The 56,769-nt window shown below is 59.9% G+C and carries 57 protein-coding genes (2 of these 57 running past the window's edge); 19 read left to right on the forward strand and 38 right to left on the reverse strand.

The genetic code is table 11. The annotated features are described in order from the left end of the window. Together FW756_RS08410 and nudC are read right to left on the reverse strand one after the other, a co-directional pair. Positions 1-542, reverse strand: partial view of an ATP-dependent helicase gene (locus tag FW756_RS08410; protein ID WP_446429720.1) — the beginning only. The gene continues 1,177 nt to the left of window position 1, outside the view; the window shows 542 of its 1,719 coding nt (coding positions 1-542); it begins with the start codon at positions 540-542; the stop codon falls past the left edge of the window. Beyond that, entirely contained in the window at positions 539-1,474 is a 936-nt protein-coding gene (nudC, locus tag FW756_RS08415) for an NAD(+) diphosphatase (protein ID WP_446429721.1), read from the reverse strand. Before nudC ends, FW756_RS08410 begins: the two co-directional genes overlap by 4 nt. 80 nt (positions 1,475-1,554) lie before the next feature. On the opposite strand from nudC, the gene FW756_RS08420 reads away from it, so the two are divergent. After that, a complete protein-coding gene (locus tag FW756_RS08420) occupies positions 1,555-2,892 on the forward strand; it encodes a phosphotransferase (RefSeq protein WP_446429722.1) in 1,338 nt (445 codons plus the stop codon). Here FW756_RS08420 and FW756_RS08425 read toward each other — a convergent pair. Together FW756_RS08425 and FW756_RS08430 are read right to left on the reverse strand one after the other, a co-directional pair. Further along, complete coding sequence (locus FW756_RS08425; protein ID WP_446429723.1) at positions 2,861-6,277, reverse strand: ATP-dependent DNA helicase; 3,417 nt, start codon at positions 6,275-6,277, stop codon at positions 2,861-2,863. The genes FW756_RS08420 and FW756_RS08425 overlap by 32 nt on opposite strands. Then, positions 6,274-9,495: a PD-(D/E)XK nuclease family protein gene (locus tag FW756_RS08430; RefSeq protein ID WP_446429724.1), complete on the reverse strand. Its 3,222-nt coding sequence runs from the start codon at positions 9,493-9,495 to the stop codon at positions 6,274-6,276. The genes FW756_RS08425 and FW756_RS08430 overlap by 4 nt, the downstream gene beginning before the upstream one ends. Before the next feature lie 151 nt (positions 9,496-9,646). Between FW756_RS08430 and FW756_RS08435 the strand changes: the two genes are divergently transcribed. Then, positions 9,647-9,862: a DUF3107 domain-containing protein gene (locus FW756_RS08435; RefSeq protein WP_446429725.1), complete on the forward strand. Its 216-nt coding sequence runs from the start codon at positions 9,647-9,649 to the stop codon at positions 9,860-9,862. Positions 9,863-9,894: 32 nt separating this feature from the next. Here the strand turns inward: FW756_RS08435 and FW756_RS08440 are convergent, their stop codons facing one another. Together FW756_RS08440 and FW756_RS08445 are read right to left on the reverse strand one after the other, a co-directional pair. Continuing rightward, positions 9,895-11,085 carry a methyltransferase domain-containing protein gene (locus tag FW756_RS08440; protein ID WP_446429726.1) on the reverse strand — a complete coding sequence of 397 codons (1,191 nt, stop codon included), beginning with the start codon at positions 11,083-11,085 and terminating at the stop codon, positions 9,895-9,897. After that, positions 11,085-11,804 carry a ferritin-like fold-containing protein gene (locus tag FW756_RS08445; protein ID WP_446429727.1) on the reverse strand — a complete coding sequence of 240 codons (720 nt, stop codon included), beginning with the start codon at positions 11,802-11,804 and terminating at the stop codon, positions 11,085-11,087. Before FW756_RS08445 ends, FW756_RS08440 begins: the two co-directional genes overlap by 1 nt. A gap of 140 nt (positions 11,805-11,944) precedes the next feature. Here FW756_RS08445 and FW756_RS08450 point away from each other — a divergent pair, with 140 nt between their 5' ends. Continuing rightward, the gene (locus tag FW756_RS08450; RefSeq protein ID WP_446429728.1) at positions 11,945-13,462 is read left to right on the forward strand and encodes a DEAD/DEAH box helicase; all 1,518 of its coding nucleotides are present in this window, start codon (positions 11,945-11,947) and stop codon (positions 13,460-13,462) included. Between the two features lie 68 nt (positions 13,463-13,530). Here FW756_RS08450 and FW756_RS08455 read toward each other — a convergent pair whose 3' ends face one another. Continuing rightward, complete coding sequence (locus FW756_RS08455; RefSeq protein ID WP_446429729.1) at positions 13,531-14,007, reverse strand: Lrp/AsnC family transcriptional regulator; 477 nt, start codon at positions 14,005-14,007, stop codon at positions 13,531-13,533. Positions 14,008-14,162: 155 nt separating this feature from the next. On the opposite strand from FW756_RS08455, the gene hisC reads away from it, so the two are divergent. From hisC to FW756_RS08475, 4 genes are all read left to right on the forward strand, one after another. Continuing rightward, positions 14,163-15,236 (forward strand): histidinol-phosphate transaminase, encoded by a 1,074-nt coding sequence (gene hisC, locus FW756_RS08460; protein WP_446429730.1) that lies wholly within the window; start codon positions 14,163-14,165, stop codon positions 15,234-15,236. Between the two features lie 173 nt (positions 15,237-15,409). Next, the gene (locus FW756_RS08465) at positions 15,410-16,423 is read left to right on the forward strand and encodes an ABC transporter substrate-binding protein (RefSeq protein WP_446429731.1); all 1,014 of its coding nucleotides are present in this window, start codon (positions 15,410-15,412) and stop codon (positions 16,421-16,423) included. A 4-nt stretch (positions 16,424-16,427) separates the two neighbouring features. After that, on the forward strand, positions 16,428-17,387 hold the full coding sequence (locus FW756_RS08470) for an ABC transporter permease (protein WP_446430030.1): 960 nt from the start codon (positions 16,428-16,430) through the stop codon (positions 17,385-17,387). 6 nt (positions 17,388-17,393) lie between these two features. After that, the gene (locus FW756_RS08475; protein WP_446429732.1) at positions 17,394-18,185 is read left to right on the forward strand and encodes an ABC transporter ATP-binding protein; all 792 of its coding nucleotides are present in this window, start codon (positions 17,394-17,396) and stop codon (positions 18,183-18,185) included. Positions 18,186-18,707: 522 nt separating this feature from the next. Here the strand turns inward: FW756_RS08475 and FW756_RS08480 are convergent. Together FW756_RS08480 and FW756_RS08485 are read right to left on the reverse strand one after the other, a co-directional pair. Then, positions 18,708-19,358 (reverse strand): LuxR C-terminal-related transcriptional regulator, encoded by a 651-nt coding sequence (locus FW756_RS08480; protein WP_446430031.1) that lies wholly within the window; start codon positions 19,356-19,358, stop codon positions 18,708-18,710. Between the two features lie 5 nt (positions 19,359-19,363). Continuing rightward, a complete protein-coding gene (locus FW756_RS08485) occupies positions 19,364-20,662 on the reverse strand; it encodes a sensor histidine kinase (protein WP_446429733.1) in 1,299 nt (432 codons plus the stop codon). Positions 20,663-20,832: 170 nt separating this feature from the next. On the opposite strand from FW756_RS08485, the gene FW756_RS08490 reads away from it, so the two are divergent. Together FW756_RS08490 and FW756_RS08495 are read left to right on the forward strand one after the other, a co-directional pair. After that, entirely contained in the window at positions 20,833-21,954 is a 1,122-nt protein-coding gene (locus FW756_RS08490; protein WP_446429734.1) for an ABC transporter permease, read from the forward strand. Next, entirely contained in the window at positions 21,951-22,670 is a 720-nt protein-coding gene (locus tag FW756_RS08495; RefSeq protein ID WP_446429735.1) for an ABC transporter ATP-binding protein, read from the forward strand. Before FW756_RS08490 ends, FW756_RS08495 begins: the two co-directional genes overlap by 4 nt. 23 nt (positions 22,671-22,693) lie before the next feature. On the opposite strand, the gene FW756_RS08500 is transcribed toward FW756_RS08495, so the two are convergent. Beyond that, the gene (locus FW756_RS08500; protein WP_446429736.1) at positions 22,694-23,545 is read right to left on the reverse strand and encodes a PHP domain-containing protein; all 852 of its coding nucleotides are present in this window, start codon (positions 23,543-23,545) and stop codon (positions 22,694-22,696) included. 74 nt (positions 23,546-23,619) lie between these two features. Here FW756_RS08500 and FW756_RS08505 point away from each other — a divergent pair, with 74 nt between their 5' ends. Continuing rightward, entirely contained in the window at positions 23,620-24,987 is a 1,368-nt protein-coding gene (locus tag FW756_RS08505; protein WP_446429737.1) for an aminopeptidase P family protein, read from the forward strand. A 259-nt stretch (positions 24,988-25,246) separates the two neighbouring features. On the opposite strand, the gene FW756_RS08510 is transcribed toward FW756_RS08505, so the two are convergent. After that, complete coding sequence (locus tag FW756_RS08510) at positions 25,247-25,753, reverse strand: general stress protein (RefSeq protein ID WP_446429738.1); 507 nt, start codon at positions 25,751-25,753, stop codon at positions 25,247-25,249. Between the two features lie 93 nt (positions 25,754-25,846). Here FW756_RS08510 and FW756_RS08515 point away from each other — a divergent pair, with 93 nt between their 5' ends. The 3 genes from FW756_RS08515 to FW756_RS08525 are packed head-to-tail and all read left to right on the forward strand — an operon-like array spanning position 25,847 to position 28,870. Beyond that, entirely contained in the window at positions 25,847-27,109 is a 1,263-nt protein-coding gene (locus FW756_RS08515) for a magnesium transporter MgtE N-terminal domain-containing protein (RefSeq protein ID WP_446429739.1), read from the forward strand. After that, complete coding sequence (locus FW756_RS08520; RefSeq protein WP_446429740.1) at positions 27,106-27,675, forward strand: DUF1003 domain-containing protein; 570 nt, start codon at positions 27,106-27,108, stop codon at positions 27,673-27,675. The genes FW756_RS08515 and FW756_RS08520 overlap by 4 nt, the downstream gene beginning before the upstream one ends. A gap of 25 nt (positions 27,676-27,700) precedes the next feature. Further along, a complete protein-coding gene (locus FW756_RS08525; RefSeq protein WP_446430032.1) occupies positions 27,701-28,870 on the forward strand; it encodes a P-loop NTPase in 1,170 nt (389 codons plus the stop codon). A gap of 66 nt (positions 28,871-28,936) precedes the next feature. Here FW756_RS08525 and FW756_RS08530 read toward each other — a convergent pair whose 3' ends face one another. After that, positions 28,937-29,293 carry a twin-arginine translocase TatA/TatE family subunit gene (locus FW756_RS08530; RefSeq protein ID WP_446429741.1) on the reverse strand — a complete coding sequence of 119 codons (357 nt, stop codon included), beginning with the start codon at positions 29,291-29,293 and terminating at the stop codon, positions 28,937-28,939. Between the two features lie 127 nt (positions 29,294-29,420). On the opposite strand from FW756_RS08530, the gene FW756_RS08535 reads away from it, so the two are divergent. After that, complete coding sequence (locus tag FW756_RS08535; protein WP_446429742.1) at positions 29,421-30,053, forward strand: O-methyltransferase; 633 nt, start codon at positions 29,421-29,423, stop codon at positions 30,051-30,053. 73 nt (positions 30,054-30,126) lie between these two features. On the opposite strand, the gene FW756_RS08540 is transcribed toward FW756_RS08535, so the two are convergent. The 11 genes from FW756_RS08540 to pheS all read right to left on the reverse strand — a co-directional run bounded on the left by FW756_RS08540 (position 30,127) and on the right by pheS (position 42,003). Then, the gene (locus tag FW756_RS08540) at positions 30,127-30,297 is read right to left on the reverse strand and encodes a DUF3117 domain-containing protein (protein ID WP_446429743.1); all 171 of its coding nucleotides are present in this window, start codon (positions 30,295-30,297) and stop codon (positions 30,127-30,129) included. Positions 30,298-30,471: 174 nt separating this feature from the next. Continuing rightward, the gene (locus FW756_RS08545) at positions 30,472-31,764 is read right to left on the reverse strand and encodes a citrate synthase (protein ID WP_446429744.1); all 1,293 of its coding nucleotides are present in this window, start codon (positions 31,762-31,764) and stop codon (positions 30,472-30,474) included. Positions 31,765-32,048: 284 nt separating this feature from the next. Then, positions 32,049-32,366: a ferredoxin gene (gene fdxA, locus FW756_RS08550; protein WP_188034441.1), complete on the reverse strand. Its 318-nt coding sequence runs from the start codon at positions 32,364-32,366 to the stop codon at positions 32,049-32,051. A gap of 77 nt (positions 32,367-32,443) precedes the next feature. Beyond that, the gene (locus FW756_RS08555; protein ID WP_446429745.1) at positions 32,444-33,094 is read right to left on the reverse strand and encodes a hypothetical protein; all 651 of its coding nucleotides are present in this window, start codon (positions 33,092-33,094) and stop codon (positions 32,444-32,446) included. Next, positions 33,063-33,971, reverse strand: a complete 909-nt coding sequence (gene argB, locus FW756_RS08560; RefSeq protein ID WP_446429746.1) for an acetylglutamate kinase — start codon at positions 33,969-33,971, stop codon at positions 33,063-33,065. The genes FW756_RS08555 and argB overlap by 32 nt, the downstream gene beginning before the upstream one ends. Positions 33,972-33,979: 8 nt before the next feature. Beyond that, positions 33,980-35,143, reverse strand: coding sequence for a bifunctional glutamate N-acetyltransferase/amino-acid acetyltransferase ArgJ (gene argJ / locus FW756_RS08565; protein WP_446429747.1), 1,164 nt, complete (start codon positions 35,141-35,143; stop codon positions 33,980-33,982). 89 nt (positions 35,144-35,232) lie between these two features. Beyond that, positions 35,233-36,285 carry an N-acetyl-gamma-glutamyl-phosphate reductase gene (argC, locus tag FW756_RS08570; protein WP_446429748.1) on the reverse strand — a complete coding sequence of 351 codons (1,053 nt, stop codon included), beginning with the start codon at positions 36,283-36,285 and terminating at the stop codon, positions 35,233-35,235. Between the two features lie 107 nt (positions 36,286-36,392). After that, on the reverse strand, positions 36,393-37,169 hold the full coding sequence (locus FW756_RS08575; protein ID WP_446429749.1) for an enoyl-CoA hydratase-related protein: 777 nt from the start codon (positions 37,167-37,169) through the stop codon (positions 36,393-36,395). Between the two features lie 300 nt (positions 37,170-37,469). Further along, positions 37,470-38,210 (reverse strand): SDR family oxidoreductase, encoded by a 741-nt coding sequence (locus tag FW756_RS08580; protein ID WP_446429750.1) that lies wholly within the window; start codon positions 38,208-38,210, stop codon positions 37,470-37,472. A 176-nt stretch (positions 38,211-38,386) separates the two neighbouring features. Beyond that, positions 38,387-40,963, reverse strand: a complete 2,577-nt coding sequence (pheT, locus tag FW756_RS08585) for a phenylalanine--tRNA ligase subunit beta (protein ID WP_446429751.1) — start codon at positions 40,961-40,963, stop codon at positions 38,387-38,389. After that, a complete protein-coding gene (gene pheS / locus FW756_RS08590; RefSeq protein WP_446430033.1) occupies positions 40,963-42,003 on the reverse strand; it encodes a phenylalanine--tRNA ligase subunit alpha in 1,041 nt (346 codons plus the stop codon). The genes pheT and pheS overlap by 1 nt, the downstream gene beginning before the upstream one ends. A 160-nt stretch (positions 42,004-42,163) precedes the next feature. On the opposite strand from pheS, the gene FW756_RS08595 reads away from it, so the two are divergent. Next, positions 42,164-42,823, forward strand: coding sequence for a copper resistance CopC family protein (locus FW756_RS08595; protein WP_446429752.1), 660 nt, complete (start codon positions 42,164-42,166; stop codon positions 42,821-42,823). A gap of 6 nt (positions 42,824-42,829) precedes the next feature. After that, entirely contained in the window at positions 42,830-44,164 is a 1,335-nt protein-coding gene (locus tag FW756_RS08600) for a Dyp-type peroxidase (RefSeq protein WP_446429753.1), read from the forward strand. A gap of 97 nt (positions 44,165-44,261) precedes the next feature. On the opposite strand, the gene FW756_RS08605 is transcribed toward FW756_RS08600, so the two are convergent. The 4 genes from FW756_RS08605 to infC form a co-directional block, all read right to left on the reverse strand. Next, positions 44,262-45,071, reverse strand: a complete 810-nt coding sequence (locus FW756_RS08605) for a TrmH family RNA methyltransferase (protein ID WP_446429754.1) — start codon at positions 45,069-45,071, stop codon at positions 44,262-44,264. Positions 45,072-45,148: 77 nt separating this feature from the next. Next, entirely contained in the window at positions 45,149-45,532 is a 384-nt protein-coding gene (gene rplT, locus FW756_RS08610) for a 50S ribosomal protein L20 (RefSeq protein ID WP_188023701.1), read from the reverse strand. Between the two features lie 40 nt (positions 45,533-45,572). Continuing rightward, positions 45,573-45,767 (reverse strand): 50S ribosomal protein L35, encoded by a 195-nt coding sequence (rpmI, locus tag FW756_RS08615; protein ID WP_446429755.1) that lies wholly within the window; start codon positions 45,765-45,767, stop codon positions 45,573-45,575. A 76-nt stretch (positions 45,768-45,843) separates the two neighbouring features. Continuing rightward, the gene (gene infC, locus FW756_RS08620) at positions 45,844-46,449 is read right to left on the reverse strand and encodes a translation initiation factor IF-3 (protein WP_446430034.1); all 606 of its coding nucleotides are present in this window, start codon (positions 46,447-46,449) and stop codon (positions 45,844-45,846) included. Between the two features lie 250 nt (positions 46,450-46,699). Here infC and FW756_RS08625 point away from each other — a divergent pair, with 250 nt between their 5' ends. Next, a complete protein-coding gene (locus tag FW756_RS08625) occupies positions 46,700-47,074 on the forward strand; it encodes a DUF1844 domain-containing protein (protein WP_446429756.1) in 375 nt (124 codons plus the stop codon). 61 nt (positions 47,075-47,135) lie between these two features. Here FW756_RS08625 and FW756_RS08630 read toward each other — a convergent pair whose 3' ends face one another. Next, positions 47,136-47,588: an Lrp/AsnC family transcriptional regulator gene (locus tag FW756_RS08630; protein ID WP_446429757.1), complete on the reverse strand. Its 453-nt coding sequence runs from the start codon at positions 47,586-47,588 to the stop codon at positions 47,136-47,138. An 80-nt stretch (positions 47,589-47,668) separates the two neighbouring features. Between FW756_RS08630 and FW756_RS08635 the strand changes: the two genes are divergently transcribed. Both FW756_RS08635 and FW756_RS08640 read left to right on the forward strand, forming a co-directional pair. Then, positions 47,669-48,418, forward strand: coding sequence for an AzlC family ABC transporter permease (locus FW756_RS08635; RefSeq protein ID WP_446429758.1), 750 nt, complete (start codon positions 47,669-47,671; stop codon positions 48,416-48,418). Continuing rightward, positions 48,415-48,744 (forward strand): branched-chain amino acid transporter permease, encoded by a 330-nt coding sequence (locus tag FW756_RS08640; protein WP_446429759.1) that lies wholly within the window; start codon positions 48,415-48,417, stop codon positions 48,742-48,744. Before FW756_RS08635 ends, FW756_RS08640 begins: the two co-directional genes overlap by 4 nt. Before the next feature lie 38 nt (positions 48,745-48,782). On the opposite strand, the gene FW756_RS08645 is transcribed toward FW756_RS08640, so the two are convergent. From FW756_RS08645 to FW756_RS08690, 10 genes are all read right to left on the reverse strand, one after another. Continuing rightward, entirely contained in the window at positions 48,783-48,959 is a 177-nt protein-coding gene (locus tag FW756_RS08645; protein WP_446429760.1) for a methionine/alanine import family NSS transporter small subunit, read from the reverse strand. After that, positions 48,956-50,527, reverse strand: a complete 1,572-nt coding sequence (locus tag FW756_RS08650) for a sodium-dependent transporter (RefSeq protein ID WP_446429761.1) — start codon at positions 50,525-50,527, stop codon at positions 48,956-48,958. Before FW756_RS08650 ends, FW756_RS08645 begins: the two co-directional genes overlap by 4 nt. A gap of 90 nt (positions 50,528-50,617) precedes the next feature. Further along, on the reverse strand, positions 50,618-51,505 hold the full coding sequence (locus FW756_RS08655) for an SseB family protein (RefSeq protein WP_446429762.1): 888 nt from the start codon (positions 51,503-51,505) through the stop codon (positions 50,618-50,620). A gap of 54 nt (positions 51,506-51,559) precedes the next feature. After that, positions 51,560-52,306, reverse strand: coding sequence for a bifunctional 1-(5-phosphoribosyl)-5-((5-phosphoribosylamino)methylideneamino)imidazole-4-carboxamide isomerase/phosphoribosylanthranilate isomerase PriA (gene priA / locus FW756_RS08660; protein WP_446429763.1), 747 nt, complete (start codon positions 52,304-52,306; stop codon positions 51,560-51,562). A 37-nt stretch (positions 52,307-52,343) separates the two neighbouring features. After that, on the reverse strand, positions 52,344-52,982 hold the full coding sequence (hisH, locus tag FW756_RS08665) for an imidazole glycerol phosphate synthase subunit HisH (protein ID WP_446429764.1): 639 nt from the start codon (positions 52,980-52,982) through the stop codon (positions 52,344-52,346). Beyond that, positions 52,979-53,590 (reverse strand): imidazoleglycerol-phosphate dehydratase HisB, encoded by a 612-nt coding sequence (hisB, locus tag FW756_RS08670; protein WP_446429765.1) that lies wholly within the window; start codon positions 53,588-53,590, stop codon positions 52,979-52,981. The genes hisH and hisB overlap by 4 nt, the downstream gene beginning before the upstream one ends. A gap of 21 nt (positions 53,591-53,611) precedes the next feature. After that, a complete protein-coding gene (locus tag FW756_RS08675; RefSeq protein WP_446429766.1) occupies positions 53,612-54,451 on the reverse strand; it encodes a cytochrome c biogenesis CcdA family protein in 840 nt (279 codons plus the stop codon). Positions 54,452-54,460: 9 nt separating this feature from the next. Further along, positions 54,461-55,216 (reverse strand): DsbA family protein, encoded by a 756-nt coding sequence (locus FW756_RS08680; RefSeq protein ID WP_446429767.1) that lies wholly within the window; start codon positions 55,214-55,216, stop codon positions 54,461-54,463. Next, complete coding sequence (locus FW756_RS08685; RefSeq protein WP_446429768.1) at positions 55,216-56,307, reverse strand: histidinol-phosphate transaminase; 1,092 nt, start codon at positions 56,305-56,307, stop codon at positions 55,216-55,218. The genes FW756_RS08680 and FW756_RS08685 overlap by 1 nt, the downstream gene beginning before the upstream one ends. A gap of 58 nt (positions 56,308-56,365) precedes the next feature. Next, positions 56,366-56,769: the 3' portion of a LysM peptidoglycan-binding domain-containing protein gene (locus FW756_RS08690; RefSeq protein ID WP_446429769.1), read on the reverse strand. The gene runs 28 nt beyond the window's last position; the window shows 404 of its 432 coding nt (coding positions 29-432); the start codon falls outside the window, past its right edge; its stop codon occupies positions 56,366-56,368.

The following is a 56,769-nucleotide window of genomic DNA, read 5'->3' on the forward strand; positions in this document are numbered from 1 at the left end:
TGCAAATCAATCAGCGTCTCGGGGGTGAGCCCGTTGAGCGCCGGACGTTCACCGATTTTTGCGGCATACCCATCAAGGTCAAGCCGGGAGACCTTGCGCCATTCGATTTCGAACGCGACGTCACGAAGCGTGTCAGTGCTCAGCCGCATTCCGAGTGACTCGGCTGCTTGCGCGAGAACGGGCACTTTGCCATTGAGAATCTGTGGAGCATCGCCACCGACGAACTGTGGCCAAAAGAAACTCAGTTGTGCAAGCGCAGCACCGTGAAACGTCCGTGCTTTCACACCATCAGCGCCGAGCTCACGTAGGCGTCCCTGTAGCTCGCCAGCTGCCTTTCGAGTAAATGAAACCGCAAGCACACGCTCCGGCGCATAGACGCCTGTGCGCACGCCATATGCAATGCGATGCGTGATTGCACGCGTCTTGCCGGTTCCAGCACCAGCTCGCACTGCAACAGGACCAGACAGCGTCTCAGCAATAGCGCGCTGGTCAGGGTCGAGACCGGCCAGAACCTGCTCTGCATTCGAGATACTGCTCGTCACGCGTCACCCTCTGAAAGCCACAGGTCAACGAGCCAGCGCGCAATTGAAAGGTCGCCAGGCAGCTGAATTCCAACAGGCGGATTCCGCAGCTCATCTCTCGAGAACCAGCGGAGCTCGGAAATCTCTTCCGGATCTGCAACAAGGTCTGTAGGGAGCTGATCCGCCGCCAGCTTTGCACGGAAACCTAGCATGAGCGAGCGCGGGAACGGCCACGGTTGAGAAGCTACATAGGTGATGTCGGTCACTCGAGCGCCAGCTTCTTCACGCATCTCCCGCTCAACCGCATGTTCAGCTGTTTCACCGGCATCGATGTACCCAGCGAGAAGTGAGAATCGGCCAGATTCCCAGAGCGCGTTCGATCCCATGAGGAGCTTGTTGTCGTGCTCGACGATGACAATCACTGCGGGATCCATACGTGGGAACAGCTCGACGCCAGCTGCATCTCGGCGCGACCAACCGCCGTCAGCAAGAGTTGTCGGGGTGCCGTCTTGCGGCGAAAATCCTGCTGATCGGTGCCAGTTCAGGAGGGCGGCAGCGACAGTAAACACTTCGCGTTCCCCGGCGGACAGCTCTCCGCCGCGGACAAATGAGTGCACCCATTCAGTGCCCGCGTCATACCCGGCGGTGCTCCCCGCCGCCGCGTGCGTGCTAGCGTCGAATTCGCGAGCGAACACTGCCACTCCGCCGAGGCGTCCGATGAAGATCTCGCGGTCTGTGCGGATGCCTGCGGCAGGAACGAACACCAGTCGAGACTGGTGTGCACCTTCGCTTCGGACTGGAATCTGCCCCGCGCGGAGTTCAAGCACGCACGCTCCCGATGAGGCCCATGCCGCATCGAGCGCAGCTGGCTTGGTGCGGATCGCAGAATCGCGGTCAAGGTAGCCCGCACCCAGCGGAACACCTTCCGATGGCTTCGTGTCGCCTGCGTTCATCGCGTCCTCCTCAGATTTGCTCTCGCCGCTCGTGCGCGTGGCGCGTGGAACCGACCGCCTGGGTTGCTTACCCTAAGGTCATGTCCAGCACCCCTCTCACCCTAGCCGCGCTCGCGACCTCCGCGGTACCGGATCTCGAGCCGCTTGCGGTGCGTCCCTACAATCCTGCAGGGCAGGACTTCCGTTCAGCGGTGCTCACGACTGCTAGCGAGGAGCTGCTCGTCAGCGTGCCGAAGAACCATGCGGCTGAAGTTTCGCAGGCTGCAAGTTTACTCGCGTTCTCTGCGTTGACCGAGGGCGCACGCGCACAATTGCCGTTCGCTGTCCCAGAAGGACGTGGAATGACTCGTTCTGGAGACACACGCGCGGTCGTCTCAACCTTCCTCATTGGCGGGCGGATCGATCCGGCAACGCTCGCAGCTGATTCACTCCTCGTTGATCCAATCGCAGCAGGTATCGCTGCGATTCATGCGCTCCCGCGTTCCGTGGTGCAGCAGGGTGGCCTTCCCGTCCGCACAGCAAATGACCTCCGGCTACTCGCCACGCGAATTATCGATCGCGCCGATGCAACCCGGTTCTTGCCGAACACCGTGCACCGCCGCTGGCTTGAAGTGATCGAGAATGCCGAGCTATGGGATTTCTCGCCGGTAGTGACGCACGGTTCGCTGAACGCTGAGGCGTTGCTGGTCGAAGACGATGAGATTCTCGGTGTGCTCGGCTGGTCGGAGTGTGGAGTTGGCGACCCCGCTGCCGACCTGGCATGGCTGCATGGCGCTTCGAACGGCGCGTTCGCCGCCGTACTTGATGCGTACCTCGGCCTCGTTGACACAGGAAATGCGGATGCGCTGACTGCTCGCAGCCGTCTCTACCACGAACTCGAAATCGCGAAGTGGCTGCTGCACGGTGTCGAGAATCATGACCGAGAGGTCGTTGACGACGCTGTACGGATGCTTGACCGATTCGTCGACGCCTTGACGTTACTCGCACCTGCAACCGTGGTTCGCGGTCCACTCAACGCAGACGAAGCCCTCGATCTCCTCGGCCAGACCCCTGAAGTCACCGATCACATGTCAGACACCGCGGCATACGAGGCGCTCGATGAGGACCGGATGTTCGGCAACGATACTGATTTCATTGAGCCAATCAGTGCGGCAAACCCTGGTGATGCCGTTGGCACGCGCAACACAAGCAGCACTTCTGGCACTACTGCGGCCTCAAGGGAGGAAACTGCCGGTGCGGCTGTGTCAGACGTTGAGTCTTCTGACGACCAGGTAACTGAGGCGTACGGTGATGATGACCTGGCACAGTCACCGCAGCAGCACTCTGCTGGGACTGATGACGAGCACGCCGATTTCGAGACCGATGTTCTTTCAGACGACGTCCTCCCTACTCGTGATCAGCAGCCTGAGGGTCGCTAACGTGCTCGGCTGCCGCTAGCCAAATCTCTTCAAGCTCCGCGAGGGTACGGATCTCATCCCCTCTGAGCTCGATACCTTCGGCGACGTAGAACAGCGAGACATCGATCCGGCCTGGATCGACACCAGCCCACTGCGCGTAGGCGTGCCGGTACAGGTCGAGTTGGAAGAACCGAGTCTCACGTTCCTTCGGCGATTGGGGCGATCGACCCGCTTTCCAGTCGACTACCTCGAAGCGTGGTTCGGTTTCACCATCGCGCGGCGGAAGCGCGTAGACGGCATCGAGCTTGCAGATAAGCGTGCGCCCTGCGAAGGGCAAAGCAACCTGCTGTTCGACGGAAAGTGGTTGCAGGTTCGCCCAGCGCGAGGCTTCAAACGTATCGATGAGTGGCTGCAGCTCAGACTCATCGATGTACGACTCCGTTGCCTCCTCCAATTCGAGATCAAGTTCGAGGTCAAACAGGGCAACGCCTGTGCCGAGCGGGGTGGTTGTACGACGCTCAACCCACTCGTGGAATCGGTTGCCAATTCGGGTGCGGCGGAATGGCCGCTGCGGAACAGGTCGAAGCCGGTTGCGCTCAGCCGTGTCAGGGTCTTCCACGAATTCATGGAAAGTCGACGCGGTAATACGACTCGGAAGTGTGTGCACCACCGTTGTGTCGCTACTCTGAGCCGCCCGCTCTGCGAGAAGCAGCTCAACTGTGTGGTCTACATCAAGTTCCGACGGTTCCGGTGCTGCCGCAATACGCTCGGTGACCACCGCTGCAGCAGAATGCACCACATCTGTCCGCCGCCCGAGCGGATCAAGTGGCCACTGCATCGTGAGTTCTTGCGTCTCACTCGGATCCTCTTCGTGAACAGATCCCGCAGGCAACCCCTCAATGACCCCTTGGTCTTGCAACTCATACAAGAAGGGTGAGGGGACACGGGCACGTGTCTGACCTCCCCAGAAGCTTCCGGTGAGCAACAACTTCTTTGCTGCTCGAGTCACTGCGACGTAACCGAGGCGACGTTCTTCTTCCGCAAAACGCTCTTTCGACTCGGCAACGTACTCAGCGATACGTTCTTTCAGCTCCTTCTGGTTGGTCGCGATCCGCCAATTCAGCATCGGACGAGCTGCGGCGTCGCCGCGCAGCTCGTCAGGCAGTTGCCCCTTTCGCAGCCATCCAACGCCGCGTCGTGGGGTACTTGGAACCTCACCCTCGACCATCCGAGGGATCGCCACGAAGTCCCACTCAAGACCTTTGGAGCCGTGAGCAGTAATGAGTTGCACGGTGCCTGGAGCCGGCGCAGCCACGTGTTCTTCAACTTCATCAGCCTCAACGGCGCGCTCGATCCACTCAAGGAGAGATGCGAGCGTCCCTCGGCTATCGATGGCCAGGTGGCCTTCCACGAGGTCGACAAATACATCGAGGTTTGCAAGTGCAGCAGCACCGCCTGCGTGTTCCCTACCCTCGTGCGCTTCAAGCTCGATGTCGAGCCGCAGCGCGCTCACCGTTGCTTGGATGAGTTCAATCACATCGCCACCGACGCGCTGACGCAAGCTGGCGAGCATCCAACCGGCTTCTCTCAGCCGTTCGACGCCGAGATCACTGATCGACTTGAGCGCGGCATGCTTTCTACCACCGCGCATCGGGTCGCGGATCGCAGCAATCTGGTCGAGCGCGTCGATGAGTGTGAAGTCCCGGTCTGGGTCAGGCAGCACGCTGTCAGCCGCAGTGTCTTCCGGCGAGAGTTCCTGTTGCGTCTCATCTCGACGACCAAACCATCGTGTGGCCTCCTTCAGACCAGCAATGTCAGCGACACCGAGTCTGAAACGAGGGCCTGCAAGCAACCGAATAAGGTCGCCACCTGCGTCCGCATACCAAACACAACGCAGCGTACTCACAACATCGGTGATTTCCGGCGTACTGAGCAGGCCACCGAGTCCGACAATGATGTTCGGCACTCCGGCGGTCGTGAGCGCTGCAGAGAACGGTGCCATGTGTCGACGGTTTCGGAACACAACGGCGGCAGTGGGCAGCTCACCTTTCTCCCGGATGTAGCGTTCCCGTTCCTCAGCCATCCAGGCGGCGAGTGCCTCCTGTTCTTCGTGCAAAGTTTCTGGGAATCGCCACTCAACCGCACCGTCTTGTGCGCCAGGTCGCGGAGCAAGCTTTGGCACTTCAATCGCTGATGCGGCTGCGAGTGGTGCGGCAATCACGTTTGCGGCTTCGAGCACGGTGACCGGGTTTCGCCAGCTCGTGGAGAGAGTCAATGTCGCAGCTGGTTGCGGTTGTCCTGTTCCGCGCGCTGCGAAATCTGCATGGAACGATTGCAGACCTTCAGCTGAGGCGCCTCGCCAGCCATAGATCGATTGGTGCGGATCGCCCACTGCCATCACCGGTACCCCTGAAAAGATGCGAGCGAGCAACCGCGTCTGTCCGACAGAGGTGTCTTGTACCTCGTCGAGCAGCACGACGCCGTAGCGACGTCGCAACACCGCGCCCGCCTCAGGTACGACTTCGAGCGTTCGAGAAGCAAGCGCAAGCTGGTCGGAGAATTCGATCAGACCGCGCCGCTGTTTTTCTTCGGAGAATGCCTCGGCAAGACGTGCAAGCAAGGGGGTGTCAGCGACATTCGCAACCGCGTCACGCACCGGAGCGTAGTTTTTTCCTTCGGGGCCACCGATGGCGTCTTTTTCGTTGTACGGCAGGTCAAGCACACGCGAGAATTCAGTAATGATCTGACGCGTCTGGGCGAAGGACGTGAGGTTGTCTGCGACGGCATGATCGATCGCCATCGTGTGCCGAATGAGTTCTGGCGTACGCATGTCAGTGGAACGCAGTTCAGGGTCAGTGCTCGCCAAAATAACCTCACGCGCGACCCGCCACGCAGTGGCCTCATCGATCACTGTTGCCCCCGGGGGGATTCCTGCGGCTGCACCAAACTCCTGCAGCACCCCCGACGCGAACGCATTGTAGGTACTCACCTCTGGCTGATCAAGGCCGTCTTCGAGAAGCACGACGAGCTCAGCTGCCCGAAGCCGTTCTGGCTCGGTCAGGAGCCCACGCTCGGCGTTGTCGACCAGACGTTCTACGAAGGTGTGCAGCCGCCCTGAGATACGCTCGCGCAACTCACCCGCGGCCTTACGCGTGAAGGTCAGGCCAAGGATTCGGTCGGGCTCAATCGCACCATTGGCGACGAGCCAGACTACTCGATTCGCCATTGTCTCGGTCTTGCCGCTGCCAGCACCAGCGATCACGAGCGCCGTTCCAGCGAGCTCGTGCTCAATCACGGTACGTTGTTCGTCCGTCGGAATGAGTGGTGTCGAACCAGGCTCGGTGAGAAGCTCTGCAATGCGATTTGCTGAGAACACTGGTGCGATCTGCATGGGGACCTCGTTCATGCGTGGCTCACCGCCTGAATAATATGAATTCTGCAATTGCCAAACTGATGAGGGTCTGTGCAGTGGTGCTCGACTCGCGCAGTAAAGCTGCCCGCCGCCATACTGTCACCAACGGCAGCGATGCGCTCGAGCAGGGCGTCTCGCGTCTCAGGCTCGAGGGGCGCTTGCACACGCTCCACGAAGCCCTTTCCTTTCGTCGCGCTCGGATGTACGTACAACAACCGTGCCCCGCCAGACATCACTTCACCGAGCTCTGCACTGCCTTCTGTGAGGCCATCGAACGCTCCGTTCTGTACGCCAAGCTGATACGCCTGCAACTGTAGATGTTGTTCTGTCGCTGGCTTTGACGGGACCGACGCACCGGTCTTCAAATCGAGCACAGTAATTTCAATGCCGTCCGGCTTGACGAGTCCCTCAAGCCGGTCAGCGTTCCCACGCAGCGTCACGTCACCAATTTGGACGTGGAACCCTGACTCGTGTCCAATGAGTTGACGGTCAGAGGCGTCAAACTCTCGCAGGTAGTCGCTGAGTCCCGCGACCATGTGCTCTGCGGTCTCAAACGTCCGCTCGGATTCCCACTCCGCATCAAACGGGAGTTTTCGCCACTCACGACGAATTTCAGCCATCAGGTCCTCTGGGTCGGCGGTGACCGCGTTCTCAAACGCATGATGCACAAGCGTTCCAAGGCTTGCTTGTACGTTGCCTGTCCCCCCGCCAAGCGCGCCAACTACCCAGTTGAGTGCGCAGCCTTCGACAGTCTCAAGCTGTGATGGGCCAACCGCAATCTCGCGTTCACCCTGGTCGTTCGTGAACAGATGAGCCTCAGTGCTCACGGGAAGCACGCCGTACCAGCTCTCTGGTGCTGCTCCCGCGACGTCGGCCCGTGCAAGCTGCACAATCGAGTCGCGAGCCGTTGTGTCAGTCGGATCAGCTGTGAGCCGTCGCCGCATCGCGGCAGTCGCCCCGCGCAGGGTCAATCGTGTGCTCGGAAGCGGATCGACCTGCCAGTCTTTTCCGAAGCCGAAAAACGCGCTTGGATGTTGATCAGTGTCGCTCACTGCGACAACGAGAAGTTCTTGTTGTGCGCGCGAACTGGCCTGGTACAGCAGCCGGAGCTCATCATGGATTGTGTCCTTCCGGCTTGGCGCTACTGCTGCCCCACCCCGGAGCCAACGCTCAAGCGCTATGGTGCCCAGAATTGACCCACGAGAGCGAGTGTTTGGCCAGGCCCCGTCTTGCAAACCAACAATTGCAACGTGTGCGAACTCGCGCCCGACCGCTCCCTGCGGAGTGGTGACCGTAACCGCGGGCCTTTCGCCACTTCGAGCGAGCGAGTCTTCGGGAACGGCACTTTCGGCAAGTTCAGAGAGCAGTGCGTGGATGGGTTGCTCGCTCACTTGCTCCTCATGGCGTTGCAAAGCGAAGAACAGCCCTAAGACTGCATCGAGCGATCGATTCGCTTCCTCTGCCCGCGCTCCCCTGCCGCGCAAAGCTTCTTCTTGCCACCCTTCAGCAAGTCGGGTCCCTTGCCAGAGCGCCCAAAGCGTCTCTCGCGGTGTGCCATCAGCCGCGACAACGGCAGCCGCAGTCTCGGCAATTTTTCCGAGACGACGAAGCGCACGACCCTGCTTACTATCGACGGCAGGAGCGACGCCCGGCACACGAAACGCTTCGAGTATGAGCTGCTCGGTTGCGACGGGCTCGCGAGCCTCAGCTCGAGCAAGGCGTCGTTCTTGCATCATCAACGACCCTCGAAGTCGGCGCACGGCGACAGGGTCGAGACCACCAATTGGGCCGCTGAGAAGATGCAGGACCTCTGACGCATCAAGCGTCGCAATTCCGAGTGCGTGTTGTAACAGACGAATCAGGTCGAGCACGATCCGATGCTCACGCAGCACGATGCCACCGGCAAGTGTTCCCGTCGGAACCTGGTGCCCTGCGAGGCCCCTGGCTACACGCGATGCCTCCGCACGTGACCGACAAATGACCGCCATCTGATCCCACTGCAGCGGAGCCTCACGGTTGAGTCCAAGTCGGTTTGCACGCATGCGGTGGGCGATCATGCCGAGCTGTTCTGACGTTGAACCTGCGCGCACGAACTCGATCCGTTCGGCAGCGAGTTCTTCTTCTGGTGTGCTGCGCAGCTTCACCGATGCTGCACGCTGTTGGCCCGCACCTGCGACGCCAATGCGAGCAGCAATGCTCTGCGAGAAGCTACGTAAGCGTGGGCCGCCTCGGTAGACATACTCGAGCGCCCACGACTGCTCGTCTTCAGCCGTCACCCCTCGCCTGCGAAGTTCTCTGCTGAGGCTCGCGAGCACTGATGACCGCTCACCGTGGAAGGTCTCAGTCGTCACATCAGGATCACCGAACACCCAAATACGGCTGCCGACCGAGGCACATGCCGCGAGCAGTGCGAGCTGACCCTCACCAATTTCTTGCGCGTCATCAATCACCAGCAGGCGAGGAACTTGCACGTCGCCTGCTCGGATGATCGCCGCAGCGCTGCGGAGCAGACCACTCGCGCTGTACTCCCCCGGTCGTTCGGAACGAACACGAGACTCCACGGCTTCAACGAGGAGCAACGCTTCGACCCAGCGATCTAACAGCTGGTCTTCTGGCGCATTGGAGTGCGCCAGAGATGCCGCGGTACCCCGCAACGCAGCCAATCGGTCGAGAAGTTCTCGAACGTTCAGGTCAAAGTCGTCAATTGCTCGCCAAAACTCTCGTAGCTCAGCTCGGAATGCCGGGCTGCGAAGTACTTCGGAGGCAAGCCCGCTCACCTCACCGAGTACCTCGCTGGCGACGTCCGAGTGATCTGCCCGACTACGCATGACAGCGTCGAGTCGTTCATCAATCAATGCTGAGATCAGCTCGTCTTGTACCGTGCCGGTGAGCAAACGGGGCTCTGTCGAACCTGTACGAGCGGCCTCTGCCGCGAGCACCGAAAACGCAAACGAGGTGAGTGTGCGTACCGGTGTACCGCCGAGTGCACGCCCAGCTCGACTTTCGATCGCACTACGCAGTGCCGTAGCCGGTCGGCGACTAGATGCCACTGCCAATACGTCGTGCTCAGTCCAACCAGGCAGGTCAAGCGCACGAGCAAACAGTTCAACGACGAGTGTGCTCTTGCCGCTCCCTGGCGCACCAAGCACACGCGCATGCTTGCTGGGATCGCCAGCTAGGACTGCACGCTGTGCGCCATCAAATTCGATCATGCGTTCAGCCTAATGACGACCACAGACATTGCGCGGTGCGCTTGCGGCGAACGGCGTGAATTTCTGGGGTGCAGTGCCAGAGGTCAGGAATAGACTCGGCGGTGTACCTACTTCGTGACGTCAGGTCACAGCACTTATGAGGAGGCTCCCTGTGGAGGTTCGTATCGGCATCAAGCACTCACCTCGCGAACTCGCGTTCGAGACCGAGGCAACGGCCGACGAGGTGCGCGCTGCGCTCACTCAGACGGCTGAAGGCTTTGCAACGTTCGCAGATTCGAAGGGCAAGCAGATTATCGTCGCTGCCGATTCGGTCGCATTCATCGAGTTCGGTGGCGAGTCCGGCCGCAAGGTTGGCTTCATCGGCTAACGCCTGTTGAGCGGGTTGTCTCGGGGAATCTTTTATTCCGAGGCAACTCGCTCAAGCAGCACCATAACCTCAGCATGCCCGGTATGCGGGAACATGTCGAACAGGCGTGCTTTCACGGCGCGCAATGAGGGCATTCTGGCGAGGTCCTGAGCAAGGCTCTTCGGGTTACAGCTCGAGTAGATCACAGATCGAGTAGCTGATCCCTCTAGCCAGTCCGCAAGTTCAGCGCCGATGCCACGACGTGGTGGATTGACGATCACGAGTTCTGGGGCAGACTCCGGTGAGCTCTCAAGGGCAAATGCAGTCGCGTCTCCCGCTTGAAAACGCACAGGTATGCTAGCGTCACTCGCACTCCGGGTCGCCGAGCGGATTGCAGCTTCACTGACCTCAATCCCCACGGCATCTCGCATCCCAGACTCGTCACCCGCATCTGCGCAGAAGAGCGCAAAGCCGCCGACACCGCAGTACAGGTCCCACAACGATGCGGGGTTCAGCTGCGCAGTCCACTCCGCTGCTTGCGCATAGAGCGACTGTGCCACCTTCGTGTTGGTTTGAAAGAAGCTTTGCGGCTGCAAGTGCAGAGATACCGACCCGAGATCCATCGCGAGCGACGATCCATACAACAGCTCTTCGTGCTCACCTTCAAGCACGGCTTTGTGCTCAGGCAAAAGGTTTACCGAGATCACCGTGGCCTGCGGTAGTTGCTCACGGAGTTCTGGCATGAGCGCGCGGATCCGATCGAGGGCACCACTTGATCGAACTACGAAACGAACCATCAGGTCACCCGAGGGTGCTTCTGTCAGGTGCGCATACTTCAGCTCGCCCTTGCGGTTCGGAACCGAGTACGGGGCAAGCTTCGTGCTGTTCAGGAATTCTGCAATACGTGGAATCGCACGCTGTAGGCCAGGCTGGTGGATCAGACAGTCCGTGAGATCGATGCCGCGACCATTCGCTTCACGGCTGAGATCCAAAATGCCGAGCGTGACTGCGCCCACCTCACCGCCGACAGCGAGTTTCGCGCGATTACGAAACTCAGTGACGCCGCCAGCGACAGGTGGTAGCCATGCTTCCGCTGCCGGGCCATGTGTCCCGAGCATTGCCTGGCAGGCGTGATCTTTGTCGCGCAATTGCACGGCATACGGCGTTTCTATGAGTGCACACGAGCGGCACAGATCCGCGACAAAATACCGGCACTCTGGAGTCTGTGCGTCGACCGTCACCATTACGCGGTGAGGCCGAGGCCGTCCATGCGGCGAATGTGGTCAGCGATGAGCTCAGTGAACACGGGCTCGACGGCGTCGGCGTCAAACTCACGATTTGCGCTTCGTGAGAGAACGGCGCGCGCCATCAGCAGCGTGTCGCCTACGAGGCGACGGCCCCACACGGCGAGCCAGCTACCGAGCTTTGGGTCAGCTTCAAGCTCAGCCTGCAACAGCCGCTTCAGTTCATCACGCGCTGAGTGATCGCTCAACGTTGCGATGGCTTCACGGCTGAAGGGATCTTTGATGCCACCGGCGAGTTCTGCAAAGAAGTCGTCAAACAGGCCGCCAACGAGGTAGATGGAGAGCACGTGCTGATGCCAGTCAGCTGCATCAATACGTGTGATGTAGTCCTCGATCATCGACGAGTACGGTTCCATCACGACGTGTGGCGAACGGCCGCGGCGGCGAATCTCCGCGGTAAACCGCTGATGCTTCTGCAATGTGGCGCCAGCTACCCCAGCAAGCACTTCCTTCGCCTGCAGCGTAGGAGCACCCGAGACACCGCGCGTTGCGGCCTCGTACATTTCGAGCTGCAGATAGGCCGTCAGCCCGAGAAATTCAAGTACCTCGGGCGCAAATGCGGCGACTTCAACCTTCTCAGCGCCGACAGACTCGTCACGAGAACGCACTTTGCGCGATGACGTCTGCTTTTTACCGATGCCGCGAATCCAGTTGAACACGATAAATAGCCTACCTCGGGTTGGCGCAGGCTCTGGAATAGAATATGGATGAACTATTCATCGCCTTCGCTCACGGAAGCGGGGGCCGCTGCGCCGGAAGTATGCATGCGCAGCACCGCACACTTCGGAGGTCACTCACTGTGACAACGTTCCTTGAACTTGGAATCGATCAGGACATGGTTGATGCGCTGGCACAGGAAGGCATCGTTGATGCGTTCCCGATCCAGGAGCAGACGATTCCCCTCGCCATTACCGGCCAGGACATCATCGGCCAGGCAAAGACTGGTACGGGCAAGACATTCGGTTTCGGCCTGCCACTGTTGCAGCGCATTGGCGAAAACCCTGAGTCCGGTGTCCAAGCGCTCGTCGTCGTTCCCACCCGTGAGCTCGCGGTACAGGTATATGAAGACCTCGAGCTTGCAGCCCGTGGCCGCGCTGCAACGGTGGTTCCGATTTATGGCGGAAAGGCCTACGAAGGCCAGATTGAACAGCTGAAGGCCGGCGCTCAGATCGTCGTTGGCACTCCCGGCCGCCTCCTCGACCTTTCCAACCAGCGCCTGCTCGATCTCTCGAGCGTGCGCGAGATGGTCCTCGATGAGGCCGACAAGATGCTCGACCTCGGCTTCCTTGCTGACATCGAAAAGCTCTTCTCAAAGACACCGGCGAAGCGCCACACCATGCTGTTCTCGGCGACGATGCCAGGCACCATCGTCACACTTGCGCGTCGATTCATGTCGAACCCCGTGCACATTCGCGCAACAGACCCAGATGAGGGCGCGGCACAGGCAAATATCGAGCACGTCATCTACCGCGCACACGCCCTGGACAAGGACGAGGTCATCGGCCGTATCCTCCAGGCAGAGGGCCGCGGGAAAACCGTCATCTTCATGCGCACCAAGCGCGCAGCAGCAAAGCTACAGGAAGAGCTCAACGATCGTGGCTTCAACGCGGCTTCGGTGCACGGTGACCTCAACCAGGATCAGCGTGAGCGCGCAATGGCGAGCTTTAAGTCTGGCAAGAAAGACATTCTGATTGCTACCGACGTTGCAGCTCGTGGCATCGATGTTGACGACGTCACCCACGTCATCAACCACACCGTCCCTGATGACGAAAAGACCTACCTGCACCGCGTCGGTCGTACCGGCCGTGCTGGCCGCGAAGGCATCGCTGTTACCTTCGTTGACTGGGATGACCTGCACAAGTGGGCGCTCATCAACAAGGCACTTGACTTCGGTGTTCCCGAGCCTGTTGAGACCTACTCGTCGTCACCGCATCTCTTCTCGGATCTCAACATTCCTGAGGGGTCAAAGGGCCGCCTGAAGGCAACTCCCGTCAAGGAGACAGCTCCACGCAACGGCTCACGTCGCGCTTCAGGCGACCGCGAGAAGAAGGACGGCCAGCGTGAAGGCGGCGATCGCCGCACACGTACCCGCACTCGCAGCTCCAACCCCCGCGGTGAGGGCCGTCACGAGTCGCACGCGCAGAGCAAGCCTGCTAGCTCAGACAGCGCAGAGAAGGTCGCTGGCGCTCCCGAGAATGGCGAGGGAGAGTCAGCTCCGCGCCGTCGCCGTCGCCGCCGCCGTGGCGGATCAAGCACTGGTGCAGGCGCTGAGGCGACTCCTGCATCGCAGAGCGAGGCACCTGCGCAAGACGCGTAGGCGTCACACATCACGCGGGCCGAGCGGATTCTTTGGAATCTGCACGGCCCGCGTTGGTGTTTCTTCCCCTATGCGGGTGTGATGAGCGCGGCCTTCACCAGCGGAAGCGTGCGGCCCATGAAGTGGGTTCCGAGCACAAGCTGTGAGGAAACTCGAATCACACCAGGCGCTGTCGCAACGAGGTCCAATACCCGTTGCAGGTCGTGAGTGGATCGCGCAACGATCGCAGCAAAGAGATCCGCGTCGCCTGTCGCTGTGTGGAGTTCAAGCAACTCAGGAATCGCTTCAAGACCCACCGACACGCGATCATGGCCGATCCGCTGATCAATCTGCACCGAGCAGAAACAGCGGATCGGAAACCCGAGTGCGACCGGGTCAATATGCGGTGCCATTGATTTGATGACGCCGGTCTTCCGAAGCCGGTCAAGCCGCCCCTGCGCAGTCGCGCGCGCGATACCGAGTCTGCGGGCGCATTCGACCACCGATATGCCAGCTTCTTCGCTGATCAATGTGATGAGTCGGGCATCAAGCACGTCAATTGCCATGTGGCCTCCTTGCCTAGACAGTTTGCCCACCATATCGCAAGCAGTACCTACCTGTCAGTACAGATTGCACCCTGAAAAATGAACTGATTGACGTCTGAATTCTCACGTCTCTAGAGTTGCGGCCGAACCACTCAACACGAGAAAGTGAGCCCCGAATGACTCTTCATTTCCGTCCCGGCCTCGAACGGGTTGCGGCATACCGCGCAGGTAAACCCGCGCCGGTCTCAGCAACAGGTCAGAGCTACAAACTCTCTTCGAACGAAAACCCGTATCCACCCCTCGAGTCCGTGCAGCAACGAGTTGCAGCGTGTTTGCCAGACGCGATCTATCGCTATCCAAGCATTGCTGCGCAGCCTGTCGTAGACGCGTTGGCCGCGCGCTTTGCAGTCTCGCCAGACAGCATCGCGCTAGGTGCAGGGTCAGTCGAGGTTGCTGGGCAGATCATCCATGCGCTCACCGCGCCCGGCGATGAGGTGATGTTTGCGTGGCGCTCATTTGAGGCATACCCGATCCTCACACGTGTCGCGGGAGCTGTGCCCGTTGAGGTTCCACTTGACGCAGACGCGCGTCATGATCTGCCTCGCATGGCGGCGGCAGTCACTGATCGCACTCGCGTGATCTTTGTGTGCAATCCAAACAATCCCACGGGAACCGTGATCACGCAGCGCGAGCTTGATGATTTCCTCACGGCGATTCCCGACAATATCTTGGTGGTGATTGACGAGGCCTATGTGCATTTTGATACTGCCGCAGACTCGCCGAGCGGCATCGAGGAGTTTCGGAAACACCAGAATGTCGCGGTGTTACACACATTCTCGAAAGCATATGGACTTGCTGGCCTCCGCATTGGCTACGCAATCGCACCCCCTGAGGTTGCAGAGGCGCTGCGCAAGGTTTCCGTTCCCTTCGCCGTGACCGCACTCGCGCAGGAAGCGGCAGTCGCATCGCTCGAAGCAGAGACAGAACTTGATGCGCGGATCTCCGACATCATCGCTTCACGACAGCATCTGGCCGATGCGCTGCTTGCACTGGGGTACCCAGTCATCTCCTCACAGGCGAACTTTGTCTGGCTCCCGGTGGGACCAGAGAGTGACCGAATTAATGGTGCGCTCGAAGCCAACGGCATCTCAGCACGCTGTTTCGCTGGTGAAGGTGTGCGCATTTCAATCGGCAGTGCAACTGAGAACGCAGCCGTCATCGAGGCACTTTCCGCTATACAACCTGTATAGCTCTGACGCGTTTTGAACCGGCTAATCGCTACACCTGTCTAGGAAACAAAGAACATGTTTACTCCGTAGCAACGGCTCGTTACGCTCAACCACCAGGGACGGCGTTGTCCCAGTACTTCGAGTACGAGCGCCGTGTCGACCCATTCTGACCATCCACAGCAATTGAGGACATCATGGCCATTCACAAGCTCCGCGGCAGGACTCTCGCCGCAGCAGGCGTAGCCCTTTCCGCAGCTCTTCTCCTGGGTGCTTGCTCGTCGAACGCTGGCAACGACGCCGGCGCTGGCGACAGCAAGTCATACAAAATCGGCATCAGCCAGTTCGTTCAGCACCCTGCCCTTGATTCAGCGAGTGCTGGTTTCAAGCAAGCCTTCATCGATGCAGGCTTTGTCGAGGGTGAAACGGTGACTTTTGACGAGCAGAACGCGAACGGTGAGGTGCCAACGGCGACCACCATTTCGCAGACGTTCGCAACCAGCAATCTCGACCTCGCAATTGCGATCGCAACACCGTCAGCGCAAGCACTCTTGCAAAACAACACTGATATCCCCCTCCTTTTCGCTGCGGTCACCGACCCTGTCGAGACTGGTCTCGTCGCAAGCAACGAGAAGCCAGGCGGAAACATGACGGGCGTGAGCGACATGAACCCCGTCGCCGATCAGCTTGACCTCATTACTGAGATCAAGCCAGACGCGAAGCGCATCGGTATCGTCTGCGGTTCTGGCGAGGCCAACTCTGAGGTACAGGTCGCAATTGCAAAGGAAGCGGCGAAGGAGCGCGGCCTTGAGATCGTAGCCACCTCGATCACGAACGCTTCAGAACTCAAGCAAGCAGTTGAAGCGCTCAGCGACATCGATGCGATCTACACGCCGAGTGACAACCTCGTTGCTTCGGGTCTCGGATCACTCATTTCAGTCGCAGAAGATCGCGGCATTCTGGTCGTCGGTGCAGACTCCACTCATGTCGAAGGTGGCGCTGTGGCAACCCTCGGAATCGACTACGAGAAGCTCGGCTATCAGGCTGGCGAGATGGCGCTCCGCATCCTCGAGGACGGCGAAGATCCCGCGACAATGCCGGTCGAGTCGCAGAAGGAACTCTCACTCGTCGTGAACCCAGAGGCCGCAAAGCGCCAGGGCGTTGAAATTCCAGCGTCGCTCCTTGAGCGCGCAGACACCGTCATCGAGTAATCCTGTGATCGGTGCACTTGAGATTGGGCTCCTGTACGGAGTCATGGCGCTCGGCGTCTACCTGACGTTCCGAGTGCTGAACTTCCCTGACCTCACGGTTGACGGTAGTTTCACCACGGGTGGCGCAGTAGCCGCTTCGATGATTGTGGCTGGCCAGAGCCCGCTGCTTGCGACTCTCGCAGGCGCAGCAGCGGGCGTGGTCGCGGGTATCATCACAGGCCTCCTCCACACGAAGGGGCGGATCGATGGCTTGCTCGCCGGAATCCTGACGATGATCGCCCTGTGGTCGATCAACCTTCGGATTATGGGGAAGGCAAACCTGCCGCTCCTCCGCGAGGAAACCATCATGTCCCCACTCCGTGACAACGGTTGGATCGGAAAGACCTGGATCGCAATGATCATCTTCATTGTGGCGGTCTTCCTCATCAAGCTCGCGCTCGATTGGTTCTTGTCGACAGACCTTGGCCTCGCGATTCAAGCGACGGGCAATAACGAACAGATGATCCGCAGCTTCGGTGTGAGCACCGATCGGATGAAGATCCTGACGCTCGCAATTTCTAACGGATTTGTTGCCCTTGCTGGGGCGATCATTGCGCAGTACCAGGGCTTCGCCGATATCAGCATGGGCATCGGCATCATCCTCATCGGACTCGCTTCGGTGATTCTTGGACAGGCGGTCCTTGGTCAGCGGAACATCTTCATGGCAAGCCTTGCGGTCATCGTCGGTTCGGTGCTGTACCGCCTGATCATTTTCATCGCGCTGTCTGCAGGCCTCAACCCCAACGATATGCGTGCAGTCACGGCGGTGCTCGTTGTGCTTGCGCTGCTGCTCCCACGCTGGGGCTTCCTGAAGAAGATTCCTGCGTTCAACAGCCGCGGCAATGGCAGGCCGAGGGATCCCGCTCCTGAACCGGTTATCTCGGCAACGACCGGCGTCAAAGTGCCCATTGCAGGAGGGAAGTAAGCACACATGCTCCACATTGATCAGATCTCGAAAACCTTCTTCCCCGGAACGATCAATGAGCGCAAAGCGCTCGTAGACGTCAGCCTTCGATTGAGCCAGGGCGATTTCGTCACGGTGATCGGCTCGAATGGTGCAGGCAAGTCCACGCTGCTTAATGCTGTTGCTGGTCGCTACCTGATCGACTCCGGTTCGCTCACCATCGACGGCCAGCAGGTTTCGAAGCTCAAGGAGTACCAGCGTGCGAAGTACGTTGGTCGTGTCTTCCAAGACCCGATGGCTGGTACTGCCCCCGATCTCACGATCGAACAGAACTTGTCGCTCGCTCTCAAGCGCGGTCAGCCTCGTGGACTCGGAGCTGGCCGCACGAAAGCGCGACGTGAGCGGTTCGTCGAAGAGCTGAAGTCCCTTGAGCTTGGCCTTGAGAACCGTCTCACGGCCAAGGTGGGCCTGCTCTCTGGTGGCCAGCGTCAGGCGCTTTCCCTCCTCATGGCGGGTTTCACACAGCCCCGCATTTTGCTCCTCGATGAGCACACCGCAGCGCTGGACCCGCAGCGTGCCGCACTGGTGACGAACCTCACTGAGCGGATCGTCTCAGCGGATCGACTCACCACGCTCATGGTGACGCACAACATGGAGCAGGCGCTCCAGCTCGGCAACCGACTCATCATGATGCATGAAGGCCGAATCGTGTTCCAAGCATCGGAAGAGGAGAAGAAGCATCTGACGGTGCCTCAGCTCCTCGCTGAGTTCGCCAAGATCAAGGGGGCGAGCTTCGACGACCGCGCATTGCTCGCGTAGTTTCGGCTGCGACCGAAGTGGCGGCGGGAGCGGCTACTGCCGCCGCCACTGTGGCGCCACCGAAACCGCGCACGACTCAACCCCGCGAAGGTTTTTGCCCTCGCGGGGTTGTTTGCGTCATTGCGCATGACGTACCAAATGCAAACTGTGTAGGCGTCCACGTCTCAGCCGTCGCCGACACACAGCTTCATCGTGTCCCACAGGTGGCTCATTTGTGGCGCATTCTGCGCCGCTTTGCTCACAAAAGCGCGCGGCCAACGGCCGCACGAGTCCCTCACATGTTGAGGGAAAGTGGCGCAGGTCTGAGCCGGTCTGTTCCTCCGCGGGGTGCGTTCTCGTGCTCAACCCACCGAAACCAGGCCTTTCTCTCGAGAACGCACCTTTCTGCCGTTTGAAAGGCCCCTTCTCGAGAGAAAGTACCCTTTTCGATGGGTTAGGCGTTCCGGCCTCGCCCGAAGCCCCCAACACGGCCGAAGACCCAACACGGCCAGACCCCAGGCGAAGACCCAGCACGGCCAGAACCTAACGAATGGCGCCAGACTTCCGCGCAGCTGCGACGGCCGCCGTCCGCGACGAGACTCCAAGCTTCGTGTAGATATGGGCAAGGTGCGTCTTGACCGTTGCTTCAGAGATCACGAGTTCGGTGGCAATCTTGGTGTTTGATTTGCCCTGCGCGACAAGGGTGAGTACTTCCGCTTCGCGCGCGCTCAGACTTTCCTGCGGCGCGCGTAGTCTGGCCAGCAATCGGCCAGCGATCGCAGGAGCGAGCGCGCTCTCCCCCGCAGCAGCCGCACGGATCGCCGCGACGAGCTCCTCCGGGGGTGCATCCTTCAGCAGGTACCCGCTTGCCCCGGCTTCCACAGCGCCCAGAATGTCGCCATCCGTGTCGTAGTTTGTGAGAACAAGGACCGCGGGAGGATTCGAGAGCGCCCGAATCTCTCGTGTCGCGTCGGCACCATTGAGAAGCCGCACTCCAGCCGGGCTTTCGACCGCCGGTTGCGCCCCAAACTGCAAGTCCATCAGTACGACGTCAGGTGCGTGCTCAGCAGCTGCCCGCACCGCCTCGGCTGGAGTTGACGCATCAGCGACCACTTCAAATTCTGGCTCGCACTCAAGCAGGGCGCGGATCCCTGCCCGAACGACCGGGTGATCATCTGCAAGGACGATACGCATAGTCTTCACGCTCCAGCTCTCTTAGGGAGGACAGCGGTCACCGTGGTTCCGGCACCTGGCACTGCCTCAAGTTCAAGTGCCCCACCCAACTGCAGGACGCGTTCTTCGATCGCACGGAGCCCGAATGAGTCCCGTGATGGGTCATTGGCTCGCATGATGTGTGGATCAAAGCCCACCCCATTATCGGCAATGGAGAGACGCACCTCCCCGTCTGCACTCACGCTCAGGGAGATGTCGGCACGATCCGCGCCAGAATGCTTCACCACGTTTGACAGCGCTCCCTGGGCAATGCGCAGGAGCGCGGTACTCGTGTCCATACCGAGATCGCCTGCTTCAGCAGCGGGATCAACTTCGACCACCACCAGGATGCCCGTTCGACGACTTTGTTCGGCTGCAAGTCGTCGCAGCGCATCAGCAAGGCCGCTCGATAGTGATTCTGGAGTGAGCGCACGGATGATCTGGCGCGTATCAGCAAGGCTTTCTGCCGCGGTTTCGCGCGCAAGTCGCAGGTGCCCGAGCCCGGGCTCCGGTGTCGTGCGTTCAGCTGCATGCAACAGCATCTGAATGCTTGAGAGGCCTTGTGCGACCGTGTCGTGAATGTCGCGAGCGAGGCGAGCTCGTTCTTCGAATGCGCCCTGCTCGCGCTCGGTTGCAGCAAGCTGTTCGCGCGTCACAAGCAGCTCTTGCACGAGGTCCTCGCGCTCGTGTACTTCCCGTGTGAGCATTCGGTACCCGTACCCGATAAAGACCGCGACCACTGCGCCGACAATGGGACCGATCACGCCCCCGAAACTAAATCCAAGGTGTAGTCCGAGCGCAAGCACAGCAATCCCTGTCGTCACCACCACCGTGATGAGTCCGCCTGGGGACGGCAGCACATGCAGATACAGGAAGAACAGCGGGAAGACGAGGTAAGCGCCCTCCGGGGAGAGCCAGACAAGAATCGTCCACAGCAGGGTGAGCGAGGCCACCCAGGCCACCGACTGCGCAGTGTGCGCAACAGGAGACGCAGGCGTGCCACGAAAATGACCGAATACTGCGCCGCCGGCATAGACCGCGAGGAATCCGACTGCGACCACAAGCACGGCAACAAAATACGGCGATCCTGTGACGTAGCTCGTCACCACCGGCAAGACAAGCAGGCCGATAAGCAGCACATGCAAGCCCAGACGGAGACCGGCGAAGACGGGCGACAACGTCGCCATTGCTCCTGCGCCAGAAGGGGCGACGAAGTCACCGGAGTCACCGGGAACATCCTTCGCAAACCGCGATGATGACGTTGCTGGCTCTCGTGATCGAATCATGACGATTCCAGGCTACGCGGTTCTTGGCTCCCCGTCATCATCCAAATGGATGACCCCGCATCGACCGATCGGAGTGATGAAAGACCGGGCATGCGGCCGATGAGCTTTGCCTGCAAACTCGCGATTCTTGAATGGTGGCCGCGCACCGAGCGCGACCGGAAGGAGTTATCGTGTTCGTTGCTTGGAGAGACCTGCGGTTTGCGCGGGGTCGCTTCTTCCTCATCGGCACAGTGGTGGCGCTCATCACTCTGCTCGTCGGCTTCCTTTCGGGACTTACCGGAGGTCTTGCATCGCAGAACATCTCTGCGATGCTGCAGCTTCCTGGCGAACGCGTCGTTCTGCAGAACCCGGGTGATGGCGCTCCTGACTACGCAACTTCGTCAATCACGAACGAGGCTGGCGAAGCATGGATCGCGGCCGATGGCGTCGAGACCGTACTCCCCCTCGGTATCGCGCAGGCGCGCGCTGAGAATACGAGCGGATCTGCGTCGGCAGCAGAAGGCACGGTCGGCGTGGCGCTGTTCGGCATGTCCGAGGCGTCAGCAAAAGACGGCACCACCGGTTCTGTCTTCGATCTCACCCCAGAAAAATCTGGCGAGGTTGGCCTCTCACAGGGCGCCGCTGATGAACTTGGCGCGCAGGTCGGCGATACCCTCACGATCATCGGCTCGGAGTTTACCGTCGCGAAAATCGGACCAGAGGCGTGGTACAGCCACACCCCCGTTGTCGCGATGGATCACGGCGACTGGGCAATGTCGAACGCGAAGCTTGGCGGAACGGGCGCGCCAACGGCGTTGCTCGTGTCAGGAGCAGACGGATCCGCACCCGATTGGGATGCAATCGCAGCTGACACCGGAACGAGCGTGAAGACCCCGATCATGTCGTTGTCCGCGCTGTCGACTTTCAAGTCTGAGATCGGCTCGCTTGGCCTCATGATCGCGATGCTCTTCGGCATCTCTGCCCTCGTCGTCGGCGCATTCTTCACCGTCTGGACGATGCAGCGCGCAGGCGATGTCGCAGTCCTCAAGGCACTCGGCGCTTCGAACTCGTCGCTGATCAAGGACGCGCTCGGTCAGGCGCTCGTGGTGCTCATTGCGGGAATCGGAATTGGCATTCTCGCAGTGACGGGGCTCGGCCTTCTCGCGGGTCAAGCGCTGCCATTCCTGTTGAGCCCGCTCACGACGGTGTTGCCTGCGCTCATCATGGCCGTCCTCGGCCTCGCGGGTGCCGCATTCGCACTCCGTACCGTCACCAAAGCTGATCCACTCGTAGCACTTGGGAGCCACCGATGATTGAACTGCAGAACGTCACCCTCACTTTCCCAGACGGCGACAGCCGCGTCACCGCGGTCGACAACGTCACCCTGACTGCCCCCGCTGGCAAGGTCACCGGCATCACGGGCCCCTCGGGATCTGGCAAGTCTTCGATTCTCGCGGTTGCATCGACACTTATTCGACCGGACTCCGGCAGTGTCCTGCTGAGCGGCCCGAATCACGCCACCGTTGATGCGGCAAAACTCTCGCTTGAAGAAGCGGCAGCGCTCCGACGTGACCGCATCGGCATCGTGTTTCAACAGTCCAACCTGCTCCCCTCGCTCACAGCCCGCGAGCAGCTGCTGGTCATGGCTGAGCTCGGGGGCGCGGATCGACGCACGAGACGCGCGCACATTTCGGGACGCGTAGATGAGCTGCTCGCAGCCGTTGGTCTTGCCGAACACGCGAACAAACGTCCCCACCAGCTCTCAGGCGGCCAGCGTCAGCGTGTAGCGATTGCACGTGCGCTCGTCCAGGAGCCCGACGCGCTCCTCGTTGATGAGCCGACAAGCGCGCTCGACCAGGAGCGTGGCGCTGAGATCATGCAACTGATCTCAGATCTCACGCATGAACGTGGCACCGCGACACTCCTCGTCACGCACGATCTGGTACATCGAGGCACCCTCGACGAACTCGTCACCGTTGTCGACGGACGAATCGCAGCAGACAGCATGGCTGGCAGCGCTGCTGCATAAACGGTCGAGCGAGTGAAATCTCGCTAGCGTGGAGTGGCGGTCATCTTTCGGATGGCCGCCACTGTCGTTTCCGGCGTAGTGAAGTCTCCGAGCCTATTCGGCTTGCCTGCTCCGTGGAAGTCGCTTGACCCGGTCGGAACGAGCCCAATCTCGCGCGCACCTTCGCGCAGGACAGGGACCCATTCTGGTCGGTTCTCTGGGTGTTCGAGCTCAATGCCCCACAGGCCAGCTGCGGCGAGCGCGGTGAGGTCGGTGAGCGGAATGGGTTCTGCCTGACGGTTCGCGGCAGGGTGAGCGATGACGGGAACGCCGCCAGCTTGCCGTACCAGGCGGATCGCTTCTGCGGTGTCCATCGTGAGCGTCCCGATGTAGTAGGGCGAGCCTGGGTACAGCAGCTCGGTGAAGGCAGCGCTGCGGTCGACAAAGTAACCCGCGCGGACGAGCGCGTCTGCAATATGGGGACGGCCAACGGTGCGGGCGTCTTCTGCACCGAGCACGTCTTCCCAAGTGATCGCGTAGTCCACCATGATGAGTTCCACCATCTTGCTCGCACGGGCAAGTCGTGCACTTCGCACGACCGAGAGCGCATCAAACAGCTCTCCTGCCTCTGGCGAAATGCCGTATCCGAGGAGGTGCGGTGAGCGGCCAGCAAACTTCGTGGTGATCTCGATTCCTGGCAGAAAGTCAATGCCGTGCGCGGCCGCTGCCTCACGCGCCTCATCCCAGCCATCGATCGTGTCGTGGTCAGTGAGCGCGAAGCCGCTCAGCCCGATCCGCGCGGCTTCGGCTGCAATCTCACTCGGCCGGGTCGTGCCATCGGAATAGACCGAGTGCGTGTGGAGGTCAAAGCCTCTGTGCTGCTCGGTGTTACTCATTCCGCCAGTCTATGGGCTTTGGGCCGAATTGGGGTGCTGAGCCAGCTCTCCGAGGGAAGTGAGAAGATGGGAGTATGACCACGAGCGAGCAGGCTACCCACGAGGTAGAAATCGATAACACGAACCGCAGCACGACCCCGCAGAACGATGCGTTTGGTGCGTACATTTCGCAGCACTGGGCGGATCGCGTTGACGAGCTTCCGGCTGCTCATCCGGCCGCGGCGTTTGCCGCTGAACGCCGTGCTGCAGTTGCCAAGCAGTTCCCTGGCCAGCGTCTCGTCATCGCGGCGGGTGCAATGAAGCAGCGTTCGAACGACACCTTCTACCAGTACCGAGCACATTCGGCATTTGCGCACCTCACCGGTTGGGGCGCGGAGTCTGAGCCAGGCGCGATCCTCGTCATCGAAGACGATGCGTCCACGCTGTACTTCCGCGAGCGCGCTGGTCGCGACAGTGACGAGTTCTTCGCGAACCCTGAGATTGGTGAGTTCTGGATCGGGCCACGCCCATCCCTCGCGCAGGTGTCAGCGCTCCTCGCGGTTCCGACTGCGCACCTCGCAGAGTTCCGCCCCTCGTCCGACGATCTCACGCTCGATGACGCTGACCTTGCTCGCGTGACGTCAGAGCTGCGCCTGGTGAAGGACGAGTACGAGCTCGCTGAGATGCAGGCCGCAGTTGACGCGACAGCACAGGGCTTCACGGAAGTCCTCGCTGCGCTTCCCCAGGCGAGTGCGCACCCACGTGGTGAGCGTATCGTTGAGGGCGTTTTCAATCAGCGTGCCCGTCTCGATGGCAACACGGTCGGCTACGAAACCATTGCAGCGTCTGGCCCGCATGCGTGCACCCTGCACTGGATCCGCAACGATGGACCGGTACGCGAGGGCGATCTCCTCCTCCTCGACGCCGGTATCGAAATGGACAGCCTCTACACGGCAGACATCACCCGCACCGTCCCCGTCTCAGGGAAGTTCTCTGAGGTCCAGCGGCGCGTCTACAACGCCGTACTCGAAGCTGCAGATGCTGCGCGCGCGATTGTGCGTCCTGGAATCCGGTTCCATGAAGTGCACGACGCAGCCATGCAGGTCATCGAGCGCCGTACCCGCGAGTGGGGCATCCTCCCCGAAGATGACGGAACTGCGTACTACCGCCGTTACATGGTGCACGGAACCAGCCATCACCTCGGAATGGACGTGCACGACTGCGCGCAGGCCCGCCGTGAAATGTACATGGATGGCGTGCTTGAACCAGGAATGGTCTTCACTATCGAACCTGGCCTGTACTTCCAGCCTGACGACCTCACCGTCCCAGCTGAATACCGTGGCATCGGCGTGCGGATCGAAGACGACATCGTCGTGACCGAAAGCGGTTGCCTGAACCTCTCCGCTGGCATTCCTCGCACCGCTGACGCGGTCGAGGCGTGGATCGCTAACGCACAGCGCTAGGCAGGGCTCCGGGTCCGGCTCCGGCTCCGGGCCTGGCTCCGGCTCCGGGCATTCCCTGTGAGGTCCCCATTTCTCAAGGTTGCCCCCCTCTCTCGAGGTCCCCCTCTCAAGGTCACCCCTTCGAAACAGCTCCTTTCTCTCGAAACCGGCCCTTGCTGACGCAAGAAAGCCCCCTTCTCGAGAGAAAGGGGCTCTTTCGCGTGGTCAGCCTCGCCCAAACGACCAGAGACGGATCACGCAGCCAAGGCGAACCGCATGGCTACACCGTGGGCGGCACCTCGCCCATCAGTACGCGCCGCGCGTCGTGGACAAGCTCAGGAGTCGTATACAGCTCGTATCGCACAGCGATCATCTGCGTCACCGACGAGAAGCCACGGCGGTTGCGGGTCATTGAGTACGAGACCACGCTGAAAAGCATGCCAAAACCGGCGCCGATCACGAGCGCCGCAACGAACACACCGAGGATGCCCGTGTTGTCTGGCTGGAAGAGGAACAGCAGCACACCAAGGAACAGGCCAAGATATGCGCCAGAGAGCGCACCCATCAGGGCGACTCGACCATAGGTAAGCTTGCCGGTGATCCGCTCAACGCTGCGAACATGGTTTCCGACGATGCTCACCTCACGAACGGGGAATCCACTCTTTGCGAGGGTGTCAACCGCGCTGCGAGCGTCCTCGTAACGGTCGTAGGTCGAGATAATGTCACCTGTTGGCAGCTCAAGTGACAGGGGCGTACGTGGGGCCCCGGGCTGTCCTGTGAAACTCATACCTTGATTGTATGGCCCAGCGCTGGTTGAACCCAGTGTTTTGCTTCGCGTTGCCGTTACCTTGCTGTCAGCCGTAAGCGGTAGCGTAGGGGTGTGAGCAATTCGAGGGTCTTTGTCGGCCGCCTTGCGGGGCGGGGTGTTTTTGACCCTGCCGGTGATCGCATCGGAAAGGTACGCGACGTCCTTGTCGTTTATCGACACCAGACGCAACCGCGCGTCGTCGGTCTCATCGTTGAGATTCCAGGCAAGCGTCGTGTTTTTGTGCCGATCAGCCGTGTGACGTCGATTGGTTCTGGCCAGGTCATCACGACAGGCCTCATCAACATTCGCCGCTTCGAACAGCGAAGCGGCGAGGTCCGCGTCTTGGCACAGCTTCTTGGTCTTCCCGCGCAGCTCGCAGATTCAACCCGTGTGCGCGTTGAAGACGCCGCAATTGAACGCACTCGTTCGGGCGAGTGGATCCTCTCCGAGGTATTCGTGCACGTGATCCGCACAGAAGTTCGCGCGTTCAGCAGGCCTGAGACACGCATTGTGGCCTGGACCGACCTGCGTTTGCCGCAAGAGAAGTCAGAGGCGCAGTCGGCAGAACGTCTCATCCAGACTTTCCTCGATCTCAAGCCGGCCGACCTCGCTGAAGCGCTCCTCGAGCTCCCGTTTGAGCGCATGACCGAGGTCATGGCAGAGATGTCTGACGACCGAGTCGCCGACGCGCTTGAAGAGATGACAGAAGCGGATCAGCTGTCTCTGCTCGCCCATATTCCTGAGAAGCGTGCCGCAGACGTGCTTGACCATATGGAGCCAGACGACGCGGCAGACCTCGTCTCAGCGCTTCCGGACGCCAAGCGAGAAGAATTGCTTGACCTCATGGAAGATGAGGAAGAAGCTGAAGTCCGTAAGCTCCTGGGCTACGCACCAGACACCGCTGGTGGCCTGATGAGCCCCTCGGCAATCATCCTTTCCGGCGAAGCAAGCATCGCCGAGGGCCTCGCGATGATCCGCCGCGCAGAGATATCCCCTGCCATGGCTGCTGCCGTCTACGTGACGCACCCGCCATTTGAGACCCCGACTGGTGAGTTTCTCGGAATCGCTCACTTCCAGCGCATGCTTCGCTTCCCGCCCCACGAGCGGCTGTCAGCACTCCTCGACAACGAGATCGAGCCGGTGCACGTCGATGCAGACGCGGCAGAAGTCGCCCGCCAGCTAGCAAGTTATGACCTGGTAGCCATTCCTGTTGTCGATGATCAGACCCGCCTCGTTGGCGTCGTCACGGTCGACGACGTGCTCGACCATCTCCTTCCAGATGACTGGCGTCACGCAGCGGACGACGACACTTCGCACTCAGGAGCAGGCGCATGATCCGCTGGGGAAAGAGCACGTCGCTCGATGCGCCGCGCGCCTCAGGGATCCGCGCCCCGCAGGAGGGGCGTACCGGCGGCAACGAGCGATTTGGCCGCTGGACGGAGAGCATTGCGCGAGGCATGGGAACCCCGTGGTTCTTGCTCATTCTCAGCGCCTTCTGCGTCGCTTGGCTCGCGTGGAATACCTGGGGGCCACAGCATCTTCGTTTCGACTCTGCCGCGCTCGGATTCACCGCGCTCACGCTCATCCTCTCGCTGCAAGCGTCGTACGCTGCACCGATGATTCTGCTCGCGCAGAACCGTCAGGATGACCGCGACCGCGTGCAGATCGAGCAGGACCGTCAGCGTGCAGAACGTAACGTCGCCGACATCGAGTTCCTTGCGCGCGAGGTTGTTTCGCTCCGTATCGCGATGAAGGATCTTCCCGACCGGGAATTCATTCGACAAGAGCTGCGTTCGCTGCTTGAAGAGCTCGATACTGAAGAGGAGGACACTGCGTCCCCTTCGATAGCTTCCCAGCCCGCGGATCCCGAGCATCCAGCGTCCAGCACACCAAAGGAGTAAGCGCGCAATGACCACAGAGCAGACGATGCCCGGTCGCGAAACCGCGTCGGCACTCGAACTCACCTTGTGGACCGCGCTTGACCGGGTCCAGGATCCTGACATCCGTCGCCCATTGACCGAGCTCGGAATGGTGCGCGAGGTCTCAGTCAGCACGACTGCAGCTGGCACGACTCACGCAGCGGTGAGCATTCAGCTCACCATCGCTGGCTGCCCCGCCGCTCGCCAAATTGAGGCCGATGTTCACAGCGCTATTGACTCAGTCGCGGGCATCGAGGCAAGCTCCGTTGACGTTGGAGTCATGACTCCGGCTGAACGGCAGGCGTTTGTCGAGCGCGTGCGCGGATCGCGGCCTCGTCAGTTCGGCCCAGACTCTCTCACGCGCGTCATCGCGGTGACGAGCGGGAAAGGTGGCGTTGGCAAGTCCTCGCTTACCTCAGCGCTCGCGATGGCATTTGCGCAGCGCGGGCTCTCGGTTGGCGTCATCGATGCCGACATCTTTGGGTTCTCGATTCCGAGCGTACTTGGCCTGAGCCGTGACGGCAAGGTCGAGCAACCCACACGAGTGGGCGAGATGATCATCCCGCCCTCGGTGGATGGTGTGCAGGCAATTTCCATTGGAATGTTCTTGGGCGATGCTGATCCACGAAATACCGCGGTCTCATGGCGTGGCCCCATGCTGCACCGCACCATTGAACAGTTCTTGCGCGATGTCTGGTTCGGCGACCTCGATGTACTTCTGCTCGACTTGCCACCAGGCACTGGAGATGTCGCCATTAGCGTTGGGCAGCTCCTCCCCCAGGCAGAGGTGCTCGTCATCACCACTCCACAGGAGGCCGCAGCCGATGTCGCCGTGCGCAGCGCGCTTGTCGCACGCCAGACCGGCCAAAAGGTCATCGGTGTCATCGAAAACATGGCAGGCCTTGTGCAGCCCGATGGTAGCGTCCTTGACATCTTTGGCTCGGGTGGTGGTCGCACGGTCGCAGAACGCCTGTCAGACGACGAGCACGGCACCGTTCCGCTGCTCGGCAGTGTGCCGCTGAGCCCAGATTTCCGCGCCGCAGGCGATACCGGCACCCCGCAGGAACTCATCGCGAGTGCGGATCCCGCAGGCGCAGAGGTGCAGCTCATCGCAGACCGAATCATCGGGATTGGCCGCGGGCTCGCTGGTCGCCCACTCGGCATTAGCCTCAGCTAGGAGTCGGGCGCGGCAAACTGCACGTTGCGCCCCGACGCGCAGCAGACGAGGTCTGTGGTGCGCGGCTTATGTCGCCTCGTCGTCGTAGCGCATCATTCCGCTGAGCTTCGACTCACGCTCCTTGCGCGCGTTCTCGAGACGCTCGCGGCGCTCCTTCAAACGGTTCTCACGCTCGTCTTCGACGAGCGCTTCCCGCACGATGCGTCGCGGATCATACTGGCGCGGATCAAGCTGCTTCCAGTCGACGTTGTCGTACTCAGGACCCATCTCATCTTTCAGACGTCCCTTTGCGCCGTCAGCCATTTGCTTGATGGTCTTGACGAACTCGCCAAGCTTCTTCGCATACTCGGGCAGGCGGGTGGGACCAACGATCAGCATCGCGATCACGAGAATCACCAAGATCTTGTCGAAAGTCAGGCCCATACCCGCCATCGTACATCCCCGTGGGCACCGAAACCTTACGATGACGCGCGTGTGTACCCTCTCTGCGCACCTCTGAACCTCTACGCTTAGAACGTACTCGTGTTGAGTCGCGATCGTTGGAGGACAAGTGAGCAAGGTCGAGCGTAACTGGCAGTTCGTTGAGCAGTACCCGAACGAGCCCGACTCACTCGTGCGTGCGCGCCGACTTTCCATCGAGCACGGCATTACGCCTGTCTCGGGCTCTGTCGCATCGCAGCTCTCGGTGCTTGCAGCCGTCTCCAACGCCCGAAACATCTGCGAGATCGGAACCGGCCTTGGTGTCAGCGGCTTAGCACTGTTGCGTCATGCCCCTCATGCGACACTCACCACGATTGAACGTGAGTCGGAATACGTCAGGGAAGCACGCCCAATCTTTACTGAAGCTGGCGTCCCGTCAGCTCGGGTGCGTTTCGTCGAGGGTGACGCACGCCACATCATGCCTCGCCTGAACCTTGACTCCTACGACATCGTGCTGCTTGATGCCGAGCCAGAGATTCTGCTTGAACTCTTCGAACACGCACTCGGCATCGTCCGCCAGGGCGGAACCATCATCATTCCCAACGCGTTGGCCGACGGCCAAGTCTCGGACCCAGCAGCACGCGATACCCAGACCCAATCGCTGCGCGATCTGCTCGCTGTTGTTGCCGATTCACCAGCAACGGCCGCATCGCTTGCGGCATCTGGTGACGGTCTCCTCACTGTCGTCAAACTCGCAGCCTAGCGGGACACACATCCCACAGAAGCAAAAGAACCCCATCTCACACGAGATGGGGTTCTTTTCTTACGCGGTAGGCTCAGCCGTCGAGCACACCAGCGAGTACATCACGCAGCTCTGCTGCTTCTTCATCATTGACCGAAACGACGAGTCGACCGCCGCCTTCGAGAGGCACGCGCACCACAATAAGCCGGCTCTCACGAACCGCTTCCATGGGTCCGTCTCCGGTCCTCGGTTTCATTGCCGCCATGACGCCTCCTTGCAAGCTTGATACTTCCAATGTCTATTATCTCCCGCAAACGGTGAGCGCACGAAATCGACGTGTCATATTCAAGAAATTCCATGAAATCACCCTGAAATATGAGTGTTTGTGACACAAAAAGGGGCGAAGCGCTTGCGCGCCCCGCCCCACTTGTGCACCCATCTACCGGTTCAGATGACGCACGGGAGAACCCGTGTACAACTGCTGCGGGCGACCAATCTTCGTCTGGGGGTCCGTACGAGCCTCACGCCACTGTGCGATCCAGCCTGGCAGGCGTCCGATTGCGAACAGCACCGTAAACATTCGGGTTGGGAACCCCATGGCCTTGTAAATCACGCCGGTGTAGAAGTCAACGTTTGGATACAGCTTGCGCTCCTTGAAGTAGTCATCTTCAAGTGCGATCTGCTCGAGCTCCTGCGCAAGGGCGAGCAGCGGGTCATTGACGCCGAGCTCTTCGAGCACCTTTGCGGCGCTGTCTTTGACGATACGAGCACGCGGATCGTAGTTCTTGTACACGCGGTGACCGAAGCCCATGAGCTTCACGCCATCTTCCTTGCGCTTGACCTTCTCCACGAATGCCTGCACGCTCTGGCCGGAATCGCGGATCTGCGCGAGCATGTCGAGCACAGCTTCGTTTGCGCCGCCGTGCAGCGGGCCAGAAAGCGCGTTAATGCCAGCAGAAACCGAGGAGAACAGGTTTGCACCTGTCGAGCCAACGAGGCGTACCGTCGAGGTCGATGCGTTCTGCTCGTGGTCTGCGTGGAGAATCAGGAGCTTATCAAGCGCATCGACGAGCACCGGGTTCATGATGTAGTCCTCGGCCTTGTTGCCGAAGTTCAATCGCAAGAAGTTTTCAACGAAGCCCAGACTGTTCTTCGGGTACAGGGTTGCCTGACCAATCGACTTCTTGTGCGCGTATGCCGCGAGCACTGGAAGCTTCGCAAGCAGACGGATCGTGTTCACCTCAACAAACTCGGGAACCGAGGTATCGAGCGAATTCTCGTAGTAGGTAGACATGGTCTGCAGCCCACCAGAAAGCATCGCCATGGGATGCGCGGTGTGGGGCACAGCCTCGAAGTAGTAGGCCATGTCTTCGTGCAGCAGAGTGTGACGGCGAATCTCGCTATCAAACTCGAAGAGCTGGTCTGGCGTCGGCAGCTCGCCATAAATCAACAGGTACGCAACCTCAAGGAAGGTTGACCCCTTAGCGAGCTCTTCGATCGGGTAGCCGCGGTACCGGAGCACACCTTCATCGCCATCGATGTAGGTGATCGACGACTTCGTCGATGCAGTATTCACGAAACCGTAGTCGAGCGCGGTGTAGCCACTCTGACGCGTGAGCGTGCTCAGATCAATCGCCGAGTTGCCGTCAACTGCTGAGAGGATCGGAAATTCGGCCGAACCCTCAGGCAGGATCAGCTTCGCTGTATTGGGGCTCTGTGTCGAGTCGGTCATGTCATCTCCTCGTGAGATCTCATGCTGGCGAGCATCTGTTTAACGCTGCCATTGCTTTCAGCCTATCGGCTCCTATTGGGAGTCCACGGCCAGGCCGTAGATTCGTTACGCCCCTGCACTCAGACTATCTTGATGTCGAGCGAAATGCGACGTAATACACACAACGAGATTTTGCCGTTATGCAACAGTCTCAGACTACTGGTTTCCGCAGCTTCTTAGGCGCAAAGACACAAAAGCCGCTGTTTCTTCCGAAGAAACAGCGGCCGGTGCATCTCGTGCGGCTTTTAGGCCTGAGGCGGAAGGGCCGCCACGACTGGATGATCGAAGTTGTACATGCCAACCTTCGCCGCACCGCCTGGCGAACCAATTTCATCGAAGAATTCGACGTTCGCGCGGTAGTAGTCTGACCACTCGCTCGGCAGGTCATCCTCGTAATAGATTGCCTCGACCGGGCATACAGGCTCACAGGCACCACAGTCGACGCACTCATCTGGATGGATGTAGAGCGAGCGTTCGCCCTCATAAATGCAGTCAACTGGGCATTCATCGACGCAGGCGCGATCCTTCACGTCCACGCACGGAAGAGCGATCACATAGGTCATGATCCACGCCTTTCACTCGTCAGAACAATGCTCCTATCCTAGCCGGTCGGAACCGGGCTGGCTGCGAGCGCGCCTAGTCACCGAGACAAGAAGATATGCGCTGCCCAACCGCCGCCAAGGAGCCACGGACCGGCAGCGCCCTCACTTGCACAATTCCGAATTCGCTGAAGATTCTGCAGTGCAAGCGCTGCAGCGAGAAAGAGCAGCAGTACTCCGGCACGCGCCAGGGGCTCCTGGCCGAAAGGCACGACCGCCACTCCAATGACGCCGCACAGCTTCACGTCCCCTGCACCACACGCTCCAGGTTCGATCCACCAGAACACAAGGAGCAACACTGCGGGGAGGACCGCCGCAATCGCAGGCCACACCAATGGGGGCGCGGATCCATCATCACGCATCATTCCGACGGCGAGCGCTGCCACGACTGCGACGGCCACAACACATGCTGCACGCATCAGCAGCTTGTTCGGAATGGTGAGTGTGGCCTGATCCGCCACGACAATCTGCCCGCTGAGCGCTGCGAGTACACAGGTGACAAGACCTGGAATGACTCCGGTGAGGAGCCACAGTGGGTCGCCGACAGCCTCGCGGAGTTGGTCGAGCGCAATCGCTGTCGCCAGCACACCAGCGCTGCAAGCCAGAACAATGACGCCGGCGAGGGAAACGTGACGCTCCCCCGCCGGCGATGTGAGGCCCTTAGTCTGGGACGACCTCTGTACCGATGCCATGCTCAGTAAAAATCTCGAGCAATACGGAGTGGGGTTCCCTCCCATCGATGATGGCGGCCTTCGATACGCCGCTGGTGACTGCGTCGAGGCAGGCACGCATTTTGGGAATCATTCCAGACTCGAGTGTCGGAAGCATCTCTTCAAGATCAGTGGTGCTGATCGAAGAAACGAGCGAACTCTTGTCTGGCCAATTTGCGTAGAGCCCGGCAACGTCGGTGAGAATCACGAGCTTTTCTGCCTGCAATGCCGAGGCAAGCGCCGAGGCGGCCGCATCAGCATTCACGTTCAGTGACTCACCAGGACGGTCAGCATCGGGTGCAATCGAAGAAACCACCGGAATCATGCCGGCACCGAGCAACGCGTGAATCGGCTCGGTACGAACCCCGACGATATCGCCAACACGACCGAGGTCAACATGCTCACCGTCAACCGCAATGGGCGGTCGACGCTTGCCGATGAAGAGCCCAGCATCTTCACCAGTGGTACCTGAAGCAAATGGGCCGTGAGCATTAATCGACTCAATCAGCTCCGGGTTCACTTTGCCCGTCAGCACCATGCGCACGACATCCATCGTCTCAGGAGTCGTCACGCGGTAGCCTCCGCGGAATTCGCTTTCAATTCCGAGTCGTTCAAGCATGCGATTGATCTGCGGGCCGCCGCCGTGCACGACGACAGGCTTGATCCCTGCATGGTGCAAGTACACGATGTCCTCAGCGAACGCTTCAAGAAGGTCATCATCCACCATCGCATTGCCACCAAACTTGATGACCATGATGGTGTCACGGAACTTCTTCAGCCACGGCAGGGATTCAATGAGCACCTGTGCTTTGGCCGACGCCTGCGCATGATCGAGCGCGGCCTTTGTCGTAGTAGCCACTCTGCGTCCTAGCTCGAGTATGCGCTGTTCTCATGCACATAGTCATGCGTGAGATCGTTCGTGCGGATCAGTGCCTGAGCCTCGCCAGCAAACAGCTCGATACGAACATGGGTCTCACGCGGAGTGAGATCGCAGTCTGTGACGGGACGGTCTGGGGCTCCTGCGTGGCATAGTCGAATGCCATTGAAGCTCACATCAACCTGGTACGGGTCGAAGGCTGCCTCGGTGGTGCCGATCGCAGCAAGCACACGGCCCCAGTTCGGGTCGTTGCCAAAGATCGCAGCCTTGAAGAGATTGTTTCGTGCGAGCGCACGGCCTACTTCAACCGCATCTTCCTCAGACGCGGCACCGAGTACCTCAATGTCGATGTTGTGGCTTGCGCCTTCGGCGTCTGCCTGCAGCTGAGCCGCAAGACTGTCGCACACCGCGATGAGTGCCGAGGTGAACTCTGCCTCGTCAGGCGTCACTTCAGACGCTCCAGAGGACAACAGAGTCACCTGGTCATTGGTCGACATGCATCCGTCAGAGTCAAGACGATCGAAGCTCACCTTCGTCGCTGCACGAAGCGCACGATCGAGCGCCTCGGCGTCAAGCACCGCGTCAGTCGTGATCACGACGAGCATCGTTGCGAGGCCAGGCGCAAGCATGCCAGCACCCTTCGCCATCGCGCCGATCGTCCAGCCTGCGCCCTGATGCGAGGCCACCTTTTCTACCGAGTCGGTCGTCAAAATAGCCGCGGGTGCCGTCGTGTCGTCTGCAGAAAGCTGCTCGACCAGTGCCGGAATATTGAGCACAATCTTGTCTCGGAACGTCTGGTCGCCTGCTCCGATCAGACCGGTGGAGCACACCAGCACGTGGTCGGCTACGCCCTCCGCGCCGTCAAGCGCGGCCGCAACAGCTTCAGCCGTGAGCTTTGTGGTTTCATACCCGAAATCACCGGTGAAGCAGTTCGCGCCACCCGAGTTCAGCACAACCGCGCGTGCAGGACCGTTCTGCACGACCTTGCGACTCCACAAGATTGGGTTCGCCTGGGCACGGTTCATCGTGAAGACCACAGCCGACTCTGGCTTCGGGCCGTCATTCACGACGAGAGCGAGGTCAGGCTTTCCGGTGGACTTGAGGCCGACTGCGATACCCGCAGACCGGAACCCCTGGGGTGCGGTGACGCTCATCGCTACTCCTTTTCATGCGTCGATTAGTCGACGCGATCCGCTCGCTCGTTGGCGAGCACTGTTCTAACGTGAGTGAGAGTGACTCGCGCTTAGGGGGCTAGCCCGTTCACTGACAGACCAGTGTCTTCAGCGAGCCCAAGAGCAATGTTCGCTGACTGAATTGCAGCGCCAGCAGTGCCCTTGGCCAAGTTATCGAGTGCCGCGACGATGACCACACGTTGTGCCGCTTCATCGATCGCAATACCCATGAGGCAGGTGTTTGCCCCAAGGGTGTCTGCGGTCCGCGGGAAGACTCCTTCTGGGAGCAGGTGAACAAAAGCCTCATCTGCGTACGCGTTTTCCCACGCCGTACGTACCTCAGCAGCGCTCACACCCGGGGTCAGCTTTGCGGTCGTCGTCGCAAGAATTCCACGCGACATTGGCACAAGCACTGGGGTGAAGCTCAGGGTCGGTTCTACCGGCGCACCAGCGCGGCGAAGCGACTGCTGAATCTCAGGAATGTGGCGGTGTGTGCCACCAACAGCGTACGGGTTCGCGGTGCCCATCAGTTCAGCACCCAGTAGGTGGGTCTTTGCAGCTTTGCCAGCACCCGATGGGCCTACCGCAAGCACAGACACAATGTCATCGGCCTGAATCACACCGGCAGCAATACCAGGCGCCAAAGAGAGGCCAACGGTTGACGCATTGCAGCCAGGTGCAGCGATGCGCGTTGCACCGACGAGGGCCTCGCGCTGGCGTCGTTTGCCGCCGTCAATCAACAACTCTGGTACGCCGTACGTCCAGGCATCGTGGAATTCGCCGCCGTAGAAAGCTTCCCAGTCCGCGGGATCTGCAAGACGATGATCAGCACCACAATCGACTGCGAGCCGAACATCTGTCAGCTGTGCAGTGAGCGCGCCTGAAGCCCCGTGCGGAAGCGCAAAGAACACAATGTCGTGACCGTCGAGCACCTCCGGAGTCGTTTCGCGAAGCGTGAGGTGTGCAAGTGAACGCAGGTGAGGCTGAGACTCGATAAGGGGTCGACCTGCAGAGGAATGCCCGGTAACCGTACGAATCTCAAACTCTGGATGGCCAGCAAGCAGACGGAGCAGCTCGCCGCCTGCGTACCCACTCGCACCAGCCACTGCCACACTGAAAGTCATCGACGCTCCTTCATCTCTGCACACCGATGCTCTCTATTCTCGCACTTCACTGCAAATCCTTCGATTTCAGACGCAACATGCTGTGATTTCTGCATGATTCAGCGGGGCTACTGGTGTGAGAAGTTCGCCGCGCGCTTCTCGCTAAAGGCTTGCATCCCTTCCTTCTGATCGGCCGTCGCAAACTGTGCCGCAAACGCCAACCGCTCAAATCGCAGGCCTTCAGCCAGTGAGGTCTCCTGTGCTGCCTGCAATGCCTCCTTAGCTGCGTATACGGCCGGAAGTGACTTCGAGGCAATGGTCTCTGCAACCTGTTGCGCTTCTGCAAGCAACTCGCTCTGTGGCACGACGCGCGATACGAGACCGCTCCGCTCAGCCTCCTCAGCCTTCATCTGGCGTCCGGTGAGAACAAGTTCAGCGGCTTTGTACTTGCCGATCGCACGAGGTAGACGCTGCGACCCACCAAACCCAGGAATGATGCCGAGATTAATTTCAGGCTGGCCAAAGCGTGCCGAGTCAGCAGCGAGAATGATGTCACACATCATGGCGAGTTCACACCCACCACCAAGCGCGTACCCTGACACTGCTGCGATGAGGGGGGTGCGGATCCGCTCAAATGGTGCCCAACCGGGGAAGGGAGCATTCAAGTACATCTCGGCGTAACCCTGCTCCGACATTTCTTTAATATCGGCACCTGCGGCAAACGCTTTCTCCGAACCAGTAATCACGATTGCGCCGATCTCTGGATCTGCATCAAACGCTGTCGCAGCGTCAATCAGCTCACGCACGAGCGTGGAATCAAGTGCGTTCAACGCCTCAGGGCGGTGAAGAGTGATCGTTGCGACACGGTTGTTCGCGGCGGTGAGAATACGCGTGTAGTCAGTCATAAGTCATACGTTACCGGCCTACAAGCGATTGATGATCAGTTTCTACATCCCGGTCCGGTGAGGTAGGTGCCCGGTCTGGCTGAAAATCCGCCCTCGTGCTTCGGGACGATGTGGGACTGGCCGTCACACGGCACTGCAAGAAAGACACCGGTCGAAAAGCATGGCTCTGCATCAAACGCAGAGCCATCGCAATCAACCAGTCATCGCCCACATAAAGTTTTGCGAACGCGCATGTGGACAACGCTGGGGCCTCAGCCACCTGGTTCATCGCTTCACACCAGGTGCATCAATGCTGGTGTATCAATGCCGGTGCAATTGCGAGTATTCAGAGAGCCAATTCACATAGCCCACCGTACAGATCTCTGCATTTTGCTGCGGCAGTAGCGATCCGTCTCGCAGGGTTTTCCCGTATCTTCCCCAGTACGGCAGCTCAATGACTGGGCGCGAATCAGCCCGTGCTTCAAACACCAGTCGAGTGATCTCAGCAAGTCGCAGACGATTCGGGCCAGAGAACGCTCTGGCATAGCCAACTGGCACGCTCTCAGCGGCCCAGAGCAGCCGCTCAGCGATTGCTCTCGCAGGTAGCGGCTGTGCGAGCACCTCAGGCACAAACACCCAACCGCCTACGGACTTCCCATGTTGCTCCGCAAACTCATATGAAGGCGCTGTCGGCAGAATTGTCCACGGAATCTTTCCCTCTGCAACGCAGTGCTCTTGGACAGCCTTGCCAGCAAATCGCCCATATGGATGCGCAGCTGCACCGATCGTGGTCAACAGCACGTAGTGCCGCACGCCACCAGCCAATGCTGCCGTTTGGAGCCGCCGTGACGCGAGCTCAAAGAAGGTGACTCGCTCGTAGTCGTGACGAGGGTCGACCACGTCGATCACGGCTTCAACACCACTCAAATCAAGACCAGCACCGTCGTATACATCACAACCGGTGGATCTCGCGAGCGTCAACACGTCGTGCCCCGCAGCGCGCGCAAGCTGTACCGTGTGCGCGCCGATATGTCCGGTTCCGCCAACCACCGCGATACGCATGCCCGCCTCCTTTGGCTTGCTCGTGCGCTAACCATAAGCCTCATGAGCGTGTTGCACCAGGGATACTTTTCTCAGCGCTGCCAGCTTCGCCGTCTCACCAATGGTGCCCCCCCACAAAAGAAAGGGGCCGGGGTGACAGATTCTCCTGTCACCCCGGCCCTTTCACAGCGCATGGTTTAGTCGCGCAGCTTCGCTCCGAAAGCCAGCTCAGCAGCGGCAACACCAGCCAGCTTTGCCTCACTCGCTTCTTCTGCCTTCAGCGTGCGGTCCGCCGCACGGAAGCGAAGCGCGAACGTCAACGCCTTCTCCCCGTTTTCGATGCCCTGACCACGGTAATCGTCGACGACGTGAGCATCTTCAAGAAGCTCACCGGCTCCAGCGACGACCACGGTGAGCACGTCGCCAGCGGGGATGTCTGCCGAGACAACAAGCGTGAGATCTTGCGTTGCAGCAGGGTAGCCGGACAGCGACGATGTCGTTGCTTCACGCGGTGCGAGGTCGATGAGACGCTCGAGATTCAGTTCGAATGCTGCAACTCGTCCTGGGAGATGATGATCCGCGACAAGCTCAGGAAGGAGCTCGCCTGCAACACCAATAACTTCGAGGCCGCCTTCATCACCATCGGCATCGTTCACGACGCGTACCGCAAGATTCGCCGTACGGCCAGGGTGGAATGCGCGGTGCGTACCCTGCATCACCACGAGTTCTACCGAGACAGCAGCAGCAACTGTACGCGCGTATTCAAGCGCATCAGCCCAGTCATAGGCCCGCTCGGTTTCACCTGGCTGCTTGGCCACGGCTTCGCCGATGAGCAAGCCTGCAGCGTGCAGAGGCTGCTTCGGAATCGATGCGTTCAGCTCAGCAAGCATCTCGTCAGAAGGACGCTCAGCGAGCGGCGGCACGACGGCGGTACCAAGCGGCGTACCCGTCAGGGGCACGAACACTGAACCGAACTCGACGAGTGCGAGATCAGTGAGGCCGCGCGAAGCATTGCGCTGTGCCGCGGTGACAAGACCTGGGAGCAGCGATCGGCGCATGAATGGCGAGCTCGCATCAAGCGCGTTTGCGAGACGAATTGCGTGGACAGCTTCCGTTGCCGCCTCTGCGGTCTCCTCTGCACCGGAACCGAATGCGTTGAGCTGATCGCGTGACATGAATGGGTAGCTCTGAATCTCGTCCAGACCTGCGGCAGTTACGATGTTCGCTGCGCGTCGACGCAGTCGCTGCGCACGGGTCAGGCCACGACCAGCTGGCGCAACCGGAAGCACCGACGGGATACGGTCGTAACCGACGATCCGCGCAACTTCCTCAACGAGATCTGCAGGTCGGGTGAGGTCCGAGCGCCAGCTTGGCGCGACGACGACCAATTCACCTGCAGCACCGTCAGTCACCGTGCAACCAATGAGTTCGATTGCCGAACGAACCTCGGCATCGGTGTAGTCAGTGCCGAGCAAACCATTCACACGAGCAATCGGCAGTACGACCTCAAGTGGTTCCCATGGCGCGACGATATCTGAACCGAGCGCATCAGCAGTGCCACCCGCAAGTTCAACGAGCAGGTCAACCATGCGCTGCGCAGCGGCTGGCGCGACACGAGGATCTACACCACGTTCGAAACGCTTCGAAGCTTCGCTCGGAAGCTTGTGTCGGCGCGACGAGCGTGCAATTGAGACCGCATCAAATGTCGCTGCTTCGACAAGAACGTCTGTGGTCGAATCGTCAGTCTTGGTCGACTGGCCACCCATAACCCCGGCAAGACCGATGACACCAGACTCATCGGTGATGAGGAGGTCTTCGGGATGCAGCTTTCGCTCCTGCTCGTCGAGCGTGACGAGTGTCTCGCCTTCCTGCGCACGACGCACAGTGATGCCACCCTTGAGCTTTGCAAGATCGTACGAGTGCAGCGGGTTGCCCAGTTCAAGCATGACGTAGTTCGAGATGTCGACAGGAAGCGACAGCGAACGAATACCGGCAAGCTGCAAACGAGCTACCATCCACGGTGGTGTGGGGATCGTCGCGTCGATGCCGCGCACCACACGAGTCACGAACCCAGTCACCCCTTGTTTGCCGCGGATCGGAGCATCATCAGCAAGGTTGACGCTGAAGCCAGCGGCAGGAGCCACATCAATGTTCAACGCGGGATCGGTGAAGACAGCCCCGGTTGCATGCGAGTACTCACGCGCAACGCCACGGAGCGAGAACGCATAACCGCGGTCAGGGGTGACGTTGATCTCTACTGCGGTGTCATCGATACCCAGTAGTGCTTTCGCATCGGTACCGACTTCGGGGTCGAGGTCGTAATCCTTGAGCACGATGATGCCGTTGTGCTCGTCACCAAGCGACAATTCGCGCGCCGACGCCATCATGCCGTCAGAAACGTGACCGTAAGTCTTTCGCGCCGCAATAGCGAAACCGCCGGGCAGCACAGCACCTGGCAAACATGCGATGACTTTGTCACCCTCTACGAAGTTGTGTGCACCACAGACGATACCGCGTACGTCAGCGCCACCGTCGGCAGCGAGCTGCCCCTCTGGCGCAACACGAACTTGGCACCAATTCACGGTCTTGCCGTTTGAATGCTCTTCGGGTTCGCGAGAGAGAACCTGGCCGACAACAACCGGGCCAGTCACTTCAAAACGGCGGATCGACTCCTCTTCAAATCCCACACGCACGAGATCGGCATGCACTGCTTCGGGAGTGACGTCAGCGGGGAGAGTAACAAGCTCGCCCAGCCAGCTGAGTGGAATACGCATCAGACCAGTCCTCCGAACTGCTGGTTGAATCGGACATCGCCTTCGACCATGTCACGCATGTCGTTGAGGTCGTTACGGAACTGCAGGGTGCGCTCGATGCCCATACCAAAGGCGAAGCCCTGGTATTCCTCGGGATCAAGGCCAGCCGCCATCAGCACCTTGGGATCGACCATGCCGCAGCCGCCCCATTCAACCCAGCGGGCGCCACCCTTCGCGTTCGGCTGCCACACATCCATTTCGGCTGACGGCTCGGTGAAGGGGAAGAAGTTCGGACGGAGGCGAATCTTTGCCTCTTCGCCAAACATCTGACGGGCGAAATGCTCGAGGGTGCCTCGCAGGTGAGCCATTGTGAGGCCCTTGTCGATGGCGAGACCTTCAATCTGCTGGAACACCGGAGTGTGTGTCGCGTCAAGCTCGTCCGTGCGATACACGCGGCCGGGGCACACGACGTACAGCGGGAGATCGCGCTCAAGGAGCGACCGTACCTGTACCGGCGAAGTATGGGTACGAAGCAGGAGGTGGCGGTCAGCGGGATCAACAAAGAACGTGTCCTGCATCGCGCGTGCAGGGTGATCCGGGTCGAAGCCGAGCGCATCAAAGTTGAACCACTCGTGCTCAAGCTCTGGCCCCTCTGCGATCTCCCAGCCCATGCCGATAAAGATGTCAGATGCTTCGTCTTGCAGCTGCGAAAGCGGGTGGCGCGAGCCAGCCTTCCGACGCACGGGAGCCTCAGTGACGTCAACGGTCTCTGCAATAAGGCGTGCGGCAGCCTCTGCCTCGGCAAGCGCGGACTCGCGCGCCTTAAAGCTGCCCTCGACACGACCGCGGGCCTGGCCCATGATCTTGCCGGTTTCTGCCTTTGCGTCTTTCGGTACCTCGCGCATGAGCGAGTTCAGCTTTGCAATTGCAGAAGCATCACCTACGTGCGCGGTGCGGGCGGTTTTCAGCTCGGCGAGGGTCTGTGCCGCTTCGAACGCGACAAGCGCGTCGGCAACAGCCGCATCGACGGCTTCCTGGGTGATCGGATTGATGTCTGACACGGTCATCAATCTTACCTTGCCCCGATGGGTGCAGGTTCCGCGACTTTCGGTGCACGACAGACCGACGCACGTCCAGCCTCCAGCCAGCGTCTTTCTCTAAGCTGCTGAGTAGGACACACCACATTCATCATGCGATGAACCCAACGATGGAGGCCTTTCAGTGGGTTACCGATTCACTCTCGCCGCGAACAGTCAGCTCAGTACAGTTTCAGAGCGCCGCGCGTCACAGCCTTGGCTTCGCGCATTCATTGTTGGCTTGGTTGCTTTCTTCGCACTACTCATGGGGCCGGCTTCTCCCGCGCTCGCGCACGACGAACTTGCCAACGTTGACGTTCAGGTGGGCACATCAGGCGGGGCCTCCGCAATTACGTTGAGCTACACCAACAACATCATGGCTGGCGCGACGATCGTCAATGTGACGAATGAAGCTGGTGCCGACGTCACCAATGGTGATGCGGTCATCGACGGGATGGACGTGAATCAGGCGCTTCAGCCGCTCGAGCCCGGTGTGTATCAGGCCGTATGGAGCGTTGTCTCAAGCGACGGCCACCGCATTGAGGGCGGCTTTGAATTCGATGTTGTTGAGGGCGCAACTGAGCCCCCTGCGATTCGCACCATCACCTCAGTTGCTGGCGCAGAAGCACTTGCTGACACAGAAGACGCGACCGAAGGCACAAGCGGCGGCGCTGTGTGGCTCTGGATCAGCATCGCCATCGCTGGTGTTCTCGTCATCGGAGGCGGTGTAGCTGCCTTCGCGATGAAGGCAAAGCGCAACGCTACACCAGAGGACGCAGACAACGGCGTCTCAGAGCTCGAGTAGCTGACGGTGACTTCGAACACTGACGGCACGTCCGTCGCGCCTGAAAATCCCACGCCCATTTCAGACAAGAAGCGTGCGGCTCCTGACACGTCCAAGAACGGCGGCGTCAGCCGCCGAGCGCTCCTCACCGGCAGCGCTATCGGCGCTGGTGTCGGGCTAGCGCTCGGTGCCGGCGGCGCCACAACCGTCGCCGCGATCCGCGCCAATAACCTGACTGCAGGGTATGCAGAGCCAACCGTGGAGCCATCTCTGGGGTACGAGGGCGATGAGCCAGGATATGGCGGCGAGTCGCTCCCCTGCCACGGCGCCCACCAGGCCGGCATTACCACGCTGCCCGCTGCGCACGCACGCTACCTTGCATTCACGCTCAAGCCCGAGACTGATCGCGATGCAATCATGCGCATGTTGCGCATTCTTACCGATGACATCGAGGGTCTCGTGTCTGGCGCTGGCCCACTCGCCGATCCAGAACCTGAGCTCGCAGCGCGGCCGTCTCGACTCACAATCACGGTCGGTGTCGGTTCTGAGCTGGTGAAGCGAGTTGACAGCGCGAAGGTACCAGCATGGCTTGCACCACTTCCCGCTTTTAAACTTGACGAGCTCACGCCTGAATACTCGGGTGGTGACCTCCTCATCGTGCTGCAGGCCGACAGCCAGATGCCTATCTCTCACGCAGCTCGCATGATGCACAGAGATCTTGCAAGCTTCGCGACACCGACATGGTTCCAACAGGGCTTCCGACAGTCACGCGGCGCCGAGGCCCCAGGCAAGACCATGCGCAACCTCATGGGCCAGGTTGACGGGACCGTCAACCCATCCCCAGAAGATGACGACTTCTCTGAGCTCGTTTGGATCGACGGTACTGAGAAGGGCGAAGGCTGGCTGAAAGGTGGCTCCGCGCTCGTCTTCCGCCGGATTCGCATGGAGCTCGATACCTGGGATCAGGTCGATCGTCCAGGCCGGGAAGACACCATCGGGCGCACCCTTGATACCGGCGCTCCCATCACCGGTGGCGACGAAAGCACACCGATGGACTTCGAAGCGAAGAATGCCCTCGGGTTACCAGCCATCCCCATCACCGCTCACTCTCGCCGTGCACACTCGACTGATCCGAGCGAGCGGATCTACCGGCGTGCAATCAACTATGACGAGGGAACCGAGGCCGGCCTGGTCTTCGTCTGCTACCAGCGAGATCCGCGCAAGCAATTCGTCCCTATTCAGGAACGGCTTGACGAGCTCGACATGTTGAACGAATGGGTCACGCACACCGGATCCGCTGTCTTTGCCATGCTTCCCGGATTCAAGAGCGGTGACATCATCGGCGCGTCGCTCTTCAACTAGGGCAGGAACAGTGTGAGGGGCGGGCAGGTACGATCGTGTACCTGCCCGCCCCTCACGCGTATGTGCCGCACATCGCACAACGCGTGGCGCCGCGCGCTTAGCCGCGTTGAGCGAACGCTGTCTCGTAGAGAAGCACACTTGCCGCAGTTGCGAGGTTGAGCGATTCAGCAGAGCCATAGATGGGAAGTTTGAGTGCTCGCCCGATCACCTCTCGCTCTGCTTCGTTCAGGCCGCGAGCTTCATTCCCAAAGACCCAAGCAATACTTCCGTTGAGATCGCCGTGTGCGCGGGCATGCGTGAGGTCCGCTCCCCGAACATCTGCGGCGATCGTTTCCAGCCCAGCTGACCGAGCAGCCTGAACAACGTCAGAAAGCTCCGGAACAACTGCCACGGGCAAATGGAACATCGAACCCGTAGTTGACCGCACCACTTTGGGATGCCAGGGGTCTACCGCATCACCAGTGAAAATCACCCCATCAGCGCCTGCTGCATCTGCCGCACGGAGGACAGCGCCAGCGTTGCCAGGATCACGCACCTCATGAAGTACGGCAATAAGCCGCGCCGATTCCAGCATTGTTTCAACCGAGGCGTTCTCCAAGCGAGCAACCGCAATAACGCCCTGTGGCTGCACAGTCTCCGCTAGCGCAGCGAGGACCTCAGGCGTGGCGCGCTCGATGCGCACACCTGCTTCATTTGCAAGGTGATCCATTTCTCGCTGCCAGGGCTCATTGCCGATCGTTGCGTAGACCACTTCAGCAAGTGCTGGCTGGTGCACAAGAAGCTCACGTACGGCTTGTGGCCCCTCCACCAAGAAGCGCTGCTGTTCACGGCGCTCTTTCTTACGGGCAAGCGCTGCCGCACGCTTCACACGGGTGGCCTTCGGGTTTTCAAGAATGGCGTCGTTCACCCTTTAACCCTACTCTCCAGGGAGAAATAGAAATGCCCCGGCCGAAGCCGGGGCATTTCTATACAGCTGTGAAGAGCTTACGCTGCCTTGGGTGCCGAGGTGTCGGCGGGCAGTGCGTTCTTTGCAACCTCAACGAGCGTCGCGAATGCGGTGGGCTCGTTGGTAGCAAGCTCCGAGAGCATGCGGCGGTCAACCTCAACACCAGCGATCGCGAGACCCTGGATGAAACGGTTGTAGGTCAGGCCGTTTGCACGTGCACCTGCGTTGATGCGCTGGATCCAAAGGCGACGGAAGTTGCCCTTGTTCTTGCGACGGTCGTTGTATGCGTAAACGTGCGAGTGGAGCAGCTGCTCTTTCGCCTTACGGTACAGACGCGAACGCTGTCCGCGGTAGCCCGATGCACGCTCAAGAACAACGCGACGCTTCTTGTGGGCATTGACGGCCCGCTTGACTCTTGCCATTTCAGTGTTTCCTTACTGAGTTAAAGAACGGTGGGCCGAATTAGTGGCCGAGGAGCTTCATTGCCTGCTTGGCATCGCCCTTGCTGAGCACCTGCTCAGCGTTCAGGCGGCGCTTGCGCTTCGAGGCCTTGACCTCGAGGTTGTGGCGCATACCGGCCTGCTGCTTCATCAGCTTGCCGCTACCGGTGAGCTTGAAGCGCTTCTTAGCACCCGAGTGGGTCTTCTGCTTAGGCATCGATTTCTCCTTGTTGTGGTGCGCGCCGCCTGGGCGACTGCGTCTGGCGCGAAACGATCAAAGATCGTCGCAGGTCTTATTCGGCAGCCGCTTCCGAGTCGTTGCTCTTTTCAGCACGGCGGGTTGCCTTTTCCTCAGCGCGGCGAGCATTCTGCTCTGCCTTTGCCTCGGACTTGTTCTTGACGGGTGCAATGACCATGACCATGTTGCGGCCGTCAATGCGCGGCGACGACTCTACCGAGCCGAATTCCACGATGTCCTCCGCGAACTGCTGGAGGAGACGTACACCCTGCTCGGGTCGCGACTGCTCGCGACCACGGAAGAGGATCATTGCCTTCACCTTGTCGCCCTGCGACAGGAAGCCGATAGCGCGCTTGAGCTTGGTCTCGTAGTCATGCTTATCGATCTTCAAACGGAAGCGAACTTCCTTAAGAACCGTGTTGGCCTGATTACGACGAGCTTCTTTAGCCTTCTGCGCAGCTTCGTACTTGAACTTGCCGTAGTCCATGATCTTCGCAACGGGAGGCTTGGAGTTAGGCGCTACCTCGACAAGGTCGAGTTCTGCCTCGGCTGCCATGCGGAGGGCAACGTCGATTGACACCACACCCACCTGCTCGCCACCTGGGCCTACCAGGCGCAGTTCAGTTGCACGGATGCGGTCGTTAGTACGGGGCTCGCTGATTGCCGACTCCTCTGATCTCGTAATGATCCACCCTTAGGGTGTAACGGATTCAGAGAAATGACACACGACTCGCGCGTCTCATACCCTTTAGCTGTCGCTGTGCGACGGGGTACCAACTACCCGGTAACCTATAAGTGGTGCCGGGTGGGAGAATCTCCTCTTCCGTAGCTCCCGGCTGCTTGCCGAGAACCTCAGCAAGCTTAGCACAAGATTCGTTGCAAGCGAATACCACCGAAAGAACAGGACAACTGTGAGCGAAAACGCAGAAGATCAGCAGATCTCCAACGACGCCCCTGAAAGCGTTGCAGATGCGGCCCGCGATATTGCTGACGTCGCCGCTGTTGAGATCATCACCACCGCCGCAGTGCACCTGCTCAGCGCAGCGGCCGTAAAGGTCGGCCTCGCGGATGATCCAGAGAATCAGATTGACCTTGACGAGGCACGCAAGCTCATCAACGCACTCGCAGGCCTCATCACCGCGGGTGCGCCCGAGGTGAGCGATATGCACGCACGCAGCCTCCGCGACGGCCTGCGCTCAGTGCAGCTCGCATTCCGCGAAGCATCGCAGGTACCCGATGCTCCCGGCGCAGGACCCGGCGAAAAGTACACCGGCTCAGTCATCTAGGCATTCACCACAGAGGAGTGGGGCGCGTGGCAGCTTGCTACGCGCCCCACTCCTCTGTGCGTCAGCCACTTGCGAGACGGCCCGTCATGACGTTCTTGATCGCGATGTGCGAGGTAAAACGCGCGACACCCGTGACTGCACTCACCCGGTGTGTGTGAAAGTCTTCATATGCGGCAAGGTCGGCCACGCCGACCCGAGCAAAGTAATCCGGGCTCCCGAAGAGGCGTCTGAGCTCCAACACTTCAGGCAAGTCAGACACTTCACGCTCAAACGACTCGATAGTGGCCGCGTCATGTGACGCAAGCTCGAAGAGCAGAATGACTTCGAACGCCCGGCCCACCGCAGCTGGATCCACCTCTGCGTGGTAGCCGCGAATCACGCCATCGCGCTCGAGCCGCTGGACCCGGCGCAGACAGGGCCCGGGCGTGAGCCCGATCCGCGCAGCAAGGTCGACATTATTGAGACGCCCTTCGCGTTCGAGAATCTCAATAATTGCACGATCTAATTCATCCATGCATATATATTGCATGATTCCTGAACTCCGCACCATATTTGAGCACACACATTGCCACAAAAATGCGGCAAACTACTTCCATGGAATCCGAACCCGCGCAGATAGCGGCAACTTCACGCCGCGCAGACATTCGCGCAGGCATGCAAGACTCCTTTGGCGTAGGCCTAGGCATCTTCCCACTCGGGTTCGCGCTCGGCATGCTGGTTATCCAGGCAGGCCTCCCCTGGTGGCTCACGCCTGCGCTGTCTATCGGCATCTTTGCAGGCTCCGTCGAGTTGTTCCTCGTTGGATTGCTCGCCGCTTATGCACCACTCATTACCATCGCGGTCACGGTGTTCGCCTTGAACTTCAGGCACGTGTTTTACCCGTTCTCATTCCCGCTCCACAAAGTACGTCGGGGTTGGCCACGCTGGTATTCCATGTACGCGATGATCGATGAGGCGTACGCAACCTACACGATCATGCCCGACAAGAGCATTACATCCGCACGGATGGTGACTGGGCAGCTTTGCATGCAGGGGTACTGGGTTGCGGGTGGCCTCCTTGGTGTACTCGTCGCGAACTCGCTGCCAGGCCCGATTGCAGGTTTCGAATTCGCGCTTACTGCATTGTTCATCGTGATGACCATGGACGCCATTCGAGGAAAGCGCGAAATCCCCTCCGCAGTTTTGGCAGGACTGGCTGTCACCGTCGCAATGGTGACAATGCCAGAGCAAGCACTCCTCGCTGCCCTCGTGCTCTTCACCTTGTCACTTGTCGGGCGCTACCTCTGGCAGCGGGCACGCGACACACTCCTCGAAGAACCTGGCAACGCGGAGGAACAGGCATGACCCAAACGACATATCTGCTGATCGCTGTATTGGTGAGCGGCCTCATTACCTTCGCGTTGCGCGCACTTCCATTCGCGATTCTGAAACCGTTGCGAAAGAACAAGTTTGTGCAACTGCTCGGGCAGTGGATGCCCGCAGGAATTCTCCTCATGCTCGCGGTGGTGGTGCTGCAAGAGTCGATCGTCGCAGCACCCAGCAAGTGGTGGATCGTTCTCGCTGCTTCCGGAGTGACCATCATCACTCACATACTCACCAAACGTCGCGCCCTCATCAGCATCGCCGTTGGCACTGCATCGTACGTCGCACTACTCGCAGCATTCGGGTAATACGACGATTGCCGCTCCGAAGAGCGGCAATCGTTTGATTACTCGTAGGTGGTACTCGAGTGGTGGAGCGCTTTATCGGCGTCCTCTAGACCACCAGGCGGGTACTCAGACTCGTCAAGCTCGGGGTGCTTCGTTAGGAACACGGAGCTTGCGATCAGCCCGCCCCACAGCACGACGAACGACAGCACCATAAAGGTGAGAGAAATCGGGGTCATGCGTTGCTCTTTTCAACGGTCGGCTGCTTCTCTGGCGTGAACTCAGGGTACGGCACAAACTTGTTCGGATCATACTTCCACGGAATCGACGTGAAGATCAGCGCGGCAAGCACCATGATCGCAACGCAGCCCCAGCCAAAGAGGTTTGTGTACCAGCTCGGGTAGGTACCGTAGCCGTCGCGCGTCAGCGAGACGACGACCTGTACGAGCATGAACCCAATCACGAGCGGGCTCAAAATACCGACGAAGAATCGCCAGACTCGGCCGACCTTGAACGTCGAAAGCGCCGAAATATGATGCGAAAGCTCTGGACCACGCTTGTAGATCCACATCACAACGATCGTAGAAATGACCGCAGCAAAGACAATGCCGAAGTTGTTGACCCAGTTGTCGATGACATCGAGGGTGTTCAATCCTGAGGTCGTCGTGTACAGCGCAAGCGAAATCATTGCGAGCAGACCACCAACGCCCCAGACCGCTTGGCGGCGCGACAGACCAAACTTATCCATGACCGCAGCAATGATGACCTCGAGCACCGAGATAAGCGAGGTAATACCGGCGAGGAAGATCGAACCGAAGAAGAGCACACCGAAGAGCTGACTCATGGGCATCTCTGCAACGATCGCTGGGAACGTCATGAATGCGAGACTCACGCCGCTGATGCCATCAATTTCGTTCACGCCGATTCCCTGCTGTGCCGCGAAGAAGCCGAGCGCCGCGAAGACGCCCACACCCGCGAGCAACTCGAAGGAGGAGTTCGCGAAAGCGACCACCAGGCCTGGCGACGAGAGGTTCGAACGACGCTTACGGTATGACGAGTACGTCACCATGATGCCGAACGCAACAGAGAGCGAGAAGAAGACCTGTCCGTAGGCAGCGATCCACACCTTCGGCTGTGCGAGTGCAGCGAAGTCAGGCGTGAAGAATGCGCTTACGCCGTCGAGTGCGCCAGGAAGAGTGATCGCGCCAATGACGAGTGCAAGGAACGTCACCACGAGCAACGGCAAGAACACAACGTTCATCTTCTCAATACCCTTTGCGACACCGGTCGCTTGCACGATGAGCACCACTGCCCAGATCGCCGCAACCGGAATCAGCAGGGCAGGGACGAAGTCCATCGTGAACGGCGCCTCGGAAGTCTGCAGGTACTCACCAACGAAATATCCCGCTGCATCATCGCCCCACTTCAAGTCGAACGAGAACACGAAGTAGCTCACTGCCCACGCCACCACGACCGCATAGTAGGTTGCGATGAAGACGTTGATCATGACCTGGAACCACCCGATGGTTTCGCCACCCTTACCAGCCGCACGGCGAAGTGCGAGCGGTGCGGAACCGCGGAAGCGATGACCAACGGCGTAGTCAAAGAGCAGAATCGGAATGCCTGCGGTCAAGAGCGCCACGAAGTACGGGATGAGGAATGCGCCACCGCCGTTTTCGAATGCGACGCCAGGAAAACGCCAAATATTGCCAAGCCCGACAGCCGAACCGATCGCAGCGAAGATGAACCCGAACTGGCCGGTCCACTGTTCTCGTTTTGGCGCGCCAGTTACCTTTGCAGATGACATGCGTCAGCCTTTCTCAAGCGCCACCTTGGTGACGCGGACGGATTATAAGACCGAGCTAGCGTACCACCGAGACACAACGAGCAGACAAGGCTATGCAGGCATCTGAGGAACAACCTTCAGCGAATCAACGCGGTCAGCAATGGTCGCGTTCGCAGCCCAGCGTTGCTGAAGCGCGGTGACAAGGTCGGCGAGTCCCTCACGGTTGAGGCCCGGCTCAACGAGTAGGCGCACCTCTGTTTCCGCTGAGACAAGTTCACCGGTCGGATCGCCAGGAATCACCGCAAGTGCCTGCAGACGCGGCTCCCCCGCACTCGCTGCAAGAAACGCTTGACGCACTGCAACATCTGCCCACGCTGGCAGCAAAAATTCCCCGAGCGCAAGCGCTTGCAACTCTGGTCGACGCACCCCAACTCGAGTCTCCGCCGAAGCCGGATCGATGATGAGAAGATCTGTTTCTTCTTGCGCAGCCGCGACAGCAGCCTGTGGCGCTGGCACCGGGATGGGTCGCGCCTCGGGGTTCCAATCCCGCATGGCCTCCGCGGAGGTAAACACCGGCATGACTCGACGTCCATCAGGTGCTGCAACCGTCACGATCGAGAGCTCCTGTGACTTCTCAACGATGCGGCCATCTGGTGTCTCACCGATGTCGCCCGCTTCCGCCACCAAAGGAATGAGGAGGCGGATCTTCGACATCGCAACGATCAACTCAGCTCGGCGCTCACCGAGCAGCGCAAATGCTGCTGCCTGATCCGCCGCCCCCGCAAGGCCAGCCGCGGCCTCACGCATCGCACCGAGTGCGGCAAGGTACGTCTCTGGAGTCGAGCCGTCATCATCTGCGAACGCAGTCTCATGGTGTTCGAAGGTTCGACCTTCCCACGGGAACCCCGCCGAATCGGCGTCACCGCCGGCAACAAGCGATTCCGGGACGCCTGTGGTGCGCGGCATATCGCCGGTGGATGGAAGCTTCTTAATCGCCATGTAGAGACCGCCTAACGCTTGGAAGCCCCGCGCTTGTCGCACGGGGCACCAGACTTAGTTTGATGCGACGTCGAGTGCCGCTTGCAAGCTGAATGCGCCGTCGTAGAGCGCCTTACCAATGATTGCTCCCTCGATGCCCGCAGGCACCTGCTCGCGCAGGGCGACCAGATCATCAAGGCTGGAGATGCCACCCGATGCAACAACTGGGCGTGACGTGTGGCGGCAGACTTCAAGGAGCAACTCGATGTTCGGTCCTCGCATGGTGCCGTCCTTGGTGACGTCAGTCACGACGTAGCGGGGGCAGTTTGCATCTTCGAGACGCTCAAGCACCTCCCACAGGTTGCCACCTTCTTCGGTCCAACCACGGCCGGCAAGCGTCTCACCACGCACGTCAAGGCCTACGGCAATCTTCTCGCCGTAGCGAGCGATCGCAGCGCGCGTCCACTCTGGATTCTCGAGTGCTGCCGTGCCAAGATTCACACGCGCAGCACCCATTTCGATTGCCGCTTCAAGGCTCCGATCATCACGGATGCCACCGGAAAACTCGATGTTCGTCTTGCCAGAGCGGGCCATGATCTTCTTTGCAACTCCAACGTTGCTGCCTCGCCCGAAGGCTGCGTCGAGATCCACGAGGTGGATCCACTCGGCCCCCTGCTCAATCCAGTCAAGTGCCGCGTCAACAGGGTCACCATAGCCGGTCTCAGTACCAGCTTCGCCCTGGGTCAGGCGAACGGCTTGACCATTGACCATATCGATTGCGGGAAGCAGTGTGAGCGCCGGAGCGCTGTTCAGGTTCGACATTCGTTGTTCCTTAGTTGTCGCGGATCAGTGCCCCGAGTTAGAGGGAAGATATCCAGTTGCGCAGCAGCTGCAGCCCGGCCTCACCGGACTTTTCAGGATGGAACTGGGTTGCCGTGAGCGGGCCGTTCTCGACCGCAGCGATGAAGCGTTCGCCAGCCTCGCTCCAGGTCACGAGGGGGCGGGTAGCCTCCGTACGACCTTCGATGGTCCATTCCGTTGCAGCGTTACTGTGCACGAAATAGAAGTGTTCGTTTTCGATGCCCGCAAAGAGCTGTGATCCTGCGGGAACGTCTACCGTGCTCCAGCCCATGTTTGGAAGACGTGGTGCGTCAAGCTGGCGGACAGTGCCTGGCCATTGGCCGAGGCCTTCAGCGGTAACGCCACGTTCGATGCCCCGTTCAAACATGATCTGGTGGCCCACACAAATTCCCAACACAGGTCGCCCACCGGCAAGGCGTCGGTCGATGAGTTCGTCACCACGGACGGCAAGGAGCTGCCGCATCACCGCATCGTATGCGCCTACACCAGGGACGAAGAGCCCATCGGCAGCTGCGACCGCTGCGGGGTCGGCTGTGAGTTCGACATCAGCACCGGCATGCTCAAGTGCAGTGATCGCCGAGTGTACGTTGCCCGATCCGTAGGCCAGAACTACGACCTTTGGCCGTGCTTCACTCACAGTGCGCCCTTCGTTGATGGAATGATGCCAGCCATCACCGAGTCTGCCGACTTTGCCTGGCGGAAGGCACGCGCAAACGCCTTGAATTCTGCCTCAGCGATGTGATGCGGATCCCGGCCTTCAACGAGCTTAATGTGCGCGGTCAGGCGCGCATTCAACACAATGGCTTCAAAGAAGTGACGCACCATTGAGCCAGTAAAGTGACCACCGATGAGGTGGAACTCGAAGCCTGCTGGCTCACCAGAGTGCACAAGGTACGGACGACCTGAGATGTCGACAACTGCATGCGCGAGCGCCTCATCGAGCGGGCAGTATGCGTCGCCATAACGCGTGATGCCACGCTTGTCGCCAAGCGCTTCGAGAATTGCCTGGCCGAGCAAAATGCCGGTGTCCTCAACCGTGTGATGAACATCGATATGTACATCACCTTCTGCGCGCACGGTGAGATCCGAGGCAGAATGCTTTGCGAACGCCGTCAGCATGTGATCAAAGAACGGGACGCCGGTGGCGACATCGGCTTTGCCAGTTCCATCGAGATCAATACTCAGCGTGATCGAGGATTCGCTCGTCACGCGCTCAAGTGCGGCAGTGCGCCCGGTAGCAGTCATGAGATGAGTCTATCCGGTTCGCTAGAGCGCTTCAGAGCCTTCCGCCAATTCGTTACGGGATTCACGTGCGCGACGCGTCAGCCACCAGATGCCAAGCGCGCAGGCGGCAAGTACGACAAGCACAATCCAATCAGGAACAACAGCACCAGCCTGCAGCGCACCATTTTCAAGAACGGCCTGCTGGTCGACTCCGAGCACTCCAGAAAGACTCTCGGTGCCATCGGTCACGATCAACAGAATTCCTACGGCGATCGTAATCACACCGCCGATGATGAAGGTCCATGAGTTACGCCACTTGCCAATCACGAGCTCACGCGGGCGAACGATCTTACGGATGACGGGGATGCGATCCCACAGCACCGCAAGCAGGAGCATGGGGACAACCATTCCGACTGCGTACACGAACATCGTGAGCGCTCCAGTGATCGCACTCCCTCCGAACGCTGAAAGCGCAAGGATCGCACCAAAGATTGGTCCAGCGCAACCGCCGGCGAGACCGTACACGGCGCCGAGTGAGAACACAGAAAGCGCAGACGCATTCGCTGCCCCCTGACTGCGCGTGAGGCCTGGAATACGAATCCCAAGCAGCATAACCACGCCGAACACGATGACAATAACGGCTAGCCAGGTGAGCAATGATCCGCGGTGAAGATTGATCCACCCACCAAGGGTTCCCGCCAAGGCACCAATAGGAACGAGCGTGACAACAAGGCCCGCTAGAAAGACTCCGGTACGACTCACGAGCTTGCCAGTGTTAGGAAATGCATACGCGAAGAACGCGGGCAAAAGCATCACTGAACAGGGGCTGAGGATAGCGAGCATGCCGCCAAGGAAGGCGCCGAACAGATTAATGGACCCCATACCGGGCTGCTACTCGACTTCCTTGAGCTTCGCGTCGATGGCTGCCCGGAAGGTCTCGATCGTCTGTGCACCACTCAAGGGGCTATCACAATCACTCAGGACGAAGAACGGCACGCCTGAGACGCCAAGCTGTTGCGATTCTGTCGTCGACGCGCGTACGGCTTCTTCATGGGTGCCTGCCGCGACCGTTGCGTCGAATGCTGCGAGATCAGCAACACCCGCGGCTTTTGCAATCACAGTGAGATCTGCGTCGGTCAGCTCAGCGTTGTCAGTCGCACCCTGGTGTTCATACACGCCGTCGAGGAACTCGAAGTACTTTCCTTGATCGCCGGCTGCACGTGCCGCGCCAGCAATCTTGACTGAGGCTTCACCGCCTACCAGGGCTGCATCATGAATCTCGATGCGGAGCTTACCCGTATCGACGTACTCCTTCACAATCTGGGGCATCGTCTCGCGGGTGTACTTACCGCACCAAGGGCAGCGGAAGTCGGTCCACTCATGCATCACGACAGGCGCATCAACGTCACCGATAGCCATCGGGTCGTTCGGGTCGCGACGGTCCTGCACCGGGCAGGAGCTCGCCTGTTCTGCACTGCTGTCACCAGTCGCCGCGCTGTCGGCATTCGAGCCGTTCGTTGGCCACTGAACCGCAACAAAGACGCCACCAACCACGAGCACAGCGCCCAAAACTAGGTTGAGCAGACGCGAACGGCGGTAACGCTGTTCAAGCGTCGCACGCCCGAGCTGTTCAATCGGAACGCCCATTATGCGGCCACCCCTACCCCAGCAGTAATCTCACGTATCGCTTCGATGACCTGGCCGGTCTCTTCTGGCGTACCTGCCGTAATGCGCAGATGGCCATCGATCCCGAGGTTGCGGACCAGAATGCCACGCTCGAAGAGGGCCGCAAACATCGCTTCTGGGTCGACAAAGCCACCGACAAGCAAGAAGTTCGCGCCAGAATCATGCACGCGATATCCCATTGCAGTGAGCTCATGTGCGAGCCGGTCACGTTCGGCGCGGATCGCGTCAACCGTTGACAACATGGCTTGAGAGTGGCGAAGTGCCGTTGTTGCTGCAGCCTGCGTCAACGCCGAAAGATGGTACGGCAGACGCACGAGACGGAGCGCATCGATCACAGCAGAATCTGCGGCGAGATACCCGAGCCGGACGCCAGCGAAGGCAAACGCCTTGCTCATCGTGCGAGACACCAGCAAACGGTGCCGTCCCGGAAGCAATTCAATAGCCGAGCTGTTGTCATCATCGAACTCGTGGTACGCCTCGTCAACGATCAGGATGCCGTCAAACGCGTCATAAGCGGCGAGAATCGTCTCACGGGTGAGCGGGGTACCCGTTGGATTGTTGGGGCCGCAGATAATGGCAATGTCAGGCTGGTGTTCCGCGAGCGCCGCAGCCACAAATTCGGGGGACAACGCATAATCAGCTGGGCGTGGAACGGCAACCCAGCCGGTGTCAGTACCGTCAGCAAGCAGCGGGTACATGGAATAGGTAGGCGTGAAGCTGAGTAGCGTGCGACCGGGGCCACCAAATGCCTGCAGCACCTGCTGCAGCACCTCATTCGAACCGTTCGCCGCCCAGACCTGCTCAAACGACAATGAATGACCCAGGTAATTAGCAAGCTCGGTGCGAAGCTCGGTGGCCTCCCGATCTGGGTAGCGATTCACGTTACGAACCGCCTGTGCGAGCGAAGCAACAATGTCGGTGAGCACCTCCTCCGAAATTGGATGGGTGTTCTCGTTGACATTCAAGCTCACGGGAACCGGGTCTTGCGGGGCACCATAGGGTGCCTTGCCCACAAGGTTTGATCGGAGGGGAAGATCGCTCAGTTTAGCCACGCTGTTCAGTCTAGCCACGCGAACATGGTGATCGACCGAGCGTTATACGTTTCAGTGGCTACTCAGCACTTGAATAGCGCAAGGGAATCGCGATGGCGTCACCAACCTGAATGTCAACGCCGTTGAGCTGGTTCAGTCGTGCAAGCTCGGCAACAAGATCACGCGGGTCTGCCTGAGGATCAACACTCTCAGCAATTGACCACAGCGAGGCACCGGGGCTCGCGATGACATAGGTGAACTCCTGCTCACTTGTTGCGAGCGTGGCCTGCGCACTCGGAGCCGACATGAGTGCCGCGGCAGCGAGCAGCACAGCAAACAGCAATGCGCCAAGCACACCAAACACCACACGACCACGACGAGTCAGACGGATCTTCATGGGTGCAGCTGCGACTGCACTTCCCGCAGCCGATGTGGTCGTCGCAAGACGCTGCATTGCGTCAAGCTGCTCATGCGGGAAAGACA

Source organism: Leucobacter sp. 1207-22 (genome assembly GCF_052850455.1).

Excerpts from the sequence above, each read along its gene's own strand:
- FW756_RS08510 (WP_446429738.1), bottom strand. The coding sequence starts at position 25,753 with ATGAGTTTCACAGGACAGCCCGGGGCCCCACGTACGCCCCTGTCACTT.
- FW756_RS08425 (WP_446429723.1), bottom strand. The coding sequence starts at position 6,277 with ATGAACGAGGTCCCCATGCAGATCGCACCAGTGTTCTCAGCAAATCGC.
- argJ (WP_446429747.1), bottom strand. The coding sequence starts at position 35,143 with ATGAGCGTCACCGCACCCCAGGGGTTCCGGTCTGCGGGTATCGCAGTC.
- FW756_RS08465 (WP_446429731.1), top strand. The coding sequence starts at position 15,410 with ATGGCCATTCACAAGCTCCGCGGCAGGACTCTCGCCGCAGCAGGCGTA.
- FW756_RS08500 (WP_446429736.1), bottom strand. The coding sequence starts at position 23,545 with ATGAGTAACACCGAGCAGCACAGAGGCTTTGACCTCCACACGCACTCG.
- hisB (WP_446429765.1), bottom strand. The coding sequence starts at position 53,590 with ATGACTGCTACCGGGCGCACTGCCGCACTTGAGCGCGTGACGAGCGAA.
- priA (WP_446429763.1), bottom strand. The coding sequence starts at position 52,306 with ATGTCGAACCTGAACAGCGCTCCGGCGCTCACACTGCTTCCCGCAATC.
- FW756_RS08575 (WP_446429749.1), bottom strand. The coding sequence starts at position 37,169 with ATGACTGACTACACGCGTATTCTCACCGCCGCGAACAACCGTGTCGCA.
- FW756_RS08540 (WP_446429743.1), bottom strand. The coding sequence starts at position 30,297 with ATGGCGGCAATGAAACCGAGGACCGGAGACGGACCCATGGAAGCGGTT.
- FW756_RS08430 (WP_446429724.1), bottom strand. The coding sequence starts at position 9,495 with ATGATCGAATTTGATGGCGCACAGCGTGCAGTCCTAGCTGGCGATCCC.
- FW756_RS08495 (WP_446429735.1), top strand. The coding sequence starts at position 21,951 with ATGATTGAACTGCAGAACGTCACCCTCACTTTCCCAGACGGCGACAGC.
- FW756_RS08475 (WP_446429732.1), top strand. The coding sequence starts at position 17,394 with ATGCTCCACATTGATCAGATCTCGAAAACCTTCTTCCCCGGAACGATC.
- FW756_RS08545 (WP_446429744.1), bottom strand. The coding sequence starts at position 31,764 with ATGACCGACTCGACACAGAGCCCCAATACAGCGAAGCTGATCCTGCCT.
- argC (WP_446429748.1), bottom strand. The coding sequence starts at position 36,285 with ATGACTTTCAGTGTGGCAGTGGCTGGTGCGAGTGGGTACGCAGGCGGC.
- pheT (WP_446429751.1), bottom strand. The coding sequence starts at position 40,963 with ATGCGTATTCCACTCAGCTGGCTGGGCGAGCTTGTTACTCTCCCCGCT.
- nudC (WP_446429721.1), bottom strand. The coding sequence starts at position 1,474 with ATGAACGCAGGCGACACGAAGCCATCGGAAGGTGTTCCGCTGGGTGCG.
- FW756_RS08480 (WP_446430031.1), bottom strand. The coding sequence starts at position 19,358 with ATGCGTATCGTCCTTGCAGATGATCACCCGGTCGTTCGGGCAGGGATC.
- FW756_RS08635 (WP_446429758.1), top strand. The coding sequence starts at position 47,669 with ATGGAATCCGAACCCGCGCAGATAGCGGCAACTTCACGCCGCGCAGAC.
- rpmI (WP_446429755.1), bottom strand. The coding sequence starts at position 45,767 with ATGCCTAAGCAGAAGACCCACTCGGGTGCTAAGAAGCGCTTCAAGCTC.
- FW756_RS08655 (WP_446429762.1), bottom strand. The coding sequence starts at position 51,505 with ATGGCGATTAAGAAGCTTCCATCCACCGGCGATATGCCGCGCACCACA.
- hisC (WP_446429730.1), top strand. The coding sequence starts at position 14,163 with ATGACTCTTCATTTCCGTCCCGGCCTCGAACGGGTTGCGGCATACCGC.
- FW756_RS08505 (WP_446429737.1), top strand. The coding sequence starts at position 23,620 with ATGACCACGAGCGAGCAGGCTACCCACGAGGTAGAAATCGATAACACG.
- FW756_RS08485 (WP_446429733.1), bottom strand. The coding sequence starts at position 20,662 with ATGATTCGATCACGAGAGCCAGCAACGTCATCATCGCGGTTTGCGAAG.
- FW756_RS08420 (WP_446429722.1), top strand. The coding sequence starts at position 1,555 with ATGTCCAGCACCCCTCTCACCCTAGCCGCGCTCGCGACCTCCGCGGTA.
- rplT (WP_188023701.1), bottom strand. The coding sequence starts at position 45,532 with ATGGCAAGAGTCAAGCGGGCCGTCAATGCCCACAAGAAGCGTCGCGTT.
- FW756_RS08530 (WP_446429741.1), bottom strand. The coding sequence starts at position 29,293 with ATGGGCCTGACTTTCGACAAGATCTTGGTGATTCTCGTGATCGCGATG.
- FW756_RS08520 (WP_446429740.1), top strand. The coding sequence starts at position 27,106 with ATGATCCGCTGGGGAAAGAGCACGTCGCTCGATGCGCCGCGCGCCTCA.
- FW756_RS08555 (WP_446429745.1), bottom strand. The coding sequence starts at position 33,094 with ATGGCATCGGTACAGAGGTCGTCCCAGACTAAGGGCCTCACATCGCCG.
- fdxA (WP_188034441.1), bottom strand. The coding sequence starts at position 32,366 with ATGACCTATGTGATCGCTCTTCCGTGCGTGGACGTGAAGGATCGCGCC.
- FW756_RS08640 (WP_446429759.1), top strand. The coding sequence starts at position 48,415 with ATGACCCAAACGACATATCTGCTGATCGCTGTATTGGTGAGCGGCCTC.
- FW756_RS08645 (WP_446429760.1), bottom strand. The coding sequence starts at position 48,959 with ATGACCCCGATTTCTCTCACCTTTATGGTGCTGTCGTTCGTCGTGCTG.
- FW756_RS08580 (WP_446429750.1), bottom strand. The coding sequence starts at position 38,210 with ATGCGTATCGCGGTGGTTGGCGGAACCGGACATATCGGCGCGCACACG.
- FW756_RS08650 (WP_446429761.1), bottom strand. The coding sequence starts at position 50,527 with ATGTCATCTGCAAAGGTAACTGGCGCGCCAAAACGAGAACAGTGGACC.
- FW756_RS08630 (WP_446429757.1), bottom strand. The coding sequence starts at position 47,588 with ATGGATGAATTAGATCGTGCAATTATTGAGATTCTCGAACGCGAAGGG.
- FW756_RS08525 (WP_446430032.1), top strand. The coding sequence starts at position 27,701 with ATGCCCGGTCGCGAAACCGCGTCGGCACTCGAACTCACCTTGTGGACC.
- FW756_RS08455 (WP_446429729.1), bottom strand. The coding sequence starts at position 14,007 with ATGGCAATTGACGTGCTTGATGCCCGACTCATCACATTGATCAGCGAA.
- FW756_RS08680 (WP_446429767.1), bottom strand. The coding sequence starts at position 55,216 with ATGGGCGTTCCGATTGAACAGCTCGGGCGTGCGACGCTTGAACAGCGT.
- FW756_RS08675 (WP_446429766.1), bottom strand. The coding sequence starts at position 54,451 with ATGGGGTCCATTAATCTGTTCGGCGCCTTCCTTGGCGGCATGCTCGCT.
- FW756_RS08440 (WP_446429726.1), bottom strand. The coding sequence starts at position 11,085 with ATGGTGACGGTCGACGCACAGACTCCAGAGTGCCGGTATTTTGTCGCG.